Raw genomic sequence first — 55,072 nt, forward strand, 5'->3', positions numbered from 1 at the left:
AATCGAGGTTGTTCACGCGCACATATGGCCCAACGGACACGGTGCCGGTCGTGCCCTTGTCGCCCGCCCACTGGCGCGGTGCACCGGGACGGCCAAACTGCAGGGCATAGAACTGTGCGCTGTTGGCTTCAGCCGAATCGCGCGACGTCATCACCGACAGAGCCGCTGGATCAACGAAGCCGTTGGCGACGCTGGTGGTCAGCAGGGCCTGCTGGGTGGTCTGCGCAGGCGTGGCGATCAGCGGCGTCGAGATCACGGGCGTTGCGACGACAGGAGCCTGCACAACGACTGGAGTATTGCTCGTGGTGGTGCAAGCAGCCAGCGTCAGAGCCAGCAGCGGAGTAGCGAGGAGGGCAAAACGGTTCATGTGTTGATCTCTTGGTGAACTTGGGTTCATGTTTTTTTATTGCGGCAAAACTGCGTCAACTCTTGGCCATGCCCCCTAGCCGGGCCGTGGGCAAACGAAGTTCCACCAGCAATCCTCCGAGCGCCGAACGCTTCAAAGCCAGACTGCCACCATACACATCCACCAGTTCCTTGACGATATCGAGCCCCAAGCCGCTGCCGGGCGTTTTCTCGTCTAGTCTGACACCGCGACGCAACACTTTCTGCGCGTCGTCTTCGCTCAGGCCCGGTCCATTGTCGTCAATGCGGATCAGCAGCATTGTTCCAGTGTCGCCGCGATCGCTCGACAGGCGCACGTCCACATGCCCATTTGACCACTTGCAGGCATTGTCGAGCAGATTGCCGGCCATTTCCTCAAGGTCCGCCTCATCACCCCTGAACCAGGGCAACAGCGCATCCGGCTGATGGAAAGTGACGGAGACATCTCCGTGAATTTTGTCCATCACGCGGGACAGTCGCGCCATGACCATATTGGCGTCAGTCCTTTTGCCGACCACCGCCGTGCGGGCCGCCAAGCGGGCGCGGTCGAGATAGGTCGACACCATCGAGCTCATCTTCTCGCTCTCGCTCAGCACCACATCGGCCAGCGCGCCCTTGGACGAACCGGCTTCATTGCGCAGCACAGCGATCGGGGTCTTAAGGCCATGGGCCAGATTGCCCACCTGGTTGCGGGCCCGCTCGATGATCTGGGCGTTCGAGCGCAGCAGCTCGTTGACCTCTTCGGCGAGTGGCGCAATTTCTCTTGGGTACGTGCCTGTCACGGATACGCTTTCACCCTCGCGCACGCTTTCAATAGCCGCGCTGAGCCGCGCTATTGGCCGCATAGCAAAGCGAGCGACGATGGCGCTCATGATGGCCAGCATGACACCAACCGCGCCCAGCACGATAAACGCCTGCCCGCGGAAATTGCCCACCAGCATCAGGATTTCGCTGAGATTGCCGGTGACGACGATCTGATAAGTGTTCGGAGCCACGGTCACTGTGCGCTCCACCACGCGCATTTGGGTGCCGAAATCATCGTCCAACACGGCTGTGCGCCGACCAAATTGGTCCGGCACGCCGCTCAACGGCGGCAGGTCGATACCGACCAGCGAGGTTGAGAGGTTATAGAGCTTGCCATCGGCGTCGTAGATCGCCCAGTACCAGCCCGAACGCGGACGCCCAAAGCGTGGGTCGGTGAGCGTGATTTCCTCGCTCATCGGATCGCCGGTTTTCAGCACCGCACCTGCGAGGCTTTCGACGTGAAACTGCAGGGTTTCCGACAGGGAGTTGTCCAGCGCACGGGAATAGAGGTCCGTCAGCAAAAAGCCCGTCGCCACCAGCGCCAGCACGAGCCAGCCGGCCGACAGCCAGAACAGGGATGCTGCGATGGAGCCTTTGCGCATGCCGTTCGCTTCAGACAGCGCCTAGTCCTCCGCGATCTGGTAGCCGAGGCCGCGCACGGTCTGGATGCTGTCATCCGGCAGCTTCTTGCGCAGGCGACCAACAAACACCTCGATGGTGTTGCTGTCGCGGTCGAAGTCCTGATCGTAGAGATGCTCGGTCAGTTCAGTCCGCGAAATGACCTTGCCCTTGTGGTGCATCAGGTAGCTCAGCAGCCGCAATTCGTGGCTGGTCAGCTTCACTGACTGCCCGCCGACAGTCACCTTGCCCGAGCGCGCATCAAGCCGCACGGAGCCAGCGACGATCTCGTTGGACGCCAGCCCAGCCGCACGGCGCACAAGCGCACGAATGCGCGCCAACACTTCTTCCATATGGAAGGGCTTGGCGACGTAATCATCAGCGCCGGCATCGATGCCCTGCACCTTGTCGCTCCACCGGTCGCGGGCGGTCAGCAGCAGCACGGGCATGGTCTTGCCGTTGCGGCGCCATTCCTCGAGCACACTCAGGCCGTCCATTTGCGGCAGACCGATATCGAGCACGATGGCGTCATAGGGTTCGGTGTCGCCGAGGAAGTGCCCTTCCTCGCCATCGAACGCCACGTCCACGGCATAACCCGCTTCAGTCAGGGCGTCCTTGAGCTGACGGTTGAGATTGGTGTCGTCTTCAACAACCAGAATTCGCATGAGCAGGCCCCCGCAATGGCGCTATTGTGCACTCAAAGTCATGTTTTGAGCAGTGCCATCTTGCATGACAACCCCGACCTTCCACACCAGGCCGCCCTGTTCGCACACTTCGGCATTGGTCACAGTGGCGCTGCCATCGACCCCTGCTTCGGCAAGGACAGTCGCCAAAGACTTGATCTGGCCAGAGGCCACGGCCTGGTTGATGGCGGCCTTGTCCAGGCACGCAGCATTGGCCGCGCCAGCGGAAACCAGGCCAAGCGCAAGGACGATGGGAACCAGTAATTTGGACATGGGATTTTTCATGAGAGCAACTTAGGGCGGGGTTGCTGAATGGGACATGAATGCGGCGGCCAAGTCAAAAACATTGGGTGTTTATGGCAAAACCGCGGCATTCCCGCCCCATATGGCCCGCAAACGCTGCGGGTTCAAGCCTTGCTGATGTCGCCCTTGAAGCCTTTGCGCAGGAAGATCACCGCAAGTGCTTCCATAATCAGGTGACCAGCCGACGCCCCATCCAGCGCAGGCAGATCAACGCCCAGCAATTGCGCGACACCAGCCAGCAGCATGATCGCCGAGACGATATAGGTCTTGTAGCCACTAAGATAAGCCATGGTCGTCCTCCAGTTGAAACTATCGTGTGATGTGGGAGCCGCCGCCCCTGTGGCCGCCAGCGCACTGGCGCGGATCGCCGCGACGCGGCTGCTCCAGCCCTTGCCGAAGACAGCAAAGGTCGAAAGCCCCTTCAGGAACCCCAGCCGTCGGTCGCAATAGGCATTGATCAGCCCCGCGCTGCCGCTTCGAGCCACCCGGGACTTGAGCGTATCCAGCGTCAGCGGCCCGATCTGACCATCTGCCACCGTGCCCAGTTCGGCCTGCAGCGTGCGGATCGCCCGATCCGGGCCGGAATTGACCGCATAGTCGAACACAATGAGATCAATGCCCGGCGGCAGGCTCCCTGCCTTGCAGCGTTCCCAATAGCTGGCGCGATAGATCTTGGCCGCCTCGGCCCGGCCCAGCGCCTTGACCTCGGCCTTGTCCAGCTGCCACCAGGGCGACACATGGCGCCAGCGCGCCAAGGTTTTGTGGGTGATGCCCATATTGGTCGCCCCGCCGGGATCACTGGGGTGGTCAACATAGCCGCCCTCGTGGCGAAGCACCTCGTCGAGGCAGATATCAAAGCGCGATCTAGCCATGGAATGCTCCTGATGCGGCATGGCCCAGACCCAGCGATGCGCTGACTTGGGCCACGGTGAACACAAAGGATGCAGGCATCGCCCCGAAGTCGGCAGTCTGTTCGGCAGCGCCATAGCTCACTGCTGGCGTCGCACTATTGATGGTTCGAACAGGAATGCCCGCCTTGAGGATCGTCACCCGATAGGCTTCGGGCATGAATTCCAGTGGCGCATCCCCCGCCTCCCAACCATCGCCATCGGCGCGGCTGCACCGCACCCAGCCCAGCGACACTGCCCCACCGGTCTTCCGTTCTGCCCGCAAATGCACCGGCGGCAAAGGCCGCTCGACCTGCGTTGTCGTCGCCACAGTTTGCGGCATGCCCTCAAGGTCGCCGCCCCCCGCATAGAGACGAAACGCACGCTCCTCGCCCAACCAATGCGCCTCAACCGGCACCGTCCCGACGCGACTATCGAGCAGCATCACCGCCCTGCCCGCCGAAACAGGCCCCATCGCCGGCCCTGTCCCCATCTGTCCGCGCAGCAAGTGGCGCAGCCGATAGCACCCCGACGAGATCAGCTCAGCCTCGGCAAAGCCAATCACCTCCCAGCCCCCCGCATCGGTTTGCAGCGCCAGCCGGTTCGCTCCCGCCAACACCGCGTCAGACTCAGCCGATGCCAGGTGCCCGCCATGCAGCAGAACCTCGAGGCCCTGCCCCATATCCCAGACGCCGAGCGGACCAGCGCCCAGTGGCGTCACCGTCTCGCCAATCGTGCCGCGTCGTGTCAGCGACAGAACATTGGCCCCCGTCGCGTCGTGCACCAGCTGCAGCGCACCCGGCCATGGCGCAGCAAAACCGGCCACGACAATGCGCGACTGCGCCTCACCCGGTAGCCCCGGCAAGTGCGCCGTCACCACTTCGGGAATGGCATCGACACCGGCATCGGTGCTCGCCAACGGGCGGTCAATCCCCGTGGCAATGGCGGTTCCCGCCGGCATACTGCGCGCGGTGACCCGCCGCGTTCGCCCATCGCGGATTTCCTCGACCAGAAACGGCCCCTCGATGACCCCGCCAATGTCGACGAGATCGCCCGGCTCCACCGCCAGCGCCGACGGCGGCAGATCAAACTGCACTGTCTCGCGCCGCCCATTGCGCGCATCCAGCATCCTTTCAGCCGCCAGCCGCGCCCCCGCACCATCCAGCACCAGCGACAGCGCTTCACCCGCCAAAGGCCCGTCGGCGCGGCTCGTCGCCGTCACAGTCGCTGTCAGATAATCGCGCTCCCGATCCACATAGGACACCGCCAGCCGTCCCGGCGTCTCCGCAGGATCAGGCCGTCTGCGGGACAAAGTTGCGCCGTCGCCATCGGCAAAGCGATCGGGATCGAGCGACAGCGCCACGGCCTCGCGCGCATTGCCGATCCTCAGCCCATCCGCCGCACTGCGCAGGGCACCACCGCTGATCGCCAACAGCGGCTCCAGCGCCTCGCGCCCCGTCGTCGCCCCCGCCAGCACGTAGCCGCCGACAAAAGGCGCCGCCGCTTCGGCCTTCAGCGCCACGCCATGCTCATCGGCCAGCGCCGCAGCGAGTTCGTCACTCGCCATGCCGCCCAATCGCCCTGTCAGCCAGTGCCCCGTGCGGTGATTGCCGCCATCAGCCCACACATTGGTCATCGCCGGAAAAGCCGGATAGGGCCGCGCGTCCCAGGTCCAGTGATAGATGCGCGACACGTCCACCATGCCAGCCGGGTTATTCGCCGGATTGCGCCAGAACGCCTGATGCGCGCGCAAAAACTGACGCTGGATCAGCGTATCGGGCACGCCGTTCGAAAAATGCGGACGCCCACTCTCAACGCTTTTCGGATCACCGAATATACTGGGCTGGTTCGCCCCCTTGTCGACAGCCGCGCAACCAAGCTCGGTAAACCAGATCGGTTTACTCGACGGCACCCAGGCGGTCGGCGTCGCAGCGCGCACCCCGCCCGGCCGGTTGTAATGCGGCTTGCTCCACCAATTGCGAATGTCCTTGAATCGCCAGACCCATGGCTCGCCGTAAGTCCCGTCACCAATCGGCGTGCGTACCTGCGCGGCTCGATCAGCTTCGCTGGCATAGAACCAATCATAGCCCTCCCCGCCCGCGATATTCCCAGCCAGATAATCGATCTCATAACCATTGGCCGACAGCGCCGCATCGACATGACCAATGCCATCGCGCCAATCGGCCAACGGCATGTAATTGTCGATGCCCACCGCGTTGATATTGGCCGAGGCCCAGAGCGGATCGAGGTGAAAGAACTTCTCCCCGTCACGCTGATAGCCCGAATACTCGCTCCAATCGGCCGCATAGGTCAGCTTGGTCGCAGACCCCACCACCGCCCGCACATCTGCCGCCAGCGTCACCAGCGCATCGACAAACGGAAAGCTGTTCCCCGCCCCGCGCACACTGGTCAGCCCCACCATTTCCGAGCCGATGACCAGCGCATCTATGCCACCCGCCGCCACAGCGATCCCGGCATAATGCAACACCATCTGCCGATAGCCCGCAGCAAAGCTCGCCACCTGCGTCGCCGCCGCCGCGCTCTTGTCGGGCGATCCGGCCCGTCCTGGCGCCGGATGACAGGTAATGCGCCCGCGCCAAGGATAGGCCGCTTGCCCCGTCCCACCATAGGGGTCCGGCAGACTATTGCCCTCCGGCACGTCCATCATCACCATCGGATAGAGCGTCACCGCGATGCCGCGCCGCTTGAGATCGGCAATCGCCGCACGCACCGACGCATCCGACGGCGTGCCGCCATACGCCGCCCCACCGCCATGGCTCGACACCACCGGTACAGAGCCTCGCCCCAGACCCTTGACGCTCCAGCTCGTGCCCTTGATCGAACGGCTCGCCGCCTCGACGCGCGGACCGATGGTGCAATTGCCGCAACGCAAATCATTGCCAAACCAGGCCACCACCAGCGCCACCCGCTGCAGGTTCGGACACAACGCCACCAGCTCATCGATCGAAAAGGTCCAGTCGCTGATCGACCTGGACACATGGGCATTCTCGGCCTCAGTGCGCCCTGGCCCGGCAATGCGCACGCGCGGCACCGGGTCATAGCCAAACTCGGTCGCACCGGGGATCACCGTCACCGCGCGGATATCGCGCTCCAGGTCCCCCACCACGCGACACAGTTCCACCGACAATTGCGGGATGCGGTTGCCAAATTTGCTCAGCGGCAACTGCTCGACCACGAGATAGCAGAGCCCGCGATAGGCCGGTGCCACGCCCTGCGTCGCCTCGATCAGCCCATCCGGCAGCTGGGTTTCCGTGCCGCGATAAAAGCGCAGCGTCAGCCCATTGGTATCCAGCAACTGCCCATCGGCCCAGATGCGCCCCAGCCGATGCCCTTCGCCCTCGCAGAACGCCACGGCAAAGCTCGCGCCCACCTCGTCCTCGGTCGGCTGGCTCATGCCCTTGGCGCCGCGCCCCTCGCTGCCCAAAGTCTCCAGTTCGCGCGCCCAGATGATATTGCCCGAGAGGCGACTCCAGCCATAAAGCCGCGCCACCGCCCCTCCTTCGGACGATCCCTGCAGCCTGATATCGCTGCCGCGCGTCTCCGGCTTTTCGCCAAACAACATGCCATCAATGGCGCTACCGGCCAGCGCCCCCAGCGCCCGCCCCACAGTCGCGCCAATAGGCCCACCGATCAGCCCACCAGCAAACTGCCCAGCCAACGAAAGCGCTAGAGTGGCCATGATATGTCCTTTGGTTTGCGCTCTTCACCTCTCCCTTCGGGGGAGAGTGCCTGCCCTCGGGCAACGACCCGAGGGTCGACCCTCTTGGGTCGGGTGAGGGGGCCTTTACTGGTGCGGTGTGTGAGGAAGGCCCCCTCACCCGTCGCTGCGCTCCGACCTCTCCCCCGAAGGGAGAGGTAAATCAGGAAACCTGAACCGTCCGCTGATCCGGGCACTCCAACCTTCGGTCAGGTTCGCCTCGATCACGCCCAGCCGTTCCTGCGCGTGAATGAACCGATCGGCCGAAACCAGAATGCCGCAATGCTTGGGCTCCGCCGCGCCATTGAGCCGGAACAGCAACACCTGCCCCGCCTCTAACGGCCCCGTCTCAGCCAGTAAAAATCGCTCCGCCGCCAACCGTAGCGCAGCCGCATTGAGCGGATCGCGCATATCGGCGCGATAGGCCGGCACGGCCATCGGCTCGTCGCCATAAAGCTGGCGCCACACCCCGCGCAGTAGCCCCAGACAATCGCATCCCGCCCCAATCGTCGAAGCCTGATGCCGATACGGCGTGCCGAGAAACGCCCGCGCGGCCTCGACCACTGTCGCGCTCATTTCACCACCGCCCGGCCATCCATGGCATCGCCATTGCGCGGATGGCGCAGCACATAGTCGCTGCCCGGAATATGCGGGAAGCCGCGGAAGTTGACCGCATTGGCGAACTTGGCCTTGCAGGTCGCAAAGCGCCGATCACACCCCGCCGTCACCGTCAGTGTGTCGCCCGGCACCACCCAGTCACCGACCCGCGCCGAAAACCCCAGCACATCGGCGCTGCCAATGCGGGAATGCGACATCACCCCATCGCGCAGACCGTCCCGTCGCCCATCGGTCCACAGCGCCTGTCCAAAGGCGAACCATTCGGGCGCGAACCCGCTCAGCCCATCGACCACCAACCGGAACGGATCATCAGTCGCGATCACCGTCGCAAAGCCCTGATAGGCCGGATTAGCCAGGTTCACCTTGCATCGCGCATCCCCCAGGCTGGCATCGCACAGCCCCTGATAGATCCGCCCATGCGTCGCGTTCAGCCCGACCTGCGCCGACCGCAGTTCAGCGCGAAACACCCCGTCCTCGCGTACGATCTCGCCAATGGCATCGCTGCGCAGCAACAAGCGCTGGGAGACATCGCCCCAGTTCACCCGCCAGGTTTCCACCACCGCGCCATCATAGCGCCCGAGCAGAATATCATCCTCGGTGATCGCCTCGGCATGCAGCACGCCCAGCACTTCGCTGGTCTTCACCTGCGCGCCGAGCTTGGCCGGCACCTCGCCGCCATCCAGCCCATAGGCCGGGACAAAGCCCGTCCCGCCAAAACTCAGCGCCCGGTCATGGTCGGTAAAACCCAACACCACGCCGTCACCCCGCGTGATCTTCCAGCAATGGCAAAGCGTGGTTTCGCCCTGCGCGATATGCGCAGCCAAGCCCACATCCAGCGCTCTCATGGCAAAATCTCCACCAGCGGGATGGACGGCACTTCCGCTCCATCAAAGCTGGCTAGCTCGATATCAAGCCGGTCGGTGTCAAACCGCACCGGCACATCGAACAGGAACCCCGCTGTCACCACCGCTCCATTGGCCGGCGCCACGCTGAACCCGACCACGCCGGTCGCCGTGTCCACACTCCAGCCGCTCGTCAGCTCCACCCCAGCCACCGCAACCCGCACCGACCCTGCCACCGGCCGCGTAATCGGCCTGAAATAGGGATCAAACGCCGCGCCATAGCGCTTGGTCAGCGCAAAGCTGGTGCGCGTGCCATTGCCGGTGCCAATTGCCTGATCCAGCGGTGTCGGCATCGCGCCATTGCTCGAATGATCAATTCCGTCACGCCACAAAAACCCATGCAGCCGCCCACGCCGCTCCTCGAAAAAAGCCAGCACCGCCTGCATGTCCGCCCGCGATTTGACGCCGTATCCCGCATTGTAGCGTCGCCGCGAATGCTGCCAGCGCCCATTGCGCTGCTCGCCCCCACCCGCCAGCGTCACCACATCCGTCTTCCGCTCCGGCCCACCCCGCGCCCCCAGCGCAACATCAAGCGGAAAGCGAACAGCATGAAACGCCATGAGTGGCTCCTGTTTTGGAAAGGACGGCCCGGGCACCCCGTCCGCCCCACCCACAGCCCGTCACCCTCGGGCTCGACCCGAGGGCGTTTGCGATGTTGAAGACCCCTCGGGCCAAGCCCGAGGGTGACGATCGAGGTTAGGATTGGGCAATCTCTAGAACCGAATCCCCAGTCGACACCCTCCCCCTTGCGGGGAGGGATCAAGGGTGGGGGTGCGAGGTCAGGATCCCCCTAACTCCCTCGCGACCCGCGCTTCACCGCGCGCAACAGCATCGCGCTCAGTTCCGTCTCGCTCGCCGCAAAACTGCGCGCATCGGTCGCCGTCACGTTAAACGTCACATGCACGGCTCCACCGCCACCGCCCGCCACGCCCAGCCGACCATCGGGCCCGCGTTGCAGGGGCATGATGGCTTCGGCCCCTGCCTCGCCCATCAGCCCCAGCCCGCCGCTCATCGGAAAATAGCTCGGCGCGGCGATTACCCCGCCCTTGGCAAACGGCGTCACCCCGCCCAGCGCCGGATTGGTCGCCGTAAACAGGTTTTCCACCAGCCCACCCACCAGCGAGCCCAGCGGCTTGATCGCCGCCTTCAGCGCAATATCGGCAAAGCTGCGCGCGATATCGCCCAGCACAGATTTGAACGACTTGCCGTCGATCAGCGCCCCGCGAAACGCCGTGCTGATCGAGCGCGCCGTGCCATCCGCTAGGTCGCCGATGCGCTCCAGCTCCACCGAAACATCGCTCAGCTCGCTGCGAAAGCTGTCCGGGAAAAACTCATTGGCCATCGGGAAACCGCTCCATCAATCCGTCGAGATCACGCCGCCCCAACGGCCCGCCCCGATCGCCCACTATGGCGCCCCAGGCCGCTGCCAGTTCGCGCGGCGTCATCGCCCAAAAGTCACGCGGCGCCAGCCGCAACACGCCCAGCCCAAACCGCATCGCCGCCTCCCACGGAAACGGCGTCATGCCGCTTCCCCAAACGTCGCCTTGAGCAGCCGCGCCGCAATTTCCGCCGCGCCCCTGAGCCCACCCTCAATGCTCAACCGCGCCAGATCATCATCCGTCACCGCATTGCCGCCGCCGCGCAGCCCTGCACCCAGAATGGCCGTCAAATCCCGCGCCGACACCCGGCCCGACGAGAAGCGCTCGGCCAGCCCAACAAGATCGCCCGCCTGCAACCGCGCCTCCAGCTCCGCCAAGGCCCCCAGCGTCAGGCACAGGGTTCGCGCCTCCCCGCCAATCACGGCCTCAATCTCCCCACGCTGCGAAATCGCCATGTGTTTCGCCTCCCTGTTAGTTTTTGGCCTGCCCCGCTCCCTCCCCACCGTCATCACCCGGCTTGTCCGGGTGATCCATCTGCCCACGCAAACCGGAGGAGTGGATTGCCCGGACAAGCCGGGCAATGACGACTGAGGGGAACCCTGCTAAATCACCGCAAACGTCAGCTCGCCCGCGCTTTCCAGCGCCAGGTCAAACGTCACTTCCCCAGCATGGTCCGCCGAAAACTCCAGTGCCACGATCTGAAACGGCCCCGCCACCGTGCCGAAATCAGGCAGGATCAACTGCCAGTTGCGAATGGTCCCGGCAAAAAACAGCGCCCGAATTTCCGCGTCTGAGCTGGCATCCTTGAATACGCCCGCCCCCGACACCGAAGCGCGTTTGACCCCGCCGCCCGCCAGCAATTCCCGCCAGCGGCCAGCGCTTTCCTGATCGGTCGTGTCGACCGTCGAGGCATTGAACGCCAGCGCCCGCGTGCGCAGCCCCGCCACCGTCAAAAAACTCCCCGCCCCGCTCTGATCGAGCTTGAGCAACATATTCTTCCCGCTTTGAGCGGCCATGTGATGATCTCCAATTTATGTATGAACGCAGGACCAGCTCACCTCGCCCCTCAGGGGAGAGGTCGCCGCGAAGCGGCGGGTGAGGGGTGCAGCGCTTCAGTCTGCGCAATGCCGCAGCATCCGCCCCTCAGCTCTCACTCAAAAACCGCAACGTCACCGCTGCACGCGCATTCCCGGTCTTGCTGTCGATATCGGTTTCGGTCCGCACATGCTCGGCATGCGTCACCACCAGCCCCGCCCCCACCAACCCAACGGCCACCGCCACCACACGCTCCACCATGTCCAGCGCCCGCGTGCGGCTCGGTTGATCGCTCCAGCAATGCAGCAACACCCGATGCTCCTGCCCCGGCGTCAGATCGCCATCGCGCTGGATCACATCGTGCCGCGCGATCACCACATAGGGCGCGGCGCGACCCTTGGGCGGCGCGTCGAACACGCCATTGCCGATGATCGCTGCCAGCGCCGCATCGGCCTTGAGCGCCGCCACCAGCTGGTTTTGCAATAGGCTGATCGGATGCATAGCCTACCCCGTGAAACTGGTTTCGTTGCAGGTGCAGCTCAGAAATGTCCGCTGCCCGTTGAGATCGCCCGCGCTGACCACATCAAGAGTGCGCCCGCGATAAACGATCCGGTCACCCGGGCTCACATCGCTGCGAAAGCGCAGCACCACGGAATGGGAAATCTCCACCGCACGGCCATCCGCACTCATGCCCTGCCGACCACTCAGGCTACGCACCCGCGCCCAAACCGACGCAATCGGCACGAACAGCGCCACATGCCCGCCGCCATCCTCGCCCGTCATTTCGCGCCGCCGCAGCTGCACCCGGTCGGTCAGCGTGCCAATCGGCGGCACCCGCTCGCTCATAGCCGCACCTGACGATGGCGCGACACCAGGCGATCAAACCCGCTCGGCACCACCGCGCCCGACCCGGCCACGATCACCGCGTCGCGATGCTCATGCCAATAGGCCACCAGCACCAGCAGCGCCTGGCGGATATCGGCCGGCACATCACTCGGCTCCGTCCCGAACCCAGCCACATAATCAATCTCAATGCCCATCTGCGCCCTGAGCAGGGGCGTGCCCGCAATACTGGCGGGCAGCACCAGCCGATCGGGCTCGCTCATAAACTGCGCCAGCGGCACCTCATGGACCGCACCGGCCTCGTCGAACGCGCTGATCTGCGTCACGCTGATGAACGGCGTCACCGGCAGCTTGATCACCCGATTGTCCGGCCAGCCATCGAGCACCACGCGCCAGCTCTCCGCCAGCAGCGCCCGGCCCGTCACGCCCTCGATATGCAGCCGCGCCGCCCCGATCAGCGTCGCAATCAGCCCGTCTTCAGCCGTGTCGTCCACCTTGAGAAACGCCTTGGCCTCGGCAAGCGAAACCGGCTCCTCCGCGGGCCCCGCGAGAAGGTATGAAGTCATTGTTTTGCCTTTGGTTTTTTGGGAAAGCTGTCCATCGGCCATCCGTGCCTTCACAAGAGGAAGGGGACGACGGCGATTTCAGTGCCCGCCGGAAATGCCAGGGTTGCTCACCACCTCGCCCCTGAGGGGAGAGGTCGGCGCATCGCGCCGGGTGAGGGGTTCAGCGCCGCGGCCCAAGCCGAGAGGTTGAACCCCTCACCCTAGCCCTCTCCCCTCAGGGGAGAGGGAACTTCACCGCGTCCACCTCTAGACGCCAGGACCGCGGACTTAGCTCGCAGCGAACTTCAGCAGCTTGATCGCGTCATAATCCGCAATCCCGCCACCAACCCGCTTGGTCGTGTAAAACAGCACATACGGCTTGGAGCTGAATGGATCGCGCAACACGCTCACGCCCTGGCGATCCACAATCAGATAACCGCGCTTGAAGTCACCAAAGGCAATCGGCGTCGCATTGGCCGAAATGTTCGGCATGTCCTCGGCCTCGACCAGATCGAAGCCCATGAAGCGCGCCTTGCCCTCGGCGGCGGCAGCGGGCTGCCACAGGTAGTTGCCGTCGGCATCCTTGAGCTTGCGCAGCGCGCCCTGCACCTTGCGGTTCATCACCCAGCTGGCATTCTGGCGATAGCCGGCCTTGAGCGCATAGACGAGGTCGATCAGCACGTCGCTGGCATTGTTGGCCGGCAGCGCACCGGCGGCGCCGGTGGCGATATAGCCCAGATTGCCCCAGCTCCAGCTGCTTTCGGCCACCGCCGTTGCGGTGAGAAAGCCCTTGGGCTTGTTGGTGCCGTCGCCGCTGACAAAGGCCGTGGTTTCCTGCGCTGCAAAGGCCGCATTGACCTCGTCGGCAATCCACTGGCCGACATCCACTGCCGCATCGTCCAGAAACGCCGAGGTCGCCGCCGGCATCGCGTAGAGTTCCATGGTCGGATAACTCAGCTCCGCCAGCGTCTGGCTGGTCGTGGTCGGACGCGCCGCCGTCTCACCCACCCAGCCCACCGCCGGACCGGTCACCGAAATCGGCCGCTTGTAGACCGAGCCCGACACCTGGCGCACACCGGCAATGGCCCGGATCGGCGACACCGCCGTCATCAGGCGGGTGATTTCGGCCTCGGTTTCGCCGGGCACCACATAGCCACCGTCAGCATTGACGCCGACCGACAGCGCCTTTTCCTCGCCGCGCTTCACATAGGAGGCGAAGGCTTCCTTGTATTCGCCCTCGACCTTGCCAGCCTTGCCATCGAGCGGCAGGCGGGCGCGGTCGACAATGGCGCGGTCCATGGCCGCCTTTTGCCCATCAAGCACAGCGTTCAACCGATCCAGCTTGCCCTCGAGCAGCCCATCGGCCGAGCCGCGTTTTTCCAGTTCGCCCAGACGCTGGTCATTGGTAGCCTTGAACTCTTCAAAGGCATGGGAGAATTCGGCAAAGAGCGCGGCAATATCGCTCCCTGCGCCGGCCTTGGTTTCAAGGCCGTCACTGGTCATGTCCATACGAAATGTCCTTATCGGTTGCGGATGGTTTGCGTTGCCGCCGCGATAGCCGCGCCGGTCGAGATCGATGAGGGCGCAATCCGCGCGTCCTCCATCATGGGAAAAGTCACGATCGAAATTTCGAACAGGTCGATCTGCCAGAGCTTGCGATTGCCGCCTTCGCGCGTCGCCTTGACGGTGCGAAAGCCGATGGACAGCCCATCGAGTGCCCCGTTCTCGATCAGGCGCTTGAGCGCATCGGCCCTCGGCACACCGGGCACCAGCCGCCCCGCCACGAACAGACCATGGGCGTCCTCGTCAATCGCCTCCCAGGTGCCCACCGGCTCCTTGGGGTCATGCTGAAACAGCAGGCGAATGCGGTCGCGGCGTTTGGCCAGACTCTTGGCAAAGGCTCCGGGCATGACGATATCGCCACCGCCATCGACCCGGTCAAAGACGCTCGCATAGCCCGAAAATCGCCCCTCCGCGTCGATGGGGATCGTGGCCATCAGCGCTTACCCACCGGCTTTGCCTGGGTCTTGCTGCCCGCTTTGGGGCTGGCCAGCGTGCCCGCCAGATTCCAGGCGAACTGCCGAAAAGTCTGCTGCGCATTGTCGCGGCTTGTCTTGTCCGCCATGGCCTTAGTCCCCCTTCTTGAACAATTGATTCAACGTGGCGATCTCGCGCACGAAGTCATTGAAGTGCTGGTTCGCCTTGGCCAGCTCCCGCAGGCTCCACACCAGCAAAGTGCTGGCGCCGGTCGCCCACAGAAACAGCGCCAGATGCGCAAGATCGCCCCGCTCGATGACGGTTTTGGTCAGCTCGTCCATGATGGTTTCTCCTCAAACGCAATCGTCACCCTCGGGCCTGACCCTAGGGCTCTGCACTTGCTTGGCTGTCTGTAAGACTCCTCGGGTCAAGCCCGAGGATGACGCGCGGTGGGCTTGGTGATGCCCCTTTGTCCCCCAGACAAACGCGCGAAGGATCCGCGATTTTTCCCACCCACAATCGCTTCCCCCGGACTTGATCCGGGGGTCACTCACCGCTCGGCAGGTGCGGACAAAGACCCGCGGATCAAGTCCGCGGGAAGCGCCGGTGGGGAGGGGCAATTCCCCTAAATCCCCAACATCGCACGCTTTTCGGCGTCGCTCAAAAACTCCGCCCCACACACCCGGCTCCACAGCGCCGCCCGATCTTCCGCCAGTGCCTCGACCCCGTCAAAGTCCGGCTCGATCACCGCACCGCCAAAGGCTGGCGACAGCCAATTGCTCAGCTCATCGGCCACCCGCACCACGAGCGGGATCAGCGTCTGCCGCCACAATGCGCGATTGGCTTCCGCCAGGTTCGCATAGGTATTGTCGCCCGGAATGCCGAGCAGCATGGGCGGCACGCCAAAGGCCAGCGCGATATCGCGCGCGGCGGCATGCTTGGCCTCGATGAAATCCATGTCGCGCGGTGTTAGGGCTATGGTTTTCCAGTCGAGCCCGCCTTCCAGCAGCATCGGCCGACCGGCATTGCCGGCCCCGGCAAAGTTCTGCTCCAGCTCGGTCTTGAGCCGCTCGAACTGATCCTCGGTCAGGCTTCCGCCCGCCGCCGAATAGACCAGCGCGCCACTCGGCCGCGCCGCATTGTCGAGCAGCGCCTTGTTCCATTCGCCCGCCGCGTTGTGAATATCGAGGCTGGTCTGCGCCGCTTCCAATGGCGCCATGCCGTAATGGTCATCCATGGGATGAAACAGCGCCATGTGCAGCACGCTTGGCAGTGCCCCATCCTGGGGCAGCCGCATCGTGCGCCCCGCCGCCGTATAGTCATAAGCCACTGGCCAGCCATCGGCGCCCGCCACCACCTTCATGCGGTCGGGCCGCAGGCAAAACAGCGCCTTGACCTCACCCTCTACCAACCCCGCCTGCAAATAGGCATTCCCCGCCGTTTGCAGATAGGCATAAACCGCCTCCAGCATTTCCCCGCCCGACTGCCGCCCATTGGGCCGCCCGAGCAGGCTCGCCAACGGATGCTCATCCACCTTGCGGCCGTTTTCGACTACCACCAGCGGCACTCGATTTGCCGTCTCGGCAATCAACCGCACACAGCGATAGACCACCGGATTGCGCGCAAACCCCTGATTGACCAGGCTCGCAAATCCCCGGTTGCTCCAGTTCGGCGCGCCAAGCTGGCTGAGGCTCATCACCGTATGGCCCGAGAACGTCTTGGTTTCAGCAGGCGCGTTCACACCCCCGCCCAACAAGCGGCTGATCCAGTTCGGCATGGTTTTGGTTCCTGTTTTGCGGTCCGCCGACCATCAGTCGTCACCCTCCCCCTTGTGGGAGAGGGAAGCGAGATAAGATTTAGCCCCAATAAGCTCGTGATCGATCAGGGCGATCTTATTTCGGAGCCTGGAAAGCTAATGCGAAAATTCAATTTCCAAATATGCTCTACTATTTCATTGTATTAATTTGACAAAAAATAGTGAATCATCATCAGATACTGCCTGACCGCGATCAAAAACATATCAGATTTGTTCTTATTTTACGGAGATATAGTGGTGTGGAACTCGGTAGCTTGTGATGCCCTGATTCAGGGTAAGCGCCTTGAGCTGGTCTATGATGGTTTTACGCGCATAGTTGAAGTCCATGCTGTCGGGGTGTCGACCGCGGGCAACGAGGTCATGCGCGCATGGCAAGTTCGCGGCGGAAGCGTAAGCAATGAGCCAGCTGGATGGAAGCTGTTCCGGCTCGACGAAGCATTCGGAGCCAACATCACCGATGAAAAATCCGAAGCGCCGCGTCAGGGCTACAAAAGAGGCGACAAAGGAATGCACGGGATAGTCCGAGAGATTTAGGACGCCTCCGTCCGAAGTTTCCATCTGCATAGAAATCTCCTCAAAGTCTGTGCTTAAAAAGGCTGAAAGGTGCCTGCCCTAAAGCCCCCGCACCCGAGGCCTGCTGTCGTTCAACAACAGCTCCGTCAGCGCCCACACCAGCGCATCCACCCGGTCGGGCGAATGTCCCTCGCTTTTGCCATCGGCGCCGAAGGCACACATTTCATCCTCCAGCGCCTCAAGCCCTGCAGCATGAGCCACCAGCCCGCGCCCATAGAGCGCCGCAACGGGCTCAGCGCGCAGCCACTTGCCGCGATTGGCCCGCACTTCGCGCACCGGCACGCTCGCATCCACCTGTGCAATCACCGAGCGCACGAGGTCGCCGCCCTGATTGACCTCGACCACAATGGCATCGGCCCCGTGGGCATAAAACGCCGCCACGGCGCGCCGTGCCCAGGCCAGCGGTTGCGCCGGCTTGAGCGTTCGATCCTCCAGCACCACCGCGCCCTCGCCCACCCGTCCGGCCACCACAATCCCGCAGGCGTCAGACTTGGCCGTACCCGTCACCGGCGGATCAACCGCCACAAGGATGCGCTCCACCGCCCCACCCGCAAACCGCCGAAACGCGCTGCGTTGCCACAGTGCATCGGGCAGGTCCTCGATCATTTCACCGTCCAGCTCCTGCCGCCCCAGCACCGAGCCGCGATACCGCGCCACCACGGCTTCGAGAAAATTCGGCGCCAGTTGCGCGCGGTTCTCCGCCGTCCTGATCGTCGTCACAGCCGTATGCGGATCGATCAGAAGCCGTTTGAGCAGCCGTGTTGGACGCGGCGTGGTGGTGGCCAATTGCCGAGGATGGTCCCCCAGCCGCAGGCCAAATTGCAGCATGTCCCAGGCATCTTCCGCGCGATGCCACTTGCCCACTTCGTCACACCATGCGGCGGCAAATTGTGGCCCGCGAAATCGCTCGGGGTCCGACGCCGACAGGATGGTTGCCTCGACGCCATTGGGCCAGATCAACCTTTGCCCCTTCAGCGCAGGCCGCTCCAGTTCGGGATGCACGTTCAATATTCCGCTCTCGCCCCGCACCATGATGGCGATTGCTTCCGTCATGGTTTCACCAACCAGGGCAATCGGCCCGATCCCGCGCGCCGCCAGCGTTCGCACCCATTCGGCCCCGGCGCGGGTTTTCCCCGAGCCGCGCCCGCCCAGCAGCAACCATGTGGTCCAGTCGCCTGCCGGTGGGCGCTGCTTGTCCAGCGCCCACTTGTTCCAGTCGTAATATTGAGCTTCCACCTCGTCATTGGATTTGGCGGCGACTACCGCCTGCCAGTCAGCGCTTGCTGAATTGCTCAAGTCGCTTGGCCAGCTTGTTGCGCAGGTCGCCCATATCCTTCTTGGTGGCGGGCTCCACATTGCGCTGGCTCGCGCCCAGCTCAATCAACTTGTCGAGTGTTTTGACCTGCGTGCTCAGCACATTGGCTTGCTTGTCGATTGGTTCGTTCACCGCCGTCTCCAGTCGCCTGACTTGTTTGTCGAGTACCTTCATCATCCGCGCCACCAGATCGTCATGGCGGACGATACGGGCATTGGCGCGCAGCCACCCTTCGATTTCCCGCCGGTAGCGCAGTTGGGCAAGCGTAATGCCGTGTCGCAGACAGATTGCCTTGGGCAGAAACTGTCGCCCCTCATATTCCGTGCGGATCAGATCCCAGCGCGGTCCCGCCCCGGCCTCCACCGCTGCGTCCGCCCCACTGTCCATGCAACGCCGCCTCTGTTGAGGGCCGCTTTTGACCCATTTCTTCGACCATGCCTGAACTATAGCCTGGCACCGTCACGCGGGGATTAGATGGATAAGTTTTGTGGGGGCGCTCGACGCCAGCAGTCGACTTCCCTCCCCCTTGCGGGGAGGGAGGCGAGATAGGGCTTAGCTTGCTAAGTCCGTGATCGAGCAGGGTGGGGGTATGCTTCCGCAGACTCGATTGGAGAGGGAGCCAACTCGCCCACCGCGCGTCACCCTCGGGCTCGACCCGAGGGTTCTTCACTGCCCAAACGGAAACACCCTCGGGCCGGGCCCAAGGGTGACGATCCAGGAATTGGATTATCTCAGCGAAACTTGCGCGCTGCGTCCAGCGCCAGGCCAAGCCCCACGCTGCCCAAAACGTCTGTGCGCACCAGTTCGGCCTCTGGAAACAGCGCCTCAAGCCGACCGGCAATGGCGGGCACCTGCGTCGAGCCACCCGTCAGGATCAGGCTGTCGATATCGCCCAGTGCCACCCCGGCGCGGCGCAGGGTTTCGGCGATTGTCGCTTCGATCCGCTCCACCGAGTTTTCCAGCGCCGCCGTCAGATCGCCAATGCGCATCAGCGTTTCGATATTCTGGTCGCGCACCGGGAAGACGAACTCGGTGCTGTCGGCATCGGACAGAGCAATCTTGGCCGCTTCCACCGCGCCCACCAGTCGGTGTCCCAGACGATCCTCGATCAGCTCGATCATCATCTCGACCCGCTCAGGCGCCTGCGCCTCGTTGCGGGTGCCGCGCAGGTCGCGATAGGTCTGCGCGTTATAGAGCCGGTTGATGCGGTGCCAGGTGGATAGATCATAGTATGGCGCGACCGGCAGATGGCGTTTGCCATCCTTGGTGCGCGTGCCCAGCCCCAGCTCGGGCATCACCTTGCTCATCGACAGCAGCCGGTCAAAATCGGTGCCACCGATATGCACACCGGCGGTGGCCAGAATGTCCCCAGCCCGGTCCACCGATTTGGCCCGCTCGGGCGAAACCCGCACCACCGAAAAGTCCGATGTACCGCCACCCAGATCGACGATCAGCGCCAGCTTCTCGCTCGTCACCTGCCGCTCATAGTCGAGCGCGGCTGCGATGGGTTCGAACTGAAAATCGATATGCTTGAAGCCCTGTGCGCGCACCGCGCCTTCCAGCTGGCTCTGCGCCTCGGCGTCGGCCACGGGGTCTTCGTCCACGAAATGCACGGGACGACCGACAACGACGTTCTCGATCACCCCACCAGCTTCGGCCTCGGCGCGCCGCTTCAGCTCGGCGATGAAGATGCCCAAAATGTCGATGAAAGCATAGCTCCGCGCTTTGACACGCGTGCTGTCGCCGATCAGCGCCGTACCCAGCACGCTTTTCAGCGAGCGCATCAGGCGGCCTTCGGCACCCGTGACATATTCAGCAACCGCCTGGCGGCCAAAATGGATCGTATCATCTTCGAAGCCGAAAAAGATAACGCTTGGAATGGTTTGCTTGCCATCCTCCAGCCCCAGCAGATGCGGCACGCCATTGGCGTTGAGCTGGGCAAAGGTCGAGTTGGACGTGCCAAAGTCGAGGCCGCAAATGTGGGTCATGTCAGCACATCCATCATGGGGAGGCGCCTCGGCGGCGCAGAAGGGACGGCCCTCTTAATGGCTTGAACCGAAACTGGCAACCGGGAGAGTGTGCGGTGCGGTGGCTCTGGGCACCATAATCCCCCATGCACAATCGCTTCCCCCGGACTTGATCCGGGGGGCGCTCGCAGCCCGGCGTGAGGGGACAGAGACCCGCGGATCAAGTCCGCGGGAAGCGCCGGTGGTTGTGGAGATGGAGAAGGCGAAAAGCCTAAGCCGCCTTGCGCTTCTTTTCCTGCGCGGGGCGGAGGTCGACCGATTCAACGCGGTTGATCCCCTTGCGCTGCGCCTTTTTCAGCGCCTCGGCAGCGGCTTCGAAGAATTTCTTGTCATAGGCACCGCGTGGATTGCCCACGGCAAGGCCCATGCTCAGGGTGATGCTGCCGGCGTGGCTGTCCTTGTGCGGCAGGCCCGCCTTGCGGATGGCCGTCGTGATGTTCTTGGCGGTCGCCCGCGCCATCAGCGCCGGCAAGTCCGGCAGCACGATGACAAAGGTCGCGCGGCCCATGCGCAGGCACAGATCGCCATCGCGCGGCAGAGCGTCGGCAATGGCCTGCATCACCCTGCCCGTCGTCGCGTCGGTCGCCGGCTTGCCATAAGCGGTGAAGTATTCGCGGAAGCGGTCGATTTCGATGACCAGCAGGCTCAGCGACACATGTTGGGTTGCGGCGCGGTTCCAGCCGCTGACCAACTCTTCTTCAATGCGCGCGCCCAGCTTGGGCTTCATGCCGATGGTGCGGGCAATCGCCGCCTGGCCATAGGCCGGCACCCGGGCGCGTCGTTGGCCTATTGCGCCCAGTGCATTGCGCACCCGCGACCAGAAATGATCGTCTGCTGAAGTGCTGAGAGTGGAGTCAGTCATACCGTCGCCTGTCCTGGGCTTGCCAGTGCATTCACACGGTCTGATCTGGCCACAACATAGTTAATGGCCTGTAAATTACTTACGTCTGTTCACCTAAAGCGTCTCGGGCGGCTCCCACTCCGGCCAGTCGACTGCGTGCTCTTCCCATTCATCGGCCTGCACTTCGGTTTCGAGGAAAGTCCGGCCTTTTACCGATACACCGACATCGATCACGGTCTGCGGATCGCCCGAAACCAGCGGGTGCCACCAGGCCAGCCCCTTGCCTTCGGCAAGGCGGCGATAGGCGCAGGTGGTCGGAATCCATTTGATCTCGGCCACATTGCGCGGCGTCAGCTTGATGCAATCGGGCACTTTGGCCTGCCGCCCCGGATAGTCGGTGCAGGCGCAGGTGTCGCCATCGAGCAGCTTGCAGCGCACGTCCGACGTGATGAGGATACCGGTATCCTCATCCTCCAGTTTGATCAGGCAACAGCGCCCGCAACCATCGCAGAGTGATTCCCACTCCGCGTCGGTCATTTCATCCAGCGATTTTTCTTCCCAGAAGGCCATCTTAACCCGGTGGTGGTATGCGTATTGTCGGTGTGCGCCTGTCGCGCCCGCAGTGCAATCATATTCCAGCGATTGTGTTGCGTGGCAGGATGGGCTGGCCCAAAAGTTGCGCCAGACGAAACCGGGAAAACGCGTTGCAGGATCCGTTCTATACCAAGGAAAAGCGCAAGAAGTCGGGCAACATGTTGGCGGCCGACGCATGGCTTGACTCTTCCCTCTACGAATTCTGGCAATGGCTTGGGCGCGGCTACACCCGTTTTCAGGATTTCATGGGCATTTTCCATGTCTCCGGCTTCCGCCGCCTGTTCGTCGAGCTGCTGTCAGACGCCTTCACGTTCGGTGCCATAGGCGCTGTGCTGGTCACCGCCATGGCCCTGCCCGCGTTCGACGCGACAGCCACCGGCGAGTTCAACAAGGCCGAAGATTACTCGGTCATTTTCCAGGACCGTTTCGGCACCGAGATCGGCCGTCGCGGCATTCGCTCCGACGATTCGGTCGCGCTGGCCGATATGCCCGATTATCTGATCAAGGCCACGCTCGCGACCGAAGACCGCCGCTTTTACGACCATTTCGGCATCGACGTGGTCGGCACGCTGCGCGCCCTGATGAGCAATGCCTCGGGCGATCGCAGCACGCAGGGCGGCTCCTCGATCACCCAGCAGCTGGCGAAAAACCTCTTCCTCACGCCAGAGCGCAATCTCGAGCGCAAGATCAACGAGGCCTTCCTCGCCGTTTGGCTCGAGTGGCACTACAGCAAGGACGAGATCCTCAAGCTGTACTTTGACCGCGCCTATATGGGCGGCGGCAATCATGGTGTTGTTGCCGCCGCCGAGTACTATTTCGGCAAACGCGTGCAGGATATCAGCCTCGCCGAAGCCGCAATGCTGGCGGGGCTGTTCAAGGCCCCGGGCAATTACGCGCCGCATATCGATCTGGCCGCTGCCCGTGGCCGCGCCAATCTGGTGCTATCCAACATGGTCGCGGCGGGCTTTCTCACCGAAGGTCAGGTCACTGCCGCGCGCCGCCACCCGGCCTCAGCGGTCAATCGCACCGAAGACGCCAATTCACCGAACTACTTCCTCGACTGGGCCTTTGCTGAATCCAAGAAGCTCATCCAGCAGCATCAGCACGCCAGCAATAATTTCGTGGTCCGCACCACCATCGACACCACCCTGCAAAAATACGCCGAGGAGGCCATCACCTCCACCGTGCGCGAACAGGGCCAGCAATACGACGTCAGCCAGGCGGCCATGGTCGTCACCGACACCAATGGCGCCATTCGCGCCATGGTCGGCGGCATGGACTACGGCAAAAGCCAGTTCAACCGCGCCATTGTCTCCACCCGCCAGCCCGGCTCGGCTTACAAGATCTTCGTTTATTCCGAAGCCTTCGAGCAGCTCGGCCTCAAGCCGTCCGACACCATCACCGACCGCCCCGTCTGCATCGGCGACTGGTGCCCGCAGAATTATGGCCGCAGCTACAAGGGCAACGTGACCCTGCAGAGCGCCTTCGCGCAGTCGCTCAACACCGTGCCCGTCACGCTCTCGATCAAGACCGGCCGGGACTCCATTGCCGAGCTCAGCCACCGCATGGGCCTCACCGCCGACTATCCCGTCACCCGGTCGCTCGCCCTTGGCGTTGCCTCGGTGTCGGTAATGGACATGACGTCATCCTATGCCGTGCTGGCTAGCGGCGGTTACAAAACGCCCGCCTATGGCATTACCCGCATGTCGACACTCAATGGCGAGTTGGTGTTTGAAACCGATCCAACCGCCCCGCGCGAACGCATCCTCAGTGAAACCACGGTGCAGAACATGAACTACATGCTGCGCACTGTCGTCACCGGCGGCACAGGCCGTCGCGCCGAAGTCGCTGGCGTTCCGGCCGTCGGCAAGTCGGGCACCACCTCGTCCTACCGCGATGCCTGGTTCTGCGGTTTCACCGGCAATTACGTCGCCTCGGTCTGGTTCGGCAATGATGACTATCATTCCACCAACAACCTGACCGGTGGCACGCTGCCCGCCATCGCCTGGCAGAAATTTATGGCTTATGCCCACACCAATATCGACATCCTGCCGGTCTTCGGCGTCGATTTTGTGCCGGCCAAGACCGTGGTTGCCGAAGTCGATCCTGCTGCCGAAGCCGAGCCCATCCCCGAGCGTCCGCCCAACCTCACGCCCGAGGCGGCGCGCAAGCTCGTCGTGTTGGCCGATCTCTTCGAGGCCAGTCTGCGCTCCAATACGCCGCTCAGTGATCAGGCCAATGCCGATCTCCCTGCTTTGACGTCGGGGCTCTGATCGGTGCGGTTTGTCCTCTATCTGCTGATGATGATTGCGGTTGCCCTCGGCGTTGGCTTTGGGCTCAGTTATTACGCGCTCACCGATGGGCGCTTGTTTGGCGTTGCGCAGGTTGGCCCCTGGGCGGCATGGCCAGATGTCGGCTCCGATGCGCCCAATCCTTACACCCGCGCCCATCTGGCGCGCGAAGCCGGGCTGCAATTGGGCCAGAGCGAGGGTGTTCAGTTCGTCGCCCGCAATGACAGCCTGGGCAATCCACTGATCCGCGCCTGCAGCTACCGTGTTGCAGGCAAGACCCCGCTGGCCGCTTTCTGGACGCTCTCTGCCATTGACGAGACCGGCGTCAACATCGCCGTGCCCGATGGCCTTGCCGCATTCCGCTCCACCGATATTGCCCGCGCCAATGACGGCTCGATCCAGCTCAATTTCGGCACGCGGCTTCAGCCCGGCAACTGGCTTGAACTCACCGGCAACGGACCGTTCAGCCTCGTGCTCAACCTCTACGACACCGCCGCCTTCTCCGGCTTCAGCGACGACGAGACCATGCCCCGCATTCTCAAGGGGGATTGCCGATGATCCGCGCTTTGCTCTGGCTGCTGGCTGGCGCCATTCTCGGCGGCATCATCCACATCGTCGTCATCCTTGCCCTGCCCGGCCTCACGCAGGAAACCGTCTGGACGCGGGTCACCGCGCTCAACGCGCAAAACCACATGCGGGTCCTGCCCGCCGTCGCGCCCGGCCAGCCCAATCCGCTGGGGCTAGATCCCGAACTCAGCTACGGCATCTGTCAGGTCGATCTGGCCGAGGGTCCGGCCTATCTCAACGGTTCGCTGCCCGACGCCTTCTGGTCTGTCGCCGTGTTCGACGAGGCCGGCGTTGTCACTTATTCCACCACCAACCGCGATGGCATCGGCCAAACCGTCGATATGGGCATCTTCAACGCCGCCCAGACGCGCCTGCTCGCCCAGCAGCAACTCGACATCACCGAGGGCCTGCTGGTGGTCGAAGCGCAGTCCAACAAGCTTTTCGTGCTCGTCCGCCTCGCGCCACCCCACCAGATCATGCGCAAACGCTTCGAAGACCGCCTCGCCGCCATCACCTGCGGCACACGGAGTGTAGCAAGCGAAGCTGACGAACCCGAGCAGAACTAGCCACCAAGCCCGCAGTCGACCTCCCTCCCCCTTGTGGGGAGAGAAAGCGAGATAGGACTTAGCCTGCTAAGTCCGTGATCGAGCCGGGTGGGGGTATCTCTCCCCGCGCACCACGCCCAATCACCCCCACCCTAGATCCCTCCCCACAAGGGGGAGGGAGACGACTGCGGCATAGGGTTGCTGGACACGCCCCCAACCACAGAGCGGGTCCCCTCGCCCCTCTAGGGGAGAGGGTTAGGGTGAGGGGGGCAACGCTGAGAATGGGCACGAAGGCCCCACATCAATCGCCCTTACTTGGGCAGCACGATTTCGTTGTCGCCGAACTTCTGGAACCGCGACGGAATGATCGCTGTGCCGCCGCCCGAACTGGTCACGCGGCCACCACAGAAATCACCGCGATTGGCGCGGGTCACATAGCCCGACATGCGGCGCAGGGCTTCATCCACGGCCAGTGATTGCTCATGCGGCGTTTCCACCAGCAGATTGTTGAGCGCGTAGCTGTAGCTGTCATAACGATAGTTCAGCGCCCGCACGAACCAGGCGATACTCGCATCGTTCTCCTGCTTGCGCGCCGCCACGTCGCTGGCAGCTTTCGGATCAAGCCCGCTCAGCGCCCGCAGCGCTTCAGCGCGCTGCCGATCCACCTCGATCACCGCGCAGATCGCCGCGAAGGTCGACGGCACCGTATCGATATCGGCGGTAATGTGGCTTCCCACCGTATTGTAGCGCGTACGGGAGGATTGGTAGGGCGTGTTTTTGAGCCAGCCGTAATAGCGATCGACCTTGAAGCTCAGATCCGTTGCTGCCGTGAGGCGCGTGCGCTGCAGCTCTACCGCCGTGTCGTAGAACCAGTCCTTGGCATGGGCCGCGACGAGAAACCGCCAGACGCGGTTATGCATCTCGGTTTCCTGGTCGGTCTTGTTGAAATTGGAAACGGCTTCCTTGCGCTGGCGCGCCATGAAATCCCCGACCACCGGCATTGCCGTATCATGGGTGAAGCTGGGAGCCGCACGGCCCAAATCACCCACAGGTCGCGCAACGCAGCCTGCGGCCAATCCGGCTAGGACGATAAAGGAGCTGGCGCGCAACAGGGCGCCGAGATGGTCAGCCACGTTTGCGCTTCGGCCTCGGTGGGTCGACACGATCTTCAATAGGCGGCGTGCCGCGCTCATAACGAACCCCGGTGAACATCAATATCTGGGCGGTCCGGGGCTGATATGGCCCTGCGGTAGCGGTTTTCGGCCGTGCATCGAATTTGACGAGCTTTCCCAAGCCTGCCTCCATCTCAGTGCGCTCCCCTTCCCCACGGGGGTATGCGTGTCATTGCAAATCAGCGTGCGCGACGCCCCTCGCGCTTTCCGTCATTAAGAGATCGTCAAGGTTAACAGTCTGCTAACGAATTCGCGGCAAGAGTGGGAACGCATCAAATGTGATGCGAATGCGAGTCGACGGTCCCCGATAAAATGCTTGGTTTTCAGCCCTACGAGACGTTTCAGCTTCTGATCGAGACCGGCGGCGTCGATCGCACGAACACGCTGCTGATCGCCGCATGCGACGCCTATACGCGCCGCGGCAAGCCAACTCATCCCGAAATGGAACAGTTTGAAGCGCTCGCAACGCGCCTGTTCCCCATCGCCGGACCACAAGCGCGCGCCAAGGGCGCAGCCATCCTCGGCCGCGCCGAAGTGCTCTCGCCGACCCTTGAGCAGCTCGTTGTCGAAAATATCGGCGAAGACCTGATCAGCTTCCTCAGCGGCGCCGTCGATCTCAGCGAAGCAACCATGCTCGACATTATCGGGCGCTATGATGTGGCCGCAGCGTCCACCATTGCCACCCGCGCGGACCTCTCCAATGTGGTGCTGGCCAAGCTGTTCCAGATGAATTCGCGTAAGGTTTACCGGGCCTTGGCCGCAAACCTCCACATCGTGCCACGTGGCGCTTACCTCAGTGCCCTCGCCCGTTCCGCGCAGATGGACCACATCGTTGCCGAGTCCCTCGCCAAGCGTGACGACTTCGACGCGGCGTTGCTGGCGCCAGCCTTCTTTGATCTGTCCGATCAGGATCGCATCAAGGTCATCCACGCCTTCACGCACCGCGAAACCCCGGTCGCGCCGATCCGCAAGACCATCGAACAACTGACCGTCGCGACGCAGGATCTGACCAAGGCCCTGATGAAGCTGTTCTCCGAGAACCGCCGCCCGGAAGTCACGCGCCTGCTCTCCCAGATCACCGGCCTTGATGAAGTCCGCTGCGGGCAGATCGCCCATGACGTCACCGGGGCCTCGCTGTTCGTGATTCTGCGCGCCTTCGGCTCCACCGCCTATGATGGCCTCAAGGTTCTGATCCACGCCACCAGCCACGACACCGAGCGCTCTCGGGCGTTGGCCGACTACGCCACGCTCTTTGGCAACGTCACGCCGGAATCAATGGCTTACCTGATGAGCGCATGGCGCGGCGAAGTGAACCTGCTGGAGCTGGCCAAGCCAGAATACCGTCCATTCATCGAACGTCGTCGCCAGCAGAATTCGGTCAGCGCCACCAACAATCCTGTTGTCGATCAGGCCATCGAGGCCCTGGCGCGCATCGGAGTGAAGCGCGCCAGCTAAGCTGGATTTATTTGGCGAAGGTCTGCTCGATCTGGTCGAGCGTCGCCAGCGCACCGTAATAGTCGAAACGATAGGCGTAATCGGGGAAGTCATAGGCTTGCCCCGATACAATCGCAGGCAGCTTGCCGGTGATCGGGTCACCCGCAAGGTCCGCAACTTTGGTGCCTTCGGCATCCCATGGCACCACGATCATGGTTGGCGCGGTCAGCACGTCGGAAACCCGCTCCATCCCCACTTCCACAGAGTCGCCGGTGCCATAGGCTGCGAAATCGGGCAAGCGTTCGGTCAGCTTGTCCGGCTCAAAGCCGACCTCAGCGAACAGCTGCGGCGTCGCCGAGCCTTCGGGCAGGAAATAAGGCGGCGCGCCAACCTCAAGCGGCAACAGGAACACGGTGGGCTGCGGCGGCAGCGTGATGGCAGCCTTCACCTCGGCCACCCGCGCTTCATACGTGGCAACCGCCGCGTCTGCCTCGTCCTTACGATCCAGCACGTCCGACAGATAGGCAATCTCGCCCTGCCAGGTGTTGATCGCCCGATCGACCAGCACGGTCGGAGCAATCGCGCTCAGCTGGTCATAGGCCTGCGTCGTCAGATGGCCGGGAAAGCCCTGCCCGCCCCCAATGATGAGGTCAGGCTCCAGCCCCAGGATCTCTTCCATGTTGTAGCCATTGTCGGTGAAGTCGACGACCGTGCTGCCCGACTTGCGGGCCTGTTCGGCCCAAACGCTCGAATAGCCCTCTTCCGTGGTCGCCCGCGCTGAGCGGCCCACTGCCAGCACGTCAAAGCCCAGCACATAGACCGATCCCGCCAAGGCCGAGTTGAGAACGACGATGCGCTGCGGCGCTTCGGGGATCGTCACGGTGCCGTTGATGGTCTCCACCGTACGATCAGCCGCATAGGCCGGTGTGATGGCGAGTCCCGCCAACAAGGCAAGGGATAGCGATTTCAGGGACATGGCTAGACGCTCCAAAACAGAAAGGGCCGGCACGCATCCGTACCAGCCCGATTGGCAATAATATGAGTGCAACTATCTTGTTAAAGGTTGCGCGACCCCACGTCCAGTTCCACCCCCGGGTCATCGCCGCGCAGATCGAGGCTGATCACCCAGAGATCGGGATCGAAATTGATTTCTTGGGCGATACGGTCCCGCACTTTGCCGGGCTCGGCATGGCTGAAGCGGCGCTGAAACACCAGGGCGGCAGTATCATCAAGGCTGCTCATGGGCGCAGGCGTGAACAGCGAACGAGTGCCATCGAGGTGATCAACCTCAATGAACACCTGTCCGGCGATCGGGTCGCCGCGGCGCGACATTACACACATATTGCCGAGATCATTGTGGCGCCGCACGAAGGCGGAACACCACAAATCGCTGCGAAGGCGGGACAATTAGATCGACGCGCCAGAGTCGCGCAGCAGACCCACCAGATCAGGATTGACCTGTCCGGTGACGCGGTAGCTGTGGAAGTTCTCGAACTCGCGGATCGCCCGTGCCGTGGCATCGCCCGGATGGCCATCAATCGAGCCGTGGTAGAACCCGAGGCTCGCCAGCCCACGCTGTATCTGGCTGACCAGCTGCGTATTGTTGGCGGGCTGAACTTCCCGCTGCGGCGGTGCATTGTTGTCCAGCGACGCCACCTGAACCGGCGCCGGCATGGCCTGCACTGGGGCGGCAGCTACAGGCGCTGAAGGCACGGGTGCTGCAGCAGCGGCAACCGAGGCGCCTCGGCCATCAACTGCCGCAACAATGGCGTCGAGTGTCTGCGCCGTGGCCGAACCAACGGTATCCACAGCACGGTCAACTGGGGTCAATGGCGGCAGTTGAGCGCCGGTAGTGGCCTGCTGGATCACTGGTGGCGGCGCGACAGGCTGGATCACCTGCGCCTGCACCACCGGAGCGGGCTGCACCACGGGTGCCGGCGCCACGACGGCGGCGCGCTGCGCCCTGCCCGATGCATCGGCCTTGAGGATTGCGTCAACCACCGTTGGCGTCAGTGCGCCGGTCGGCGTCATGCCGTTGCGCTGCTCGAACATGCGGATGGCGGTAGCAGTCTGCGGGCCATAGAACCCGTCGACCTTGCCATGGAACATGCCAAGCTCGAACAGCTTCTTCTGCACGTCGAAAGCCTGCTTGTTGCCCACGGGCGCATCAGGAATAACCTGCTGCTGCACGACGGGAGCAACGCTCCCGGTCGACTGCGCTGGCACATATGCCTGCTCGACAGGCACGGCCTGAAGCTGTGCTGGCGCAGCCATGGGCACCGGCGCATCGGCGACCGTGATGGCAGGCGAAAAGAACGGCGCGGGATGACGCGTGGTCTGGAAATACAGGGCGTTACTGGCCGCCAGGGCCGTCAACGTCACCATGGCCAAAAGACCGGTCGAAGAGAGCGGAGCCCGCATATAGCGTGCCCAAGCCCAGCTGCCTGCGCGTCCCAGAGAAGATGCGACAGCGCTGCCCGCCGCGAGGGGCAGGTGCGTGAAGGTGGATGCTGTCATTGCGCTTTTCTTTTTTCGTCTTGCCATGGAATGATTGGAGCGGCGGCTGGCTCTCTACGGAGTGGGGTTACGGTGTCAGTCTCGACGACGTTAGTTGCCGGACCGTTTATGGGCAGTAAAACTGTCATAGTTGTACCCGCTCCGATTTCGGAAATGGCACGCAAAGTGCCCTCATGCAGGTCCACCAGCCCCTTGACAATCGACAGTCCGAGACCGGTACCCTCATACTGACGGGCCAGACCATTCTGCTCCTGGAAGAAGGCTTCGCCAACCCGCTTGATCGAGTCGGGGGCCATGCCCACGCCATGATCGCTCACCGACAGATTGATCGCCTGCCCCTGACGCTTCAGCGACACGGTCACCGTGCCACCGGGATGGCTGAACTTGATGGCGTTCGACATCAGGTTCAGCAGGATCTGGCGGCATGAGCGCTCGTCGGCCATCAGCATCGGCATATCGCTGGCGATATTGGCGACGAGACGGATCTCGCGTTCCTGTGCGGCTGCCTCAAGCATGTTGAAGCATGGCTGCACGATGGTTGCTGGCATGAATGGTTCGGTCTGCAGCTCAAACTTGCCTGCTTCGATCTTGGACATGTCGAGCAGCATACGCACCACTTCGAGCAAATGGCGCCCGCTCTGGTGGATCAGCCCGGCATATTCCTTGTGCGTGGCCGAAGGCTCGCCGCCAATGCCGCTGGTCATCATTTCCGAGAAGCCGACAATGGCGTTGAGCGGCGTGCGCAGCTCGTGGCCAATGGTGGCGAGGAAGCGCGACTTGGCTTCGGAGGCTTCTTCAGCGGCGCGACGGGCTTCCGCCATCGCCACTTCATTGTCCTTGCGGTCGGTAATGTCGCGGAACAGCGCCACCACTTCATGGCGCACACCTTCGGTGGCGGCGTCCAATACGGGCGACAGGCTGACTTCGACCCAGATAAAGCGCGGCAGAGCCGTAGCGCGCGGATCATCCTGGCGCATCCGCACCTCGATGGTGCGCACCTTGCCGCCCTGGTTGGCGTCAGCAAAAGCGGTGAGGTAGGCGGGGCGATCCAGCACATGCATGCGCTCGCCAAGCCCACTGCCCGACAGCTCATAGCGGCGGCAGCCAAACAACGTCTCGGAGGTCCGCGAGGCCAGCAGCACTTCGCCGTCGCTGGAGAACCGGATCACGGCATCCTGAACGTGCTCGATCAGGTGGCGATAGGCGTTAACCTGCGACTTGTCGTAGACTTCAAAGGCAACGCTGATGCGGTGCGATGAGTGCAGCACGATGGTCACGCAGACGGCAAAGCTCAACGCCGAGGTGCCAAACAGCACGCTCGTTGGCATTGGAAAGACTGGCAGCGACAGCAGGTTGGTCACGAAGGCCAGCGCCACAAAGCCAGCAAGGATCATCCAGCTCTGACGACGCAACTCAGGGCGGCCGATCAACGAGGCCAACACCGGCGCCATCACGGCGATAGCCAGCCCGGCGTCGGCAATATGCCCACTTGCGAGCGACAGCAGAAGGCCGACGAAGAACAGGGCATAGACCTGCCCTGCCGCAGCATGCTCGAACAGGCGGCGCTGATGCAGCGACAGCGTGATCATGCCAGCGACGAGGCCGGTTGCAGAAATGACGAAGGGGAGCGCCGAGCCAGCGATCAGCCAATAAATGGCGAACGGCATCAGCAGACCGGAGAGAACAATAGCTATACGTGCGTTGTCAGCGACCGTGTTACGGCGCAGCATTTCTGGGCGATGGCCCGTACCAGCGATGGCCAGACTCATCTCTTTGCTTGCGCCGAAAGAGAACAGGCTACGCATACACACAATACTCACTACTTCGACGCCAGCGGAACGGTGCCAGGCGGCACCTTGAACAAGGCCTTAACACCCTGTCTTGCTCGAATGATTTCCGAGTCTTGTTGTCCTCACACTGGCGCTCAAGGAGCTAAGACGCTCTTAAATCAGAGCCTCTCCAGACCGCTTGCGGCCCGGCACGATGCGGTTTCTATGGTTAGCGTAAACAAGGTGTTGCCTGCGTTACGACCCGCCCGACAATTTGATTCAAATTTTATCGAAATGTCCTAATCCCGCTTAATGGGACGGGCATAGTGTGTGTCATGCAGCACGGGCAGTGGCTGTCAAAACAAACGGAATTCGCAATGTTTCTGGTGGTTCGATCGATATTCTGGCTGACGGTTGCCTTTATGGTGATCAAGCCCGGCTTCGACTTCAGCACGGCCGCGAACCAGACCATGGCTGCAGGCAGCCAGGTGGTGGCGCAGCAGATCCAGTCCATTGAATGCGACACCCTTCAGTGCGTCGGCGGCAAGGCCGTCATCTCGGCAGCACTTTCGTCCTCCCCGTCGGTTGGTTCTCCCATGCATGAGTCGCCAGCCATCAGTCCGGTGCCTTTCCCCCGGCCTCGTCCGGACTGGGCGGGTTAAAGGGAGCCATCAGGCCCCCGTGAATTACCCCAGGGTTGTGTCACTTCCCCAAGCGACGCCACTCCAACGACCCTGGTCCTGCCCCAAGCACGCTGCCCCGTGCTTGGGGCTTTTTCTTTTCCAACGTCCCAATGGGTGATGGGATCGTTCTGACGTGCCCAGCGTTGTATTCGAGTTCGCTCGAACTTCATGAGGCCGTGCCATGACGGACCATCCTGAACTCAGCCATCTGCCACCCACCAAGCCCGTGCCGACCGGTCCCACACGACGGGATTTCCTGTTCGTGGCGACGGGCGCCGTTGCGGTCGTGGGTGCGGGCGCCACCATCTGGCCGCTCATCGATCAAATGAACCCCGACGCCTCGGTACTCGCCACCGGCTCGGCCGAGTTTGATCTGTCCGCCATGGCGGTCGGACAGGAGATAACGGTGCAGTGGCGTGGTCAGCCCATCTTCATTCGCTATCGAACCCCCGAAGACATTACCGACATGCAGTCGGTCCCGCTCAACGACCTGAAGGACCCCGCACCGGATTCGGCGCGAGTCATCGAGGGGCATGAACAATATCTGGTGGTGATCGGGATCTGCACGCATCTGGGCTGCGTGCCGGTGTTCAATGCGGGGTCCTACAAGGATGGCTGGTACTGCCCCTGCCACGGCTCACAATATGATGCCTCAGGCCGCATTCGATCCGGCCCAGCGCCGCTCAACCTAGTGATGCCGCCCTATGTCTTCAAAACGGCGACCTCGATCCAGATCGGCTAGCGCCGCGACTCTAAGCGCCTCTGGACCAGCCACAAAAGGCTCTCTCCACAGGCTTTTCCAGCGTTCTCCACGGCTTTCGCGATCGGTAAAATTGCAGCGATCTGGTTCACCTCGGGGAAGGCGGCCACGCCTACCTCAGGCGTCATGAAAACCAATACCCAGATTCGCCAAGACCTCTCCGATGCACCCGACCTCTCGGCAGTTGCCGTGATGGATAACGGCCTGACCCAGATTACCGTTTCGGTGATGAACCTGACCGCCACCGGCGCGCAGATCGAAGTTCACGTGCCCACGCAGCTGCCGCCCATGCTGTCGCTGCTGGTCAATGGCCGCCTCAAGTCCTGCGAAGTCATCTGGCAGTTTACCCAGTTTGCCGGTCTGCGCTTTCTGGGCGTACAGGCCAACTGAGCCAAACGCTCCCTCCACCGTTCGTGCGCCCAGTTTTGCTTGCGGGGCGCATCTCTGCTCACTAGATAAGGCTCATGACCGAGCCCAAAGCCTTTCAAGACATCGCCGAAAACCTCTCCTTCCTTGACGATTGGGAGGACCGGCTCAATTACGTCATCGAGTTGGGCCAGGCTTTGCCGTCCATGCCCGAAGACGACAAGACCGACGACAACAAGGTCAAGGGCTGCGTGTCAAATGTCTGGCTCGTGTCCAAAACGGACCGTTCCGGACCAACACCATCGATGAGCTTTCGCGGCCAGTCAGACGCCATCATCACCAAGGGGCTCGTGGCTATCCTGCTGGCGCTTTACTCCGACCGCCCCGCAGCGGAGATCGCCGAAACCGACGCCATTGAGTGGTTCAAGAAGGTTGGTCTCAGCGAGCACCTGGGCATGCAGCGTTCTAATGGCCTTGTCGCCATGGTCAATCGCATCCGCACCGAAGCGAAGGCCCTGAGCTAACCGTCGGCAAACATGGCTGGGCGCGTTTCCAGCCATCCCCGCACTGCGCCGCCCTGCCCGCTCGCCCGATGGGGCTGCAAGCCAAACTGGTCGGCCAATTGCTCGAGCCCGATGCGCAGTATCAGCTTGGCGCTGCGCCGTGGCCAGCGCCGCTCGATCTCGATGGCCTGCAGGCCCTTGCCCAGCCCGCACACGTCAAACACTACGCCCCAGCAGTCCCCCGGCAATTGCGCCGCGATCCGGTTGAGCGCCTGACGGGCCTCTACGGCACTGTCGCTAACCTCCGCCGCCCCGTTGCCGCCCTTACGTCCGCCACCGACCCGCGCCGGGTCATAGGACATGGTCACGCGCGGCACGAGACGTGAGCGCTCGATCAGCCGCGCCAGCCGATCGGCCGCCGCCACATGGTGGGGCAGCAGAAACGTCGCGCCATCCTCGCCCTTGCTGGCCGCGAGCCGCGCCACCACTGCGTCATCGGCTTCAGTGCGCATCTGCAACCCCCTCCGCTTGGGCAGCCTCCAGGCGCCGCTCAAGTGCGCTGACCTCCTCATCAAAGGCAGGATCATCGCGCATATCCTCGATGACAGCGCAGGCATATGAGACTGTTGTCCTATCACGACCAAATGCGCCACCGATTTCCGTCAGGCTGCGCCCGAGCACAACATGGCTGAGATACATGGCAAGCTGGCGAGCACGGGCGGTTGGTGGGCGACACCGGGATTTGTGGATTATCAGCCGGATAGGTACGCGCTTTTCGCGCGCGACAAGCGCAATCACATCATCGCAGGCAGAGCGCCGCGTCAGGGTGTTCAGCGGAGAAAGCGGATGACAGCCGGTATTCATAGTCTGGCCTCGTCGGGTACAAGGAATTTATTCCTACATACTGCGACGGTCAAAGCCAACCGGGGATAAGTGGGGAATTTACTGAGAGGCCAGAAGGGCCGGACATTCAAACGGCCACTCTGGAGAGCGGCCGTTTGAACTTTGGTTATCGCCGGGGCCTAATCGCCAGAACTGGCTGGATCAAGCGCGACGTCTCGTCGTGTGGCAGGCGCCGATAATCAGGCAGCCTTGCGGCCGAGGCCATTGTCCTTGGCGAGCTTGGAGCGCGTCGCCGAGTAGTTTGGAGCAACCATTGGGTAGTCAGCTGGCAGGTTCCACTTCTCGCGGTATTCTTCTGGCGAGAGGTTGTAGTGGGTGCGCAGGTGACGCTTCAGGGATTTGAACTTTTTACCATCTTCGAGGCAGATGATAAAATCTGCAGCGACGGACTTGCGCACAGGCACAGCCGGCTTGAGTTCTTCAACCTGTACAGGGACTTCATTGTTCTGCAGGGCCCGCAGCGCGCCGTGCACCTCAGCGATCAGCTTAGGCAGATCGGTGGGGCTAACTGCGTTGTGGCTCACATATGCAGAGACGATCTCGCTGCTGAGCTCGATTAGGTCGGTCTCATAGCCGGTCGCCGAACCGGTCGCTTCGTTCATAATTCAACCTTTCATGGGTTCTATAGAGCACCAACGAGGGCGGTCGATGCCGTGTGCATTCCTATGACTGTTCAGTTGCCTTCGCAAGGAGATGCAGCAATTAACATGTTACCGCGACGAACAGTCATACTTGTCAATTCGGGCCGCTTTTAGACTTCATCTCGTCAGCAGCGATATTATTTTTTGCCGCGTAGTCAGCGCCATAACTTGCCCTAGCCAACAGATGCGCTGACAAAGGCGTCGTAATTAAGATGAACACGACCCCGATTATTGCCCGTACAGCAACGGCAGGATCGAAAGACAAGACGGCAACTGCTAGCAGAATCAGCCCACCACCGACCGCTCCGGCCTTGGATGCCGCGTGCATGCGGGTCAGCAGATCGGGCAGGCGCAAGACGCCGACAGATGCCAGCAAACAAAATGCAGCACCGACAAGCATTAGGAAGCAACCAGCATAGATGGCGAGATCGACAATCATCGGTCGTTCTTCCCCGCTTTACCCAGATTTTTCGCCAAGATGTAGCGCGCAAACGCAATTGTCGCGAGAAAGCCCAACAGCGCCAGCGCAATTGCAATGTCCAGATACAGCATCAGCCCGGTGCGGATTGCCACCGTTCCAACAAAGCCCATGGCGAGGACCGTCAACAGATCGAGCGCCAAGACGCGGTCGGCCAGAGTTGGTCCGATGACAACACGAACAATTGAAATCAATAGCGACAGACCCAGCATCACCAGGGCGATCATTGTCGTTAGATCAAGCACATCTGCCGCGCTCATGCGTACAACTCCCGCACCTTGGCCTCAAAGCCATTGGCAATGTCGGCGATAGCATCCTCGCGCGTTGTCAGCGCCAAAACGTGCACGTAGAGCGTGCTGCGATCCTCCGAGACATCGATACTGAGCGTGCCCGGTGTCAGCGTGATGAGATTGGCCAAAAGCGTAATCTCGGCATCCGACTTCACCGTCAGCGGAAAGGCGATAATAGCCGGGTTGAGCGCCGCCTTGAGGTTCGGCGACAGCACGATGATCGACACGCGCACGGCGCTGACCATCAGCTCCCACAGGAAGAGCCCCAGCAGCGACAGGGCAGCCCGCAGGCGGCGTAGGTTGATCCGCCCTTGCAGCGACTGCCGCAGCAGTAGCGCGACCACCAGGCCCAGCCCTGCCCCCAGCAGCAGGTTGAGTGGGTTAAAGCTGCCCGTTATGGCAGCCCAGATCAGCGCGAGTGTCAGTACCAGCAGCGCGGCTCTCATGGCGTGCCTCCCGCCAGCCCAACCGCGCTCACGTAGCGCGACGGGTCGATCATATCGAAGGCCCCGGTGCCGATGATTTCCAGCAGCCCGTTAGGCCAGAGGCCGAGCGCCACCACGGCAGCTGTCAGCACGCCAGCCGTGCCATAGCGCAGCCATGCCTCATTGCGGCTCAGCACCACCAGCGGTTGCGGCTCCGCGCCGCTGCCTTCCATGCCATCGCGCCAGAACATATGCGCCCAGAGCCGCGATACGGCGATCAGCGTCAGCACCGCATTGAGGATCAGCGCCACGACCAACGCGATGCCGCCCCAATCACCCTGCTCCAGCCCCGCCTGCAACAGCAACAGTTTGGGCCAGAAGCCCAATAGCGGCGGCACACCCGCCGCTGCCAGCATCAGCACGAAGAACAGGATCGAAAGCGGCGCACTGGCTGCGTAGAGCCCGCCCATGCGGCGGCTATCGGTTTCGCCCGTCATCCGCTCGATCAGCCCCGCCACTAGATACAGCGCCGTCATCGTCAGCATGGCGTGCACGATGTAAAAGCCTGCCCCCGCCACCGCCGTGTGCGAACCGATGGCGATACCCGCCACAACGGCGCCAATGCCGCCGATAACGAGGAAGCCGAGCGCCCGGCGCAGATTGGTTTCCGCAATCGCCCCCAGTGGTGCGGTCAGCAGCGTTGCCACCGCGATCACCACCAGTACTGGCTCAAGCACCTCCCGGCTGGATGGCAGCAGCAGGATCAACACGCGCAGCAGCGCATAGGCACCGACCTTGGTCAGCAACCCGGCCATCAGCGCCGAAATCACCACAGGCGGCGTGTGATAGGACGCTGGCAGCCAGGCGTTGAGCGGAAATGCCGCCGCCTTCATGCCGAAGGCCAGCAGCAACAGCGCGGCAATACCGGTCAGCGCCGCCGGATTGGCGTCCGGCGCCACGCGCAGGATATCGGCCATGTTCAGCGTGCCGAGCAGGCCATAGATCAGCCCGAGCGAGAGCAGGAACAGCGTCGTCGCGAGGAAATTGAGAAAGCCGTACTTCACCGCGCCATCAAGCTGTGCCGGACTTCCGCCCAGGACGATCAGCCCGAACGAAGCGATCAGCATCACCTCGAACCAGACATAGAGATTGAACAGATCGCCGGTGAGGAACGATCCGGTGACGCCTGCCAGCAACAGCAGGACCAGCGCGTGGAAGCCGTCGCGCCCATCATTGCTGGCGCGCTCGCCCTGCGCATAGACCAGCACAGCCAGCGTCACCAGCGCAGCGGTCAACGCAAAGACCACGCCAAAGGCGTCTGCGGCAAAGCTGATGCCGAAGGGCGGCAACCAGTTGCCCATGGTCATGCTCAGCGGCCCGGCAAAGGACACCCGCAGTAGCAGCGCAATCTCGCAGGCGATGATGGTCAGCACCACGCAGATGGCCAGCACGGCCGAGCTCGTGCTGCTCCGCCGCATCACCAAGGCTGCCGCGCCCATCAGCGCCAGCACCAGCGGCAGCACCACAATCCAGTCGGCTATGATCGTCGCCGTTTGCTGCATACCGTCCATCAATAGCTCAGGGGTGGGTTGGGCGCATTGTCCGGCTCAGCCAGGCGCATGGTGTCGGTATTGTCGGCGTCGAGCGTCTGATAGGCGCGATAGGCCAGCACCAGCAGGAAGCTGAACATGGCAAAGCCGATGACGATAGCCGTCAGAATCAGCGCCTGTGGCAGCGGATTGGCGATCGGCCCAGCAGGCACACTCAGCCCATCGGGTACAATCGGCGCGATTTCGCGGGTTAGCCGTCCGGCGGTGAAGATCAGCAGGTTCACGCCATTGCCCAGCACCACCATGCCCAGCAGCATGCGGATCACCGAGCGCGACAGAAGCAGGTAGATCCCCAATGCCACAAACAGCCCGACCAGAATTGCCAGCACGTGTTCCATCAGGGTTCCTCCCCCTCATCGCCTTGCAGCGCCAGCGCCACGGCCGAAATGGTGCCAAAAACGACGAAATAGACCCCGATATCGAAGATCATCGGTGTGGACAGCGGCACCACGGTGTCGCCGAGATTGAGATAGAGCCAGATGCTGGTGAGGAAGGGCGACCCAGTTCCCAGCGACAACAGACCCGAGCCCGCCGCGATGAACACGCCAAATCCGGCAAAGGCCGTCGGCTCAAACCGCAGCGCCTCGCGCACCGCCGGCACGCCCACCGCCATGGCATAGACCGCAATGGCCGAGGCCGCGATCAGCCCGCCGATAAAGCCGCCGCCCGGTTCATTGTGGCCGCGCAGGCATACATAGACCGAGAACACCAGCATGATGCCGACAATGACCGGCGCGAGCGTGCGGAAGATCAGCGTGTTCATGCCGTGGCTCCCTTCGCCTTGCGGGTGCGGGGCTTGGGTGGCGCGGCTGGCTTTTTGCGGCTGCGCAGCAGCGCCATGATGGCGATCCCAGCGGCCATCACCACCGAAATTTCGCCCAGCGTATCAAAGCCGCGATAGTCGACGAGGATGACGTTGACGATATTGGCGCCGTGGGCAATCGGCACGCTGGTGGCGGTGAAGAAATCGCTGAGGCGTGTATCGAGCGGCCCGGCCAGAACCACCATGAGCAACAGGCTCACCCCTGCCCCGCAGACAACAGCCAAAGTGCCGTCGCGCAGCAGGTCTTCGAGGTGACGCGGATCCCGCTCGTCGAGCTTCAGCTTGGTCATCACCAGCGTCAGAATCACGACCGAAAGGATTTCCACCATGAACTGGGTGAACGCCAGGTCGGGTGCGCCGAACAGCAGGAAGATCAGCGCCACCGCCGCACCCTGCACGCCCAACGACAGGATCGCCACCAAGCGGCTCGGCGCCATCAACACCGCGCCCAACCCGATCACCGCCAAGGCGATCACGCCCCATTCGTAGGGCCTCAGATCAGGCCAGGCCAGCACCGCGCTCCAGTTGCCCAGCTCAGCCGTCGGCAACAGACGCTCCAGCCCGCCCATGCCCAAAAGCGGCACGAACAGCGCCAGCGCCAGCGTCACAAACACCAGCACCAGATAAAGCTCCAGCCGACCATGATGCAGCCAGCGCGTCACCGCCCCGGCAAAGCGGATCAGGCCGAACATCACTGCGTCAAACACCGTGTCCGCCGTCCAGCCCAGCGCGGACGATGCGCGGCGCAGTCCCGAACGGATGGCCCCGGCCCAGTAATACACCGCGCCACTCAGGATCCAGGTCGCCACCGACAGCCAGATCACCGGGCTTGTCAGATCGATGGCCCAGCCCAGATGGCTTTCGACATAGTCGCCGCGTATCGAAGAGGCTGCGGGCGACAGAATGTAATCGGCCAGCCCGATGATAAAGATGGAGCCGATGACACCGGCAATCGCCAGCAGGATCGGCCCGGCCAGCATGGCGGGCGGCGCTTCATGGGCGTGGCGCGGCGTTTCGGTCATCGCGCCGAGGAAGGGCTTGATCACCACCAGCAGCGCCACCCCGCCCAGTAGCGCATTGCCCGCCACCAGAACCAGCAGCGTCAAAATGCCCTGCCACTCGGTATTGGCCAGCGCGAGATACATCTCTTCCTTGGCAAAGAACCCGATGGTCGGCGGCAGGCCAACCATGGCCAGCCCCGCCAGAACCGCCGCAAAGAACGTCAGTGGCATGACATTCGCGAGCCCGCCGAGCGCCGTGATTTCGCGCGTCCCGGTGCCGTGATCCACCGCGCCGACAATCATGAACATGGCCGCCTTGTAGAGCGCATGGGCAACGAAATAGGCGACCATGGCCAGAATGGCCGTCTCGGTCCCCAGCCCGATCAGCAGCACCAGAAGCCCCAGCGAGGCAATCGTGGTCTGCGCCAGCATCTGTTTGAGATCGCTCTGGCGCATCGCCCCCAGCGCACCCCAGATCAGCGTCACGCCACCGAACCCGACCAGCAGCGTGGTCCAGATTTCTGTGCCGCCCAAAAACGGCGTCGTGCGCGCCAGCAGATAGACGCCCGCCTGCACCATCGTGGCGGAGTGCAGAAATGCCGAAACCGGCGTTGGCGCTTCCATGGCGTTGGGCAGCCAGAAGTGGAACGGAAACTGCGCCGATTTGGTGAAGGCGGCGAGAAGGATACAGGCGAGAACAATGCCATAAAGCCCGCTGTCGCGCACCACACCACCGATGGCGCTCATCTCCCAGGTGCCAGCAATCATCTGCAACAGCAGCACGCCCGCCAGCAGGCCCATGCCGCCGATATTGGTCACCACCAGCGCCTGAATAGCCCCGCGTCGCGCCGCCTGCCGGCTGTGGTCAAAGCCGATCAGCAGGAACGAGGTGACCGACGTCAGCTCCCAGAACATGAACAGCGCCAGCATGTTGTCGGCGAGCACAAGGCCCAGCATGGCGCCCATAAAGGCCATCAGAAACGCCAGGAACCGCCCCTGATGCGGATGCCCCTTGAGATAGGAGGCCGCGTAAAGCACCACCAGCGCGCCAATGCCCGCAATGGTCAGCGCAAAGGTCAGGCTCAGCCCGTCGAGATAGAACGACAGCCTGAGATTATAGACCGGCACCCAATCGATAGCGCCCTGCACCAGCGTGCCGGTCGCAATGGGATGCAGATAGCTTGAGAGGTAAGCGAAGATCCCCGCAGGCACCAAGGCCAGCACCCAGCCGGCATACGACCCGATGAGGCGCTGCAACAGCGGCGTGAACAGCGCGGCGATAAACGGCGCAAGGGCAACGAGAATGAGAAGCGGGTCCAGTGTCTGCGTCAAATCCCCTGCCATCCGCTAGCGCGGATACCCCTGCTTGAGAAATTCCGCGCGCATCAGCGGCTTGATCACCAGCACCATGTAGCCAATGGCAACAACCCCGACGAGGCCACCAATGATCGCGCCGCCGGCGAGGCCGCGTGTGCTGACAAAGCTGGCAATCAGGAAAGCTGCGAGGCCCAGAACCAGCAACAGCCCAAGTAATATGATGGGGCGGCGGGCCACTTTGCGCTGTGTTGTCAAAATCAGCGTCTTGGCTTCATCGTCCGAAAGCGCATCGAGCTCTGGGAAGTTGCGCATTGGGTCCCAAGACCGCATGACGTTCTCCGTAAACAGACACGAAACAGACTCGCCGCTACTTTCTGGCATGGGCTCCCCAGGTAAGCCACCCAAACAGGTAGCAATCCCCAACCTATCTGCCTACATCTGCCACACGCTGCATTGCGCAGTTCCCGCAAGCCATCGACCGGATGTCTCCATGACCAAATCCTCCGCTCCCATCGCTGCCCAGAAGTCTCACGCGGCCACCTTCCACGGCGTTACGCGTGACGACCCATACAATTGGCTGCGCGCCGACAACTGGCAGGAGGTGATGCAGAAGCCCGAGACGCTCGATCCCGAAATCCGCGCCTATCTCGACGCCGAGAACAGCTATTTCGAGGAGCAGTTCGGCAAGCCGACCGAGGCGCTGCAGGACACGATCTACAAGGAAATTCGCGGCCGCATCAAAGAGGACGATAGCGGCATCGCTTCGCCCGACGGCCCCTTCGCCTATAATTCGCGCATGCTCGAGGGCAAGCAGTACCCACTGATCGTGCGCACCCCGCGTGAGGGTGGCGAAGAAACCGTTCTGCTCGATTGCAACGTGGAAGCCGGCGAAGGCTATTTCGGCTTTGCTGGCGCCGAGCATGATCGCTCGCACCGCTATCTCGCCTGGGCCGCCGACCGCGCGGGCTCGGAATATTATGACATCGTCATCCGCGATCTCGATACCGGCGTCGACAGCGCCGAGGTCATCACCGAGACCGCCGGATCCTATGTCTGGAGCAATGATTCCAAGTCGATCTACTACACCGAGTATGACGACAATCACCGCCCCTATCGCATCAAGCTGCACACCATCGGGACTGACCAGGCGAACGATCCGATCATCTTCGAAGAAAAAGACCCCGGCTTTTTCGTCGGCGTTGGCCGCACCCTGTCCGACAAGTTCATCGTCATCGACGCGCATGATCACCAGACATCGGAATGCTGGCTGATCGACGCTGAGAAAGGCGGCGAGGCACGCCTTGTCGCGCCACGCCTCACAGATCGTGAATACGACATCGATGAGCGCGATGGCCTGCTCTATATCCGCACCAATGCGGATGGCGCCGAAGACTTCAAGATCGTCACCGCGCCCGTCGACAATCCCGGCGCCGACAACTGGACCGATCTCATCGCCCACCAGCAGGGCGTGCTGATCCTCGACAGCACGGTCATCAAAAACCACCTGCTGCGCCTTGAGCGCTATGAAGGCCTGCCGCGCATTGTCGTGCGCGACCTGCGCACCAATAAGGAAGAGACCGTCAAATTCGACGAGGAGGCCTATTCGCTGGGTATGTCGGTCGGCTACGAGTTCGATACGTCGGTGTTCCGCCTCACTTATGCCTCGCCCACCACGCCGTCGCGCACCTATGACATGGACCTCGAGACCGGCACCCGCACCCTGCTCAAGGAGCAGGAAGTGCCCTCCGGTCACAATCCAGCGGACTACGAGACCCGCCGCCTCTTCGCCAAGGCGTCCGATGGCGAGCTGGTCCCCGTCACCGTGCTCTATCGCAAGGGCACCAAGCTCGATGGCTCGGCCCCGGCCCTGCTCTACGGCTACGGCGCTTATGGCATGTCCATGCCGTCCAACTTCTCCATCTCGGCGCTCTCGCTGGTCGATCGTGGCTTCGTCCACGCCACCGCTCACATTCGCGGCGGCATGGAAAAGGGCTATCGCTGGTACGTACATGGTCGCCGCGAAAACAAGACCAACACCTTCACCGATTTCATCGCTGCCGCTGAGATGCTGATTGCCGAGGGCTATACGTCCAAGGGCCGCATCGTGGCGCAGGGCGGTTCGGCCGGTGGCATGCTCATGGGCGCCATCGCCAATCTGCGCCCCGATCTCTGGGGTGGCATTCTCGCGCAGGTGCCGTTTGTCGACGTGCTCAACACCATGCTCGACGAAACCCTGCCACTGACCCCGCCAGAATGGCCCGAATGGGGCAATCCGCTGGCTTCGGCTGAGGACTATGCCCGCATCGCTGCCTACGCCCCCTATGAGCAGGTTGCCGCCAAGGACTATCCGCCGATCTTCGCGTTGGCTGGTTTGACCGATCCGCGCGTGACCTATTGGGAGCCCGCCAAGTGGGTCGCCAAGCTGCGCGCCACCAAGACGGGCGACACCCCGATCTACCTCAAGACCAATATGGGCGCCGGCCACGGCGGCGCATCGGGCCGCTTCGACCGCCTCAAAGAAACCGCCCAGTGCTACGCCTTTGCGTTGCAGGTCGTGGGAGCGGACCAGGCCTAGTCGCACATGCCCCTTCTTCAGGGGAGAGGAAAGGCCCCTCCCCAAGCACGTGTCATCCCGGCCTTGAGCCGGGATCCATCCTGAGATGAGCATTTGAGCCACTTTGCGGCTGCGGCACTATCTCGAGATGGACCCCGGCTCAAGGCCGGGGTGACCCGGTGGAAGGACAAATCCACCTTGCTCACCGGACGAACGATCATTACATTACCCCGATGACCAACAATTCGTCCGCCGCACATCTCCAGCTGGAAGCCGGGCAGGATGCCCTGAGCGAGGTCCTGCAGGACTTCCGGCTCAGCGGCGTCAACTATGGTCGGCTTGAATTGCGCCATCCGTGGAGCCTGGCCTTCCCGGAGCAGCCACAACTGCGCTTTCACTTCGTCAGCCGTGGGCCATGCTGGGTCCATACCAAGACCAAAGGCTGGGAAGAGCTGAGCGACGGCGACCTCGTATTGTTGCCGCAGGGCGCCGAACACCGCCTCGCCAGCACACCGGACAAGACTGACGATTCAATGTCCAAATGCCAGATCACCAAGCTCGGCGGCAACGTGTGTAAGGTCGTCAAAGACGGGGACGGCAGCGCGTCCATTCTGTTCTCGGGCTCGATGGAGCTTGGTGCCTATGCCCTGCACCCTCTGATCAGCCTGATGCCCACCATCATTAGGGGCAATGACGTCGCCACCCACGATCCAATGGTCAATCCATTGATCGCCGCCATGACCGTGGAGGCCTGTGAGCCCCGCATGGGCAGCGCCACCATTCTGTCGCGCATGGCAGATCTGCTCACAGCCCGCTTGATCCGCTGCTGGGTCAAGGGCCATGAAGATGACACCACCGGTTGGCTCGCCGCCATTCGCGATCCTCATGTCGGGCGCGCGCTCGTCGCCATGCATCGCGAGCCCGGCAGGAACTGGACGATCGAAAGCCTCGCGGCGCTGGCCGGTCAGTCCCGCTCGGTGTTCGCCGAGCGCTTCAGCGCCATTCTGGGCGAAGGCGCCGCGCGCTATCTTGCCCGCCTGCGCATGCAGTTGGCGCAGGAATGGCTGGCGCAAAACAGCATGGCCACCGCCGAAGTCGCCTCCCGCCTCGGTTATGAGTCCGAGGCCAGCTTCGCCCGCGCCTTCAAACGCATCACCAATGCCTCGCCCGGCGCGGTGCGGCGCAGCGCTTCCGGACGAATTGATATGGAACTCGGATTTTAAGACACATATCGTCTCAACCGGTGCGCCTATGAAGCTCCTCCAGAATTTGGAGTTAGCTTCGTGACAGACACCACCCTCCCCCTCGATGGCATCGCCGTCGACCATGACGCGACCTCGGCGACAACGTCATGGGGCGCAAAAACCTGGCTGGCCATGCTCGCCATGCTTGCCACCAGTTTCGCCCTCGTCTCTGCCGAGTTCCTTCCGGCGGGCCTGCTCACCCCGATGGCGGCCGACCTCGGCATCAGCGAAGGCACGGCCGGTCAGGTGGTCACCGCCACCGCTTTGGTCGGCGCGATCACGGCGCTGCTCAGCAACGTGTTGATCGGCACGATCAACCGCAAAGCCGTGCTGCTGGGTCTTAGCGCACTGGCCGTCGTGTCCAATCTGCTGTCGGCCTACGCCACTGACTTCTGGCTGCTGCTGGTTGGTCGGGCTGGCCTCGGCATCGCGCTCAGCGCGTTCTGGGCGCTGTCCATGGCTGTCGTGGTTCGCCTCGTCGGCACTAAATCCATGGGCCGCGGCGTCGCCATGGTCAGCCTCGGCGTGTCCCTCGCCACCATTGCCGCGCCGTCCATGGGCGCCTTGATCAGCGATTGGATCGGCTGGCGCCACGCCACCGCCATCACCGCTGGCCTTGCCGGCTTTGCCCTCCTGCTCCAGCTGATCAGCCTGCCAAGCCTGCCGGCCTCTGCCAGCAATAGCCTGGGCGATGTGCTTGGCCTGACGCGCCGTCGCGGCGTTCAGCTCGGCATGCTCGCCATTCTCATGCTGATGGCTGGCCACATGACCGGCTCAGTCTATGTGCGTCCGTTTCTCGAGCAGGTTACGTCGCTGTCGACCGGCATGATCGCGCTGGTACTCGGTGGCTTCGGCATCGCCGCCGTGGTGGGCACCGTGCTTGCCGGCCGCCTTGCCGATATTGATGCCCGCAAGACGTTGGCCCTCACAGCCACCATCATGGCGCTGTCGGCGCTGGCCCTTGTGCTATGGGGTGCAAGCATTGCAGCAGCCTTCGTGTTTGTCGCGTCGTGGGGCCTTGCCTTTGGCATGGCGCCGGTTTCGCTGCAGGCCAATTTGTCGCGCTCGGCGCCCGATGCGCTTGAGGGTGCGGGGAGCCTAATGGTGGTGTCCTTCCAGGTCGCCATTACCCTTGGCGCGGTGATCGGTGGTTATGTGGTGGATACCTTCTCGGCCACCGCAAATATGAGCCTGACGGCCATTTTGGCGGCCCTGACGCTGCTGCTGGCCCTGTCCCAGCGCAAGGCCTGATCCCTAGCGATGCGGTGGTGCCAAACCTTTTCGTTGAGCACCACCGCTTTGGAAGGAACGTTCAAGCCCAACTGATTGTTGTATCGTCATAATCGGCCTATAGCTTGGGTCGGATTTTTTCCTCAGCGATAAACAAAAGACGGAGGCTACTCATGTCCACCAAGTTCACTCTGCCACCCCTGCCATATGCCTATGACGCACTTGGCCCCTACATGTCGGCAGAAACACTTGAGTTCCACCACGACAAGCACCACCAGGCTTACGTCACCAATGGTGAAAAGCTGCTGGAAGGTTCGGGCCTGGAAATCCTGGCGCTCGAAGACATCGTCAAGGAGTCCTATGGCAAGAATGCCGGCCTCTTCAACAATGCCGGCCAGCACTACAACCACGTGCACTTCTGGAACTGGATGAAGCCAAATGGCGGCGGCAACAAGCTGCCCGGCGCTCTGGCCAAGAAGATCGACGAAGACCTCGGCGGCTTCGACAAGTTCCGCGCTGATTTCATCGCTGCGGGCACCACGCAGTTCGGTTCGGGCTGGGCATGGCTGTCGCTCAAGGACGGCAAGCTGGAAGTCTCCAAGACTGCCAATGGTGAGTCGCCACTGATCCACAACGCGCATCCACTGCTCGGCGTCGACGTCTGGGAACACTCCTATTACATCGACTACCGCAATGCCCGTCCGAAGTACCTCGAAGCCTGGTTCGACAACCTGGTGAACTGGGAACACGTCGAACTGCTGTTCGAAGAAGCCAAGTAAGCTTCGCACCAAACGATAAAACAGAGCCCGTCAACGCCCCGCGCGTTGGCGGGCTTTGTGTTTTTGGCGGCACCACCACCGCTCGTCACCCTCGGGCTTGAGACCCGACGGCTCTTCACTTCCCCGCCTGTCCCAAAACCCTCGGGTCAGGCCCGAGGGTGACGGCTGAAGCATAGCGCGCCCCCGCATTTTCCCCAGCCCGTTGGCCCTTGCTCCCTGCGCCCCCTTCTACGCCACACCACCCTATGGTAACAATTTGTTCACTATTCGGGGAGCGTGCGTGTCAGAGCCTGCCAAGGTCGTTGCGATTATCGCGGCAAATCCTGCGCTGTCGTCTTTGTTGACGATGGTGGTGGCTGGCGATTCACACCTCAAAGTCCGCCAGTTCGAGAGCGAACTCGAGCTCATCGCCTATATGCGGCTTGCCCCTGTTCACATGCTGGTATGCGACTTCGACCGTGAAGGTCGCCCTGCCTATGAGATGGTGGAAGGCATTCGCCTCAACAACCATCTGATTAGCCAGGACGTCCCGGTCATCGCACTCACCCGCACGATCACGCCACCAATGCGCCATCAGGCGATCAGCGCCGGCATCGACGAGGTCATCGTCAAGCCGATGTCGCCCCGCCACCTGCTGCAGCGCATTCAAACCCGGCTCAAGACGCGCAGCGTCGTCGGCGCCCTGGGTGGCTATCGCGGCCCGGACCGCCGCGACCGCATTACCATGCCCAAGCCAAGCCCAACCCCGGCCCGCCGCAACACCGACAACGTCATCCCGCTCTTCCCCAAAGCCCCCAAGCCCCAGCATCCGGGCCTCGAGCACTAGGCACGGGCAGGTGTTTGCCAGAAGTACCCCCTCCTAGCCTCCCCCTGATAGGGGGAGGAACGAGCTTGTGCTCGCGTTACGATCGCGCCCAAAACCCGAAGCCCTCCTCCCCCTTTTCAGGGGGAGGCCGGGTGGGGGTATCCTCCCTCAAAGAAGCCCCCAAAAAACCACGCCACCCACCGCCGCTTCCCACGGACTTGATCCGTGGGTCTCTCGCAGCACGGCACAAATAAAAGACCCGCGGATCGAGTCCGCGGGCCGCATCATGGATGGAAAGCAGACGAGGCGCGAAAACCTACCGCGCTTCGGACACCAACCGGGTCACCCGGTTCCACAGGTCATCGATCGACTCGGCGAACTGCACCACGTGCTCATAGCCGCGCAGGCCCGGTGCTAAAACGTCCGCCGCATAGCCGCGAATGACTTCATAGGCCCGGTGACGATTGAGCATAACCACAGGCACCGTGCGGCCAGCGGCGCGCCCCGATGCCCAGGTGTTGAACAATGCGGTAACGGACGCCAGCGACCCCGGCAGCGCCACATAGCCCTCGGCCAGCTCGGCCACGCGGGCCTGCCGTTCGGCCGCCGTGCCAAACACCTCGAATGGCACACCGGCCAACGCGGGCGGCAGCACCAGCGGGCTATCGGCGACGATCAGCACATTGCCGCCCGACGCCCGCGCAGCCGTGATCAGCGGCACCGGAACCACGCCCTTTTCGGCGATGCAGATGATGCGCGCGCCCCGCTTGGCGAAGTGCGTGCCGACCTGGCTCATGATCGAGGCGCGTTCAGCGTCACCCGGACCTTTGTCCGAGGCGAAGATGGCCAGCGTTGGCGCGGGAGAAAGTGTATCCATTATCGTCATTTACCCCGCTTCAGGCTGCCAAGAATGCCGCGCACCAGCGCGTTGCCCAGCCGGTTGGCCACCGTGCGGGCCAGTGAATTCATTGCCGCTTCCGCCGGCGTCTGGCGTGTGGACGCGCGCGGCGTGCTGGGTGCGCGCGCCGTTGTCGCCGTACGCGAAGCAGGCGCGCTGCGGTCGAGTTTGGCGCGTTCGGCGTCGATGCGTTGCTGCTCGGCGGCGTCCTGCTGTGCCTTGGCCTTGCGCGCCAGCACTTCAAAGGCCGAGTCGCGGTCGATCATGGTGTCGTAAAGCCCGGCCACAGGCGAATTGGCCATGATGGCCCGGCGCTCTTCAGGCAGCAGCGGCCCCACCTGCGCAGAGGGTGGACGGATGAGCGTGCGACCAACCATGGACGGAATGCCCTTGGCTTCCAAAACCGAGACCAGCGCCTCGCCGATCCCCAATTGGGTGATCACTTCGGCGGTTGAGAAATCTGGGTTGGGGCGGAACGTGTCGGCGGCGACCTTCACTGCTTTCTGCTCGCGCGGCGTATAGGCGCGCAGCGCGTGCTGCACGCGGTTAGACAGCTGTGCCAGCACGGATTCTGGAATATCAACCGGGTTTTGCGTCACGAAGTACACGCCGACGCCCTTGGAGCGCACCAGCTTGACCACCTGCTCCACCTTGTCGACCAGCACTTTGGGTGCGCCGTCAAACAGCAGGTGCGCTTCGTCAAAGAAGAACACCAGCTTGGGCTTGTCCGGATCGCCCACTTCGGGCAGCGCCTCGAACAGCTCGGAGAGCATCCACAAAAGGAATGTCGCATAGAGCCGTGGCGCGCGCATCAGCTCGTCGGCGGCCAAAATCGAGATAAAGCCGCGACCGTCGCGGTCGGTCCGCATCAGATCAGCGATTTCCAGCGCGCGTTCGCCAAAGAAGTTCTCGGCGCCCTGCTGTTCCAGCACTAGCAAAGCGCGCTGCACAGCGCCGATCGAAGCGGTGGTCACATTGCCGTAGCGAACGGAAATGTCCTTGGCCCGCTGCTGAATATCGATCAGCAGTGCCCGCAGGTCCTTCATGTCGAGCAGCAACAGGCCTTCGTCATCGGCGACCTTGAAGGCGATGTTGAGCACGCCTTCCTGGGTGTCGTTGAGCTCCAGCATGCGGCTCAGCAGCAGCGCGCCCATTTCCGAAATCGTTGCGCGAATGGGGTGACCCTGACGGCCAAACAGGTCCCAGAAGATCACCGGGAACACGTCGTCCTTGTAATCGTCGAAGCCGATTTCCTTGGCCCGCTCGGTTTGCCAGCCCTGCGCTTTGCCCATCTTGGCGACGCCTGAAAGGTCGCCCTTGATGTCAGCGGCAAACACCGGAACGCCCGCAGCCGAAAAGCCCTCGGCCAGCACCTGCAGCGTCACCGTCTTGCCGGTGCCCGTCGCGCCCGTCACCAGACCGTGGCGATTACCGTATTTCAGCGCCAGATATTCGGGATGCGTGCTGTTTCCGAGGTAGATCTTGTCGTCAGCGAGCATTGGGACACCCATCATTCGTGTTGCGTTCTTATAGACGTCCGCGATGCTGCGGGACAATGCGTAACTCTGTTTTCCATTGTTGATGGCGAGCATGCCGCAGTCGAGGCATGATGGGCCATGACCCAGACGATGCTTTCAAATCGCCGTCGCGTGCTCGCCGGAATCGCGACCCTTGCCATTGTCGCGCCGGCCGCCGCGCAGTCGCAGTTCGACGCGGCCAGCCTTGGCATTGTTGCCGATAGCGGCAAAGACCTCACCACGGCCTTGCAACGCGCGCTCGACAGCACCGCAGCAACGGGCCAAACCCTGCGCCTGCCCGCTGGCCGCCTGGTCGCCGCCAATTTGGTGTTCCCGAGCAATCTGATCGTTGAAGGCGTGCCGGGTCGCACCGAACTGATCGCCGCTTCAGGCGGCTTCATCGGCAAAATCGCAGGCGCCAGCGATATCGTGTTGCGCGACATCGCCTTCCTCGGCGCGAGCGATGCCGGGGACGACGCCCTGCTCAGCATCGACGCCAGCGACGCGATCACGCTCGAACGCTGCAGTTGCAGCCGCGGCTCCACCGGCCTTTCCATCTCCGAATCTGCGGCAACGATCCGCGACTGCCGGTTCACTGATCTCGCCGATGCCGCCATTCACAGCATGAACAGCCGCGGCCTCGTCATCGCGGGCAATCGCATCGAGCGCTGCGGCAATGCCGGCATTCGCGTCTGGCGGTCCGCGAATGGCGCTGATGGCTCGATCATCACCGGCAATCACATCGCGAAAATCGACTGGGCCAAGGGCGGTAACGGCCAGAATGGCAATGGCATCAATGTGTTCCGGGCAGACGAGGTGATCATCGCCAACAATCACATCGCCGATTGCGCCTTCACCGCCGTACGCCTCAACTCCACCAACAATACCCAGATCAGCGGCAATACCTGCCTGCGCTCGGGCGAAGTCGGCATCTTTTCCGAGTTCGCCTTTTCCGGCTCCATCATTGCCAACAACATCGTCGACGGCGCGGCGGGCGGCATTTCGATGACCAATTTCGATTCTGGCGGCCAGCTTGCCGTGTGCACCGGCAATATCGTGCGCAACATCATGCCGACCTCGCCGGTCAATCCGGACAGCACCCCCTATGGCATCTTCGCCGAGGCAGACGCCGCCATCACCGGCAATACCGTACAGAAGGTCCCGGGCACCGGCATTGGCGCGGGCGCCGGCCCCTATCTGCGCAACGTGATCATCGCCTCCAATGTCATCTCGACCACCGTGATTGGCGTAGCCGTCAGCGTCGTCGATGGCGCGGGCAAGGTCCACATCGCCGACAATCTCATCAGCGATTCCGGTATCGCCATCGCCGGCATGGCCTGGCGCGACGTCGTCGAACCCGACCTCGCCACCAACGCCGCGCGCTACCCCAATGTCACGGTCGGAAACTAATCGTAGAGACCTCATGGTGAGCCCGTCGAACCACGAGGTCGCGCGAGTGGAGGCTTTGGTGCAACGACCTTGTCCTTCGACACGCTCAGGATGAGGTGTACTGAGCTTGTCGCGCCTCAGACGGCCCTGAGTTCGCCGACTTCCGCCCCGCGCACGCTCTTGATGGTCTGGTGGGCATAGCCTTCCAGCAGTTTACGCTGCGCGTCGTCGGGGTCGGCGATCTCCAGCAGCACCTTGGCGAGCATGGCCTGTGACGCGGCGATGTTACCGTCGTCGCATTTGAGCGCATAGCCCCAGCCCTTGTTGCGGATCGCCCCGCATTGCACGGCTTCCGCGCCGATTTTCTGCATCACCCGGCCCTTGAAGGCTTCCATGATCAGCGTATCGGCGTGGCCCGTGCCCGCCACCAGCAGCGGATTGCTGGTCGCGGCGTCGAACAAGCGTTGCGCGGCCAGGGCAAACTCGGGCGTCAGGCCCTTGCCGCTGGCCATGCGGGCAAAGCCGAAGGCGAAGGCGCGCAGCGGCGCGGCATAGGTGGGGATCGAGCAGCCATCAGTGCCGCACTTGCCTTCGCTCAGCGGCTCACCGATCACGGCCTCCACGGCGGCGCGCACCTGCTTTTGCACTTCGTGCTCGCGCCCGACATAGCCCGCTGTGGGAATGCCCATGGCCAGTGCCACGCTCAGCATGCCCGAATGCTTGCCCGAGCAATTGTTGTGCAACGCACTGGGTTCGCCACCCGCCGCGCGCATGGCTTCGCGCGCCGCCGGATTGGTCGGTACATGCGCACCGCACTCCAGATCGTTTACCGACAGGCCCATGCGGTCGAGGAAGTGGGCGACCTTGGTCACATGCACATCTTCGCCGTGGTGCGAGGCACAGGCTAGCGCCAGCTCTTCGGGTGTGTGGTGGAATTTCTCATCGGCGTGGCGCGCGAAAATGGGCAGCGCCTGCATGGACTTGATGGCCGAGCGCGGAAAGATCGCCCGCTCGATATCGCCAGCCGAGGCGATGATCGTGCCATCGGCGTCGATAACGGCAAAGGCGCCGCGATGGCGGTTCTCCACCCAGTTGCCACGAATGGTTTCGGCGAGAACGGGATTGGCATCCATATCAAAAAAACTCCGGCCCAGGCTGTCTTGAGAACAGCGCAGGACCGGAAAAGTCAACATGCATGGGAGGAGGCAGGCACGAAAGAAAGAGGTACATCGGCGGAGGTGGAGGCCCGGTGGGGCGCGTGTACGATCTGCGGCGGGGTGTCTTACCGTGTCTCGCCAGGCCTCCGCCTGCGCCGATGTAATGTTTTAGTTCGACCAGGTCTGGACGGCGCTGAGGTAGCGCGAGTTAACCCAGCCCTTGGCGGTGCCGGATTTGACGAGGCACCAGTCCGAGCCCTGCTGAGCCGAAATGCAGCGCTCGACCCAGACCGTGCTGCCATAGTTGAAGGCGCCGATTTTCTGAGAATAGGCGGCTGGCCACTTGCGCACATTGAGCTGGTCCCAGTGGGCAACGCCGCTGACTGTTGCAGGCTGCTCGACAGTGTAACCGGCGGCCATGGCGGGCTGCACGGCGAAGGCGCCAGCGGCGACCATCACCAGACCACAGAGCGTTGCGACCAAAACCTTTTCCTGTTGCTTGTTCATTTTGTCGTTTCCCAAACCCGATGTTTCGTTGTTGAGACGACATTGCCCCACCCGGCTTGAACCGACCCTGATATCGCCGTTCAGAAAGCGTTCATGTGGCTGACAGCCTCGGCGTTCCGTGCGACGCTTGCCAAAACGAGGAGGTGACGCGATGGCCAAGGTTCTGGTGACGGGCGGCAGCGGCAAGCTGGGCCGCGCCGTGCTGCGCGATCTGGTGGCGCATGGCTATGACGTGCTCAATATCGATCAGCAGGCCCTGCCCGAGCCGATCTGCCCTAGCGTGCGCATCGATCTGACCAATTTCGGGGAAGTGGCCGCCGCCATTCTGGGTGGTGTGGATGAGCGCGGCGGGCCGTTCGATGCCGTGGTGCATCTCGCCGCCATTCCTGCGCCGGGCCTTGCCGGCAATGCGCGCACCTTCGCCAACAATGTGCCCACTACTTACAACGTGTTCGAGGCCAGCCGACTGGCGGGCATCAAGAACATCGTCTTTGCCTCCAGCGAAACCGTGCTCGGCCTGCCTTTCGACACGCCGCCGCCCTATGCGCCGGTGGACGAGGAATACTATCCGCGCCCCGAAAGCGCCTATTCGCTCGGCAAGCTGCTCGACGAAACCATGGCCGCCCAGTTCTGCCGCTGGGACCCCAGCCTGCGCATTGTCGGCCTGCGCTTTTCCAATGTCATGAACCCGGAAGACTACGCCGCCTTCCCCAAATTCGACGCCGACCCGCGCGCCCGCAAATGGAACCTCTGGGGCTATATCGACGCCCGCGACGGCGCCCAGGCCGTCCGCCGCTCCATTCAGGCCGATTTCACCGGCTTTGAAGCGTTCATCATCGCCAATGCCGACACGGTCATGAGCCGCTCAAACATGTCGCTGCTGGCCGAAGTGTTCCCCGACGTCCCCACCAAAGGCAATCTCAGCGCCAACGGCACCTTGCTCTCCATCGAAAAAGCCAAACGCATGCTGGGCTATTCCCCGCAATACAGCTGGAAAAGCGAAGTCGACGCGAAGGGGTAGTCACCGCCAACACC

At 62.8% G+C, this 55,072-nt stretch carries 62 protein-coding genes (1 of these 62 only partly in view); 15 read left to right on the plus strand and 47 right to left on the minus strand.

Annotation, left to right across the window (positions count from 1 at the left end):
* The 27 genes from WH87_RS18910 to WH87_RS06820 form a co-directional block, all read right to left on the minus strand.
* Positions 1 to 367, minus strand: the 5' portion of a protein-coding gene (locus WH87_RS18910) for an RT0821/Lpp0805 family surface protein (RefSeq protein ID WP_052726254.1). 110 nt of this gene lie to the left of the window's left edge; only the first 367 of its 477 coding nucleotides appear in the window; its start codon is at positions 365 to 367; the stop codon falls past the left edge of the window.
* Between the two features lie 55 nt (positions 368 to 422).
* Positions 423 to 1,790 carry a sensor histidine kinase gene (locus WH87_RS06700; RefSeq protein ID WP_046137966.1) on the minus strand — a complete coding sequence of 456 codons (1,368 nt, stop codon included), beginning with the start codon at positions 1,788 to 1,790 and terminating at the stop codon, positions 423 to 425.
* Between the two features lie 21 nt (positions 1,791 to 1,811).
* A complete protein-coding gene (locus tag WH87_RS06705) occupies positions 1,812 to 2,471 on the minus strand; it encodes a response regulator transcription factor (RefSeq protein ID WP_046137965.1) in 660 nt (219 codons plus the stop codon).
* Positions 2,472 to 2,492: 21 nt separating this feature from the next.
* On the minus strand, positions 2,493 to 2,762 hold the full coding sequence (locus WH87_RS06710; RefSeq protein ID WP_156458132.1) for a hypothetical protein: 270 nt from the start codon (positions 2,760 to 2,762) through the stop codon (positions 2,493 to 2,495).
* A 134-nt stretch (positions 2,763 to 2,896) separates the two neighbouring features.
* Positions 2,897 to 3,664, minus strand: a complete 768-nt coding sequence (locus WH87_RS06715; RefSeq protein ID WP_052726253.1) for a glycoside hydrolase family 108 protein — start codon at positions 3,662 to 3,664, stop codon at positions 2,897 to 2,899.
* Positions 3,657 to 7,379: a baseplate multidomain protein megatron gene (locus tag WH87_RS06720; protein ID WP_046137963.1), complete on the minus strand. Its 3,723-nt coding sequence runs from the start codon at positions 7,377 to 7,379 to the stop codon at positions 3,657 to 3,659. Before WH87_RS06720 ends, WH87_RS06715 begins: the two co-directional genes overlap by 8 nt.
* Before the next feature lie 135 nt (positions 7,380 to 7,514).
* Entirely contained in the window at positions 7,515 to 7,973 is a 459-nt protein-coding gene (locus WH87_RS06725; RefSeq protein WP_046137962.1) for an NlpC/P60 family protein, read from the minus strand.
* Entirely contained in the window at positions 7,970 to 8,860 is an 891-nt protein-coding gene (locus WH87_RS06730; RefSeq protein ID WP_046137961.1) for a DUF2163 domain-containing protein, read from the minus strand. Before WH87_RS06730 ends, WH87_RS06725 begins: the two co-directional genes overlap by 4 nt.
* Positions 8,857 to 9,477, minus strand: coding sequence for a DUF2460 domain-containing protein (locus tag WH87_RS06735; protein WP_046173231.1), 621 nt, complete (start codon positions 9,475 to 9,477; stop codon positions 8,857 to 8,859). The genes WH87_RS06730 and WH87_RS06735 overlap by 4 nt, the downstream gene beginning before the upstream one ends.
* A 230-nt stretch (positions 9,478 to 9,707) precedes the next feature.
* Positions 9,708 to 10,259, minus strand: coding sequence for a phage tail tape measure protein (locus WH87_RS06740; protein ID WP_046137893.1), 552 nt, complete (start codon positions 10,257 to 10,259; stop codon positions 9,708 to 9,710).
* Positions 10,249 to 10,440: a rcc01693 family protein gene (locus tag WH87_RS06745; RefSeq protein ID WP_046137894.1), complete on the minus strand. Its 192-nt coding sequence runs from the start codon at positions 10,438 to 10,440 to the stop codon at positions 10,249 to 10,251. Before WH87_RS06745 ends, WH87_RS06740 begins: the two co-directional genes overlap by 11 nt.
* Positions 10,437 to 10,751, minus strand: coding sequence for a gene transfer agent family protein (locus tag WH87_RS06750; protein ID WP_046137938.1), 315 nt, complete (start codon positions 10,749 to 10,751; stop codon positions 10,437 to 10,439). Before WH87_RS06750 ends, WH87_RS06745 begins: the two co-directional genes overlap by 4 nt.
* Before the next feature lie 147 nt (positions 10,752 to 10,898).
* Positions 10,899 to 11,312 (minus strand): phage major tail protein, TP901-1 family, encoded by a 414-nt coding sequence (locus WH87_RS06755; RefSeq protein ID WP_046137895.1) that lies wholly within the window; start codon positions 11,310 to 11,312, stop codon positions 10,899 to 10,901.
* A gap of 127 nt (positions 11,313 to 11,439) precedes the next feature.
* Entirely contained in the window at positions 11,440 to 11,832 is a 393-nt protein-coding gene (gene gp17, locus WH87_RS18915; RefSeq protein WP_052726238.1) for a tail completion protein gp17, read from the minus strand.
* Positions 11,833 to 11,835: 3 nt separating this feature from the next.
* Positions 11,836 to 12,177 (minus strand): phage head closure protein, encoded by a 342-nt coding sequence (locus tag WH87_RS06765; RefSeq protein ID WP_052726239.1) that lies wholly within the window; start codon positions 12,175 to 12,177, stop codon positions 11,836 to 11,838.
* Complete coding sequence (locus tag WH87_RS06770; RefSeq protein WP_046137941.1) at positions 12,174 to 12,740, minus strand: head-tail connector protein; 567 nt, start codon at positions 12,738 to 12,740, stop codon at positions 12,174 to 12,176. The genes WH87_RS06765 and WH87_RS06770 overlap by 4 nt, the downstream gene beginning before the upstream one ends.
* Positions 12,741 to 13,007: 267 nt before the next feature.
* Entirely contained in the window at positions 13,008 to 14,228 is a 1,221-nt protein-coding gene (locus WH87_RS06775) for a phage major capsid protein (RefSeq protein ID WP_046137896.1), read from the minus strand.
* Between the two features lie 11 nt (positions 14,229 to 14,239).
* Positions 14,240 to 14,716 (minus strand): HK97 family phage prohead protease, encoded by a 477-nt coding sequence (locus WH87_RS06780; protein WP_046137897.1) that lies wholly within the window; start codon positions 14,714 to 14,716, stop codon positions 14,240 to 14,242.
* Positions 14,716 to 14,844, minus strand: coding sequence for a hypothetical protein (locus WH87_RS20180; protein ID WP_281175171.1), 129 nt, complete (start codon positions 14,842 to 14,844; stop codon positions 14,716 to 14,718). Before WH87_RS20180 ends, WH87_RS06780 begins: the two co-directional genes overlap by 1 nt.
* A 4-nt stretch (positions 14,845 to 14,848) precedes the next feature.
* A complete protein-coding gene (locus tag WH87_RS06785; protein ID WP_046137898.1) occupies positions 14,849 to 15,037 on the minus strand; it encodes a hypothetical protein in 189 nt (62 codons plus the stop codon).
* Between the two features lie 284 nt (positions 15,038 to 15,321).
* Complete coding sequence (locus WH87_RS06790) at positions 15,322 to 16,473, minus strand: phage portal protein (protein WP_046137899.1); 1,152 nt, start codon at positions 16,471 to 16,473, stop codon at positions 15,322 to 15,324.
* Between the two features lie 255 nt (positions 16,474 to 16,728).
* Entirely contained in the window at positions 16,729 to 17,076 is a 348-nt protein-coding gene (locus tag WH87_RS19560; RefSeq protein WP_046137900.1) for a hypothetical protein, read from the minus strand.
* A 48-nt stretch (positions 17,077 to 17,124) separates the two neighbouring features.
* Positions 17,125 to 18,441 carry a DNA-packaging protein gene (locus WH87_RS06800; protein ID WP_082092526.1) on the minus strand — a complete coding sequence of 439 codons (1,317 nt, stop codon included), beginning with the start codon at positions 18,439 to 18,441 and terminating at the stop codon, positions 17,125 to 17,127.
* Entirely contained in the window at positions 18,359 to 18,787 is a 429-nt protein-coding gene (locus WH87_RS06805) for a hypothetical protein (protein ID WP_046137902.1), read from the minus strand. Before WH87_RS06805 ends, WH87_RS06800 begins: the two co-directional genes overlap by 83 nt.
* 344 nt (positions 18,788 to 19,131) lie before the next feature.
* The gene (locus WH87_RS06810) at positions 19,132 to 20,388 is read right to left on the minus strand and encodes an Hsp70 family protein (protein ID WP_046137903.1); all 1,257 of its coding nucleotides are present in this window, start codon (positions 20,386 to 20,388) and stop codon (positions 19,132 to 19,134) included.
* 250 nt (positions 20,389 to 20,638) lie between these two features.
* The gene (locus WH87_RS06815) at positions 20,639 to 21,289 is read right to left on the minus strand and encodes a diguanylate cyclase domain-containing protein (protein WP_082092527.1); all 651 of its coding nucleotides are present in this window, start codon (positions 21,287 to 21,289) and stop codon (positions 20,639 to 20,641) included.
* Between the two features lie 93 nt (positions 21,290 to 21,382).
* Positions 21,383 to 21,838: a YcgN family cysteine cluster protein gene (locus WH87_RS06820; protein WP_046137905.1), complete on the minus strand. Its 456-nt coding sequence runs from the start codon at positions 21,836 to 21,838 to the stop codon at positions 21,383 to 21,385.
* 134 nt (positions 21,839 to 21,972) lie between these two features.
* Between WH87_RS06820 and WH87_RS06825 the strand changes: the two genes are divergently transcribed.
* Genes WH87_RS06825 through WH87_RS18920 form a run of 3 tightly spaced genes read left to right on the plus strand, consistent with a single transcriptional unit; the run spans position 21,973 to position 25,286 of the window.
* A complete protein-coding gene (locus WH87_RS06825) occupies positions 21,973 to 24,135 on the plus strand; it encodes a transglycosylase domain-containing protein (protein WP_046137942.1) in 2,163 nt (720 codons plus the stop codon).
* 3 nt (positions 24,136 to 24,138) lie between these two features.
* Positions 24,139 to 24,711, plus strand: a complete 573-nt coding sequence (locus WH87_RS06830; protein ID WP_052726242.1) for a DUF1214 domain-containing protein — start codon at positions 24,139 to 24,141, stop codon at positions 24,709 to 24,711.
* A complete protein-coding gene (locus WH87_RS18920) occupies positions 24,708 to 25,286 on the plus strand; it encodes a DUF1254 domain-containing protein (RefSeq protein WP_052726243.1) in 579 nt (192 codons plus the stop codon). Before WH87_RS06830 ends, WH87_RS18920 begins: the two co-directional genes overlap by 4 nt.
* A gap of 290 nt (positions 25,287 to 25,576) precedes the next feature.
* On the opposite strand, the gene WH87_RS06840 is transcribed toward WH87_RS18920, so the two are convergent.
* Complete coding sequence (locus tag WH87_RS06840; RefSeq protein ID WP_156458133.1) at positions 25,577 to 26,398, minus strand: hypothetical protein; 822 nt, start codon at positions 26,396 to 26,398, stop codon at positions 25,577 to 25,579.
* Between the two features lie 351 nt (positions 26,399 to 26,749).
* Between WH87_RS06840 and WH87_RS06845 the strand changes: the two genes are divergently transcribed.
* Complete coding sequence (locus WH87_RS06845) at positions 26,750 to 27,892, plus strand: DUF2336 domain-containing protein (protein ID WP_046137907.1); 1,143 nt, start codon at positions 26,750 to 26,752, stop codon at positions 27,890 to 27,892.
* Between the two features lie 7 nt (positions 27,893 to 27,899).
* Here the strand turns inward: WH87_RS06845 and WH87_RS06850 are convergent, their stop codons facing one another.
* The 4 genes from WH87_RS06850 to WH87_RS06865 form a co-directional block, all read right to left on the minus strand.
* Positions 27,900 to 28,847, minus strand: coding sequence for an ABC transporter substrate-binding protein (locus WH87_RS06850; protein ID WP_046137908.1), 948 nt, complete (start codon positions 28,845 to 28,847; stop codon positions 27,900 to 27,902).
* An 80-nt stretch (positions 28,848 to 28,927) separates the two neighbouring features.
* Positions 28,928 to 29,278 (minus strand): DUF1491 family protein, encoded by a 351-nt coding sequence (locus WH87_RS06855; protein ID WP_046137909.1) that lies wholly within the window; start codon positions 29,276 to 29,278, stop codon positions 28,928 to 28,930.
* Positions 29,279 to 30,388 (minus strand): peptidoglycan-binding domain-containing protein, encoded by a 1,110-nt coding sequence (locus WH87_RS06860; RefSeq protein ID WP_046137910.1) that lies wholly within the window; start codon positions 30,386 to 30,388, stop codon positions 29,279 to 29,281.
* Positions 30,385 to 32,157 carry a PAS domain-containing sensor histidine kinase gene (locus WH87_RS06865; protein WP_197410741.1) on the minus strand — a complete coding sequence of 591 codons (1,773 nt, stop codon included), beginning with the start codon at positions 32,155 to 32,157 and terminating at the stop codon, positions 30,385 to 30,387. The genes WH87_RS06860 and WH87_RS06865 overlap by 4 nt, the downstream gene beginning before the upstream one ends.
* A gap of 377 nt (positions 32,158 to 32,534) precedes the next feature.
* Here WH87_RS06865 and WH87_RS06870 point away from each other — a divergent pair, with 377 nt between their 5' ends.
* The 4 genes from WH87_RS06870 to WH87_RS06885 all read left to right on the plus strand — a co-directional run bounded on the left by WH87_RS06870 (position 32,535) and on the right by WH87_RS06885 (position 34,490).
* Entirely contained in the window at positions 32,535 to 32,819 is a 285-nt protein-coding gene (locus WH87_RS06870; RefSeq protein ID WP_046137911.1) for a hypothetical protein, read from the plus strand.
* Between the two features lie 202 nt (positions 32,820 to 33,021).
* Positions 33,022 to 33,582, plus strand: coding sequence for a ubiquinol-cytochrome c reductase iron-sulfur subunit (petA, locus tag WH87_RS06875; RefSeq protein WP_046137912.1), 561 nt, complete (start codon positions 33,022 to 33,024; stop codon positions 33,580 to 33,582).
* Between the two features lie 144 nt (positions 33,583 to 33,726).
* Positions 33,727 to 33,990, plus strand: coding sequence for a hypothetical protein (locus WH87_RS06880; protein WP_046137913.1), 264 nt, complete (start codon positions 33,727 to 33,729; stop codon positions 33,988 to 33,990).
* A gap of 74 nt (positions 33,991 to 34,064) precedes the next feature.
* Positions 34,065 to 34,490, plus strand: a complete 426-nt coding sequence (locus WH87_RS06885) for a SufE family protein (protein WP_046137914.1) — start codon at positions 34,065 to 34,067, stop codon at positions 34,488 to 34,490.
* Here the strand turns inward: WH87_RS06885 and WH87_RS06890 are convergent.
* From WH87_RS06890 to WH87_RS06940, 11 genes are all read right to left on the minus strand, one after another.
* Positions 34,487 to 34,981 carry a DUF6456 domain-containing protein gene (locus WH87_RS06890; RefSeq protein ID WP_052952312.1) on the minus strand — a complete coding sequence of 165 codons (495 nt, stop codon included), beginning with the start codon at positions 34,979 to 34,981 and terminating at the stop codon, positions 34,487 to 34,489. The two genes, WH87_RS06885 and WH87_RS06890, sit on opposite strands and share 4 nt — an antisense overlap.
* A complete protein-coding gene (locus WH87_RS06895) occupies positions 34,971 to 35,333 on the minus strand; it encodes a helix-turn-helix domain-containing protein (protein WP_052726247.1) in 363 nt (120 codons plus the stop codon). The genes WH87_RS06890 and WH87_RS06895 overlap by 11 nt, the downstream gene beginning before the upstream one ends.
* 218 nt (positions 35,334 to 35,551) lie before the next feature.
* Complete coding sequence (locus WH87_RS06900) at positions 35,552 to 35,974, minus strand: MucR family transcriptional regulator (protein ID WP_046137915.1); 423 nt, start codon at positions 35,972 to 35,974, stop codon at positions 35,552 to 35,554.
* Positions 35,975 to 36,107: 133 nt separating this feature from the next.
* Positions 36,108 to 36,452 (minus strand): monovalent cation/H(+) antiporter subunit G, encoded by a 345-nt coding sequence (gene mnhG / locus WH87_RS06905; protein ID WP_046137916.1) that lies wholly within the window; start codon positions 36,450 to 36,452, stop codon positions 36,108 to 36,110.
* Positions 36,449 to 36,751, minus strand: coding sequence for a cation:proton antiporter (locus WH87_RS06910; protein WP_046137917.1), 303 nt, complete (start codon positions 36,749 to 36,751; stop codon positions 36,449 to 36,451). Before WH87_RS06910 ends, mnhG begins: the two co-directional genes overlap by 4 nt.
* On the minus strand, positions 36,748 to 37,227 hold the full coding sequence (locus WH87_RS06915) for a Na+/H+ antiporter subunit E (RefSeq protein WP_046137918.1): 480 nt from the start codon (positions 37,225 to 37,227) through the stop codon (positions 36,748 to 36,750). Before WH87_RS06915 ends, WH87_RS06910 begins: the two co-directional genes overlap by 4 nt.
* Positions 37,224 to 38,777 (minus strand): proton-conducting transporter transmembrane domain-containing protein, encoded by a 1,554-nt coding sequence (locus WH87_RS06920; protein WP_046137919.1) that lies wholly within the window; start codon positions 38,775 to 38,777, stop codon positions 37,224 to 37,226. Before WH87_RS06920 ends, WH87_RS06915 begins: the two co-directional genes overlap by 4 nt.
* Positions 38,777 to 39,154: a Na+/H+ antiporter subunit C gene (locus WH87_RS06925; protein ID WP_046137920.1), complete on the minus strand. Its 378-nt coding sequence runs from the start codon at positions 39,152 to 39,154 to the stop codon at positions 38,777 to 38,779. Before WH87_RS06925 ends, WH87_RS06920 begins: the two co-directional genes overlap by 1 nt.
* A complete protein-coding gene (locus tag WH87_RS06930; protein ID WP_046137921.1) occupies positions 39,154 to 39,579 on the minus strand; it encodes an MnhB domain-containing protein in 426 nt (141 codons plus the stop codon). The genes WH87_RS06925 and WH87_RS06930 overlap by 1 nt, the downstream gene beginning before the upstream one ends.
* Positions 39,576 to 41,972, minus strand: coding sequence for a hydrogen gas-evolving membrane-bound hydrogenase subunit E (mbhE, locus tag WH87_RS06935; protein WP_245622310.1), 2,397 nt, complete (start codon positions 41,970 to 41,972; stop codon positions 39,576 to 39,578). Before mbhE ends, WH87_RS06930 begins: the two co-directional genes overlap by 4 nt.
* A gap of 15 nt (positions 41,973 to 41,987) precedes the next feature.
* Complete coding sequence (locus WH87_RS06940; protein WP_156458134.1) at positions 41,988 to 42,287, minus strand: hypothetical protein; 300 nt, start codon at positions 42,285 to 42,287, stop codon at positions 41,988 to 41,990.
* Positions 42,288 to 42,447: 160 nt separating this feature from the next.
* Between WH87_RS06940 and WH87_RS06945 the strand changes: the two genes are divergently transcribed.
* The 5 genes from WH87_RS06945 to WH87_RS18925 all read left to right on the plus strand — a co-directional run bounded on the left by WH87_RS06945 (position 42,448) and on the right by WH87_RS18925 (position 48,590).
* The gene (locus WH87_RS06945) at positions 42,448 to 44,532 is read left to right on the plus strand and encodes a S9 family peptidase (protein ID WP_046137924.1); all 2,085 of its coding nucleotides are present in this window, start codon (positions 42,448 to 42,450) and stop codon (positions 44,530 to 44,532) included.
* A 212-nt stretch (positions 44,533 to 44,744) separates the two neighbouring features.
* Positions 44,745 to 45,734 carry an AraC family transcriptional regulator gene (locus WH87_RS06950; RefSeq protein ID WP_046137925.1) on the plus strand — a complete coding sequence of 330 codons (990 nt, stop codon included), beginning with the start codon at positions 44,745 to 44,747 and terminating at the stop codon, positions 45,732 to 45,734.
* A 60-nt stretch (positions 45,735 to 45,794) separates the two neighbouring features.
* A complete protein-coding gene (locus WH87_RS06955) occupies positions 45,795 to 47,006 on the plus strand; it encodes an MFS transporter (RefSeq protein ID WP_046137926.1) in 1,212 nt (403 codons plus the stop codon).
* A gap of 152 nt (positions 47,007 to 47,158) precedes the next feature.
* Positions 47,159 to 47,764: a superoxide dismutase gene (locus WH87_RS06960; RefSeq protein ID WP_046137927.1), complete on the plus strand. Its 606-nt coding sequence runs from the start codon at positions 47,159 to 47,161 to the stop codon at positions 47,762 to 47,764.
* 280 nt (positions 47,765 to 48,044) lie between these two features.
* Complete coding sequence (locus WH87_RS18925) at positions 48,045 to 48,590, plus strand: response regulator (RefSeq protein WP_052726248.1); 546 nt, start codon at positions 48,045 to 48,047, stop codon at positions 48,588 to 48,590.
* 295 nt (positions 48,591 to 48,885) lie between these two features.
* Here the strand turns inward: WH87_RS18925 and WH87_RS18930 are convergent, their stop codons facing one another.
* Both WH87_RS18930 and WH87_RS06975 read right to left on the minus strand, forming a co-directional pair.
* The gene (locus WH87_RS18930) at positions 48,886 to 49,446 is read right to left on the minus strand and encodes a hypothetical protein (protein WP_052726249.1); all 561 of its coding nucleotides are present in this window, start codon (positions 49,444 to 49,446) and stop codon (positions 48,886 to 48,888) included.
* 5 nt (positions 49,447 to 49,451) lie between these two features.
* The gene (locus WH87_RS06975; RefSeq protein WP_046137928.1) at positions 49,452 to 50,966 is read right to left on the minus strand and encodes a helicase HerA-like C-terminal domain-containing protein; all 1,515 of its coding nucleotides are present in this window, start codon (positions 50,964 to 50,966) and stop codon (positions 49,452 to 49,454) included.
* A 117-nt stretch (positions 50,967 to 51,083) separates the two neighbouring features.
* Here WH87_RS06975 and WH87_RS06980 point away from each other — a divergent pair, with 117 nt between their 5' ends.
* Complete coding sequence (locus tag WH87_RS06980; RefSeq protein ID WP_052726250.1) at positions 51,084 to 52,394, plus strand: TIGR03808 family TAT-translocated repetitive protein; 1,311 nt, start codon at positions 51,084 to 51,086, stop codon at positions 52,392 to 52,394.
* A gap of 116 nt (positions 52,395 to 52,510) precedes the next feature.
* Here WH87_RS06980 and WH87_RS06985 read toward each other — a convergent pair whose 3' ends face one another.
* On the minus strand, positions 52,511 to 53,506 hold the full coding sequence (locus WH87_RS06985) for an asparaginase (protein ID WP_046137929.1): 996 nt from the start codon (positions 53,504 to 53,506) through the stop codon (positions 52,511 to 52,513).
* Positions 53,507 to 53,698: 192 nt separating this feature from the next.
* The gene (locus tag WH87_RS06990; RefSeq protein WP_052726251.1) at positions 53,699 to 54,037 is read right to left on the minus strand and encodes an SH3 domain-containing protein; all 339 of its coding nucleotides are present in this window, start codon (positions 54,035 to 54,037) and stop codon (positions 53,699 to 53,701) included.
* Positions 54,038 to 54,188: 151 nt separating this feature from the next.
* Here WH87_RS06990 and WH87_RS06995 point away from each other — a divergent pair, with 151 nt between their 5' ends.
* A complete protein-coding gene (locus WH87_RS06995; protein ID WP_046137930.1) occupies positions 54,189 to 55,058 on the plus strand; it encodes an NAD-dependent epimerase/dehydratase family protein in 870 nt (289 codons plus the stop codon).
* Positions 55,059 to 55,072: the final 14 nt, after the last annotated feature.

Source organism: Devosia epidermidihirudinis (assembly GCF_000971295.1).
In the GTDB taxonomy this organism is placed as follows: domain Bacteria; phylum Pseudomonadota; class Alphaproteobacteria; order Rhizobiales; family Devosiaceae; genus Devosia; species Devosia epidermidihirudinis.

Bases quoted from the DNA above. Each gene is read 5' to 3' on its own strand.
- WH87_RS06865 (WP_197410741.1), bottom strand. From the start codon at position 32,157: ATGAGTCTGGCCATCGCTGGTACGGGCCATCGCCCAGAAATGCTGCGC.
- petA (WP_046137912.1), top strand. From the start codon at position 33,022: ATGACGGACCATCCTGAACTCAGCCATCTGCCACCCACCAAGCCCGTG.
- mnhG (WP_046137916.1), bottom strand. From the start codon at position 36,452: ATGATTGTCGATCTCGCCATCTATGCTGGTTGCTTCCTAATGCTTGTC.
- WH87_RS06860 (WP_046137910.1), bottom strand. From the start codon at position 30,388: ATGACAGCATCCACCTTCACGCACCTGCCCCTCGCGGCGGGCAGCGCT.
- WH87_RS06770 (WP_046137941.1), bottom strand. From the start codon at position 12,740: ATGACTTCATACCTTCTCGCGGGGCCCGCGGAGGAGCCGGTTTCGCTT.
- WH87_RS06725 (WP_046137962.1), bottom strand. From the start codon at position 7,973: ATGAGCGCGACAGTGGTCGAGGCCGCGCGGGCGTTTCTCGGCACGCCG.
- WH87_RS06930 (WP_046137921.1), bottom strand. From the start codon at position 39,579: ATGAACACGCTGATCTTCCGCACGCTCGCGCCGGTCATTGTCGGCATC.
- WH87_RS06710 (WP_156458132.1), bottom strand. From the start codon at position 2,762: ATGTCCAAATTACTGGTTCCCATCGTCCTTGCGCTTGGCCTGGTTTCC.
- gp17 (WP_052726238.1), bottom strand. From the start codon at position 11,832: ATGCATCCGATCAGCCTATTGCAAAACCAGCTGGTGGCGGCGCTCAAG.
- WH87_RS06985 (WP_046137929.1), bottom strand. From the start codon at position 53,506: ATGGATGCCAATCCCGTTCTCGCCGAAACCATTCGTGGCAACTGGGTG.
- WH87_RS06950 (WP_046137925.1), top strand. From the start codon at position 44,745: ATGACCAACAATTCGTCCGCCGCACATCTCCAGCTGGAAGCCGGGCAG.
- WH87_RS06920 (WP_046137919.1), bottom strand. From the start codon at position 38,777: ATGGACGGTATGCAGCAAACGGCGACGATCATAGCCGACTGGATTGTG.
- WH87_RS06945 (WP_046137924.1), top strand. From the start codon at position 42,448: ATGACCAAATCCTCCGCTCCCATCGCTGCCCAGAAGTCTCACGCGGCC.
- WH87_RS06700 (WP_046137966.1), bottom strand. From the start codon at position 1,790: ATGCGCAAAGGCTCCATCGCAGCATCCCTGTTCTGGCTGTCGGCCGGC.
- WH87_RS06850 (WP_046137908.1), bottom strand. From the start codon at position 28,847: ATGTCCCTGAAATCGCTATCCCTTGCCTTGTTGGCGGGACTCGCCATC.
- WH87_RS06790 (WP_046137899.1), bottom strand. From the start codon at position 16,473: ATGCCGAACTGGATCAGCCGCTTGTTGGGCGGGGGTGTGAACGCGCCT.
- WH87_RS06745 (WP_046137894.1), bottom strand. From the start codon at position 10,440: ATGACGCCGTTTCCGTGGGAGGCGGCGATGCGGTTTGGGCTGGGCGTG.
- WH87_RS06755 (WP_046137895.1), bottom strand. From the start codon at position 11,312: ATGGCCGCTCAAAGCGGGAAGAATATGTTGCTCAAGCTCGATCAGAGC.
- WH87_RS06975 (WP_046137928.1), bottom strand. From the start codon at position 50,966: ATGCTCGCTGACGACAAGATCTACCTCGGAAACAGCACGCATCCCGAA.
- WH87_RS06885 (WP_046137914.1), top strand. From the start codon at position 34,065: ATGACCGAGCCCAAAGCCTTTCAAGACATCGCCGAAAACCTCTCCTTC.
- WH87_RS06900 (WP_046137915.1), bottom strand. From the start codon at position 35,974: ATGAACGAAGCGACCGGTTCGGCGACCGGCTATGAGACCGACCTAATC.
- WH87_RS06780 (WP_046137897.1), bottom strand. From the start codon at position 14,716: ATGGCCACGATCCCCATCGACGCGGAGGGGCGATTTTCGGGCTATGCG.
- WH87_RS06870 (WP_046137911.1), top strand. From the start codon at position 32,535: ATGTTTCTGGTGGTTCGATCGATATTCTGGCTGACGGTTGCCTTTATG.
- WH87_RS06775 (WP_046137896.1), bottom strand. From the start codon at position 14,228: ATGGACATGACCAGTGACGGCCTTGAAACCAAGGCCGGCGCAGGGAGC.
- WH87_RS06940 (WP_156458134.1), bottom strand. From the start codon at position 42,287: ATGCGGTCTTGGGACCCAATGCGCAACTTCCCAGAGCTCGATGCGCTT.
- WH87_RS18920 (WP_052726243.1), top strand. From the start codon at position 24,708: ATGATCCGCGCTTTGCTCTGGCTGCTGGCTGGCGCCATTCTCGGCGGC.
- WH87_RS06925 (WP_046137920.1), bottom strand. From the start codon at position 39,154: ATGGAACACGTGCTGGCAATTCTGGTCGGGCTGTTTGTGGCATTGGGG.
- WH87_RS18930 (WP_052726249.1), bottom strand. From the start codon at position 49,446: ATGGATACACTTTCTCCCGCGCCAACGCTGGCCATCTTCGCCTCGGAC.
- WH87_RS06705 (WP_046137965.1), bottom strand. From the start codon at position 2,471: ATGCGAATTCTGGTTGTTGAAGACGACACCAATCTCAACCGTCAGCTC.
- WH87_RS19560 (WP_046137900.1), bottom strand. From the start codon at position 17,076: ATGCAGATGGAAACTTCGGACGGAGGCGTCCTAAATCTCTCGGACTAT.
- WH87_RS06800 (WP_082092526.1), bottom strand. From the start codon at position 18,441: ATGTGGAGCCCGCCACCAAGAAGGATATGGGCGACCTGCGCAACAAGC.
- WH87_RS06910 (WP_046137917.1), bottom strand. From the start codon at position 36,751: ATGAGCGCGGCAGATGTGCTTGATCTAACGACAATGATCGCCCTGGTG.
- WH87_RS06960 (WP_046137927.1), top strand. From the start codon at position 47,159: ATGTCCACCAAGTTCACTCTGCCACCCCTGCCATATGCCTATGACGCA.
- WH87_RS20180 (WP_281175171.1), bottom strand. From the start codon at position 14,844: ATGGCGGACAAGACAAGCCGCGACAATGCGCAGCAGACTTTTCGGCAG.
- WH87_RS06740 (WP_046137893.1), bottom strand. From the start codon at position 10,259: ATGGCCAATGAGTTTTTCCCGGACAGCTTTCGCAGCGAGCTGAGCGAT.
- WH87_RS06845 (WP_046137907.1), top strand. From the start codon at position 26,750: ATGCTTGGTTTTCAGCCCTACGAGACGTTTCAGCTTCTGATCGAGACC.
- WH87_RS06820 (WP_046137905.1), bottom strand. From the start codon at position 21,838: ATGGCCTTCTGGGAAGAAAAATCGCTGGATGAAATGACCGACGCGGAG.
- WH87_RS06810 (WP_046137903.1), bottom strand. From the start codon at position 20,388: ATGACCCACATTTGCGGCCTCGACTTTGGCACGTCCAACTCGACCTTT.
- WH87_RS06995 (WP_046137930.1), top strand. From the start codon at position 54,189: ATGGCCAAGGTTCTGGTGACGGGCGGCAGCGGCAAGCTGGGCCGCGCC.
- WH87_RS06765 (WP_052726239.1), bottom strand. From the start codon at position 12,177: ATGAGCGAGCGGGTGCCGCCGATTGGCACGCTGACCGACCGGGTGCAG.
- WH87_RS06785 (WP_046137898.1), bottom strand. From the start codon at position 15,037: ATGGACGAGCTGACCAAAACCGTCATCGAGCGGGGCGATCTTGCGCAT.
- WH87_RS06730 (WP_046137961.1), bottom strand. From the start codon at position 8,860: ATGAGAGCGCTGGATGTGGGCTTGGCTGCGCATATCGCGCAGGGCGAA.
- WH87_RS06720 (WP_046137963.1), bottom strand. From the start codon at position 7,379: ATGGCCACTCTAGCGCTTTCGTTGGCTGGGCAGTTTGCTGGTGGGCTG.
- WH87_RS06880 (WP_046137913.1), top strand. From the start codon at position 33,727: ATGAAAACCAATACCCAGATTCGCCAAGACCTCTCCGATGCACCCGAC.
- WH87_RS06815 (WP_082092527.1), bottom strand. From the start codon at position 21,289: ATGACTGACTCCACTCTCAGCACTTCAGCAGACGATCATTTCTGGTCG.
- WH87_RS06735 (WP_046173231.1), bottom strand. From the start codon at position 9,477: ATGGCGTTTCATGCTGTTCGCTTTCCGCTTGATGTTGCGCTGGGGGCG.
- WH87_RS06895 (WP_052726247.1), bottom strand. From the start codon at position 35,333: ATGAATACCGGCTGTCATCCGCTTTCTCCGCTGAACACCCTGACGCGG.
- WH87_RS06990 (WP_052726251.1), bottom strand. From the start codon at position 54,037: ATGAACAAGCAACAGGAAAAGGTTTTGGTCGCAACGCTCTGTGGTCTG.
- WH87_RS06750 (WP_046137938.1), bottom strand. From the start codon at position 10,751: ATGGCGATTTCGCAGCGTGGGGAGATTGAGGCCGTGATTGGCGGGGAG.
- WH87_RS06715 (WP_052726253.1), bottom strand. From the start codon at position 3,664: ATGGCTAGATCGCGCTTTGATATCTGCCTCGACGAGGTGCTTCGCCAC.
- WH87_RS06980 (WP_052726250.1), top strand. From the start codon at position 51,084: ATGACCCAGACGATGCTTTCAAATCGCCGTCGCGTGCTCGCCGGAATC.
- WH87_RS06890 (WP_052952312.1), bottom strand. From the start codon at position 34,981: ATGCGCACTGAAGCCGATGACGCAGTGGTGGCGCGGCTCGCGGCCAGC.
- WH87_RS06915 (WP_046137918.1), bottom strand. From the start codon at position 37,227: ATGAGAGCCGCGCTGCTGGTACTGACACTCGCGCTGATCTGGGCTGCC.
- WH87_RS06805 (WP_046137902.1), bottom strand. From the start codon at position 18,787: ATGGACAGTGGGGCGGACGCAGCGGTGGAGGCCGGGGCGGGACCGCGC.